Raw genomic sequence first — 57,671 nt, forward strand, 5'->3', positions numbered from 1 at the left:
CCGGATGACTACCTCTCACAACCGAATTACCAATTTACCAGGTGAAACTGAAGTTGAAAAGTACCGAATGGCAAAAAAAACTTTGGTAGTTGGTATCCGTAAAACGTTAACTTTTGATCAATCCAAGCCTTCTGCTGAATATGCCATCCCCATTTCGACTGGTTGCATGGGGCATTGTCACTACTGTTATTTACAAACAACCTTGGGAGCAAAGCCGTATATTCGTGTATATGTCAACACTGACGATATCTTATCAGCAGCTAAAGCTTATATCGAGGAGCGTGCGCCTGAAATTACCCGTTTTGAAGCAGCTTGCACCTCCGATCCGGTTGGTTTGGAGCATATCACCGGAACGCTTGGAGACTTGATTCGTTTCATGGCAGATGAGGAATTTGGCCGTCTGCGTTTTGTTACTAAATATCATCATGTTGATCCATTGCTGGATATTAAACATAATGGTCATACTCGCATCCGCTTTAGCATTAATTCCGATTATGTTATTAAACAGTTTGAACCTGCAACTTCCCGCTTCGAGGAACGTATTGAAGCCGCGGGCAAAATCGCACGAGCCGGTTATCCGCTTGGGTTCATCATTGCACCCATCATCTGGTATGACGGCTGGGAAGAAGGTTACGGCGAGTTACTACGCAAATTGGGAGAAACCTTGCCCCAGCATGCTACAAAAGATTTGACGTTCGAATTAATACAGCATCGCTTCACCAAAACATCCAAAGCTGTCATCGAGAAACGTTATCCGAAAACCAAGCTGGAGATGGACATAGAGAAACGCAAGAAAAAATGGGGACGCTGGGGACAAAACAAATACGTTTATCCCGATGAACAGCAAAATGCACTGCGAGAGTTTATCACAGAGCGTATTTTTGAACATTTTCCTTTAAGTCGTATTGAGTATTTCACATAACTAGCATCCAACCCGGGGTAATCCGTTGTAAAAATAGCGTTACATCGGTCATATGATCCGTTACCAGTAAAATGCCAGTGATAACAAGTAGTATGCCACCTGTTTTGATGAGGATGGAGGTATAGCGAGAGGATAGCCGAACAGAGCCTACCAGCAAAGCTAATACAAAAAATGGAATCGCAAACCCAAGCGCATAGCCTGTAATCAGTTTGAACCAAATGTGATGCTCTACTGCAGCCAAAGCGATAATAGCTGTTAGCATGGGACCAATACAGGGCGACCAGCCTGCCGCAAACCCAATTCCGATTACAAAGGAACCGGCGTACCCGGCAGGCTTCCATGTCCAGCGAAGCTTATGCTCCCTCATTAGAATCAAAGGACTTACCACACCAAGAGATACCAGTCCCATTAGTAAAATAAGTAACCCTGCTACCACTCTTAGCGTATCCCCATAATTGGCAAACCATTCTCCAAGCAACCCGACACCTGCACCCAGTGAATAGAAAACGACCGAAAAGCCCAGTACAAAAGCAAGTGTATGCCCCATCGTACGATAACGAACCTCGGCCTTATGCCGTCCTTCAGCCAGTTCACGCGCAGACATCCCTGTCATATACGATAAATAAGATGGATACAGTGGTAAACAACACGGTGAAAAAAAAGAAAACAGTCCGGCTACGATCGCCAATCCGGCGTTAATATCTGTCATCCTCATTTCCTCCCACCTGTCTTAAGTGAACACGAGCAAACAAGCCCTGCCTACTAAAACATACGTATAGCGGGAGCAAAATATGATGCACGCCAAAAAGCGCATGCCCAGGAAGAATGATTCCCGGACATACGCTCATTACGTTCTTTTATTTAACTAGCGTACTACTTTACTACTGCACCATTCGGCATACCTTCCGGTACGGTGGCGAGCGTAAGCTGATCTCCATGTGAAGCTGCCAAAATCATACCTTGCGACAGCTCTCCCCGAAGTTTTACTGGCTTAAGATTGGTCACACAGATCACCTTGCGCCCAATGATATCTTCAGGTGTATAAAACTTCGCAATCCCTGATACTACCTGCCGTTGCTCATAACCAAGATCAAGTTGGAGCTTTAACAGTTTATCGGCCTTCTTTACAGGCTCGCAGGCGACGACCTGAGCAACGCGCAGTTCCACCTTGGCAAAATCCTCAATGCCAATCTCTTCCTTTGCCTCCGGCGCTTCCTGGCTCGCCTCAGATGCATTCTGTGGTTGAACTTGTGTCGTAGCTTCCTCTGGTTTCTTACCTCCTGTCATTGCTTCCACGATAAAAGCAACCTCTTGCTCTGAATCCAGACGTGGGAAGATCGGATTACCTTTGACCAACTGTGTTCCTTCCGGAATACGACCAAACTGCTTGCCGCTATCCCATGTAGTCAGCTCACCTTGGCTAATACCGAGCTGTTCCCAAATTTTATGAGGAGCACGGGTTAAGAATGGCTGAAGTAAGATGGAAGCGATGCGCAAGCTTTCTACCAAATGCAACATAACCGATGCCAATTCACGACGTTTTGCCTCATCCTTAGCCAAATTCCATGGTTGCGTCTCGTCAATATATTTGTTGCTACGGCTAATAAATTGGCTAATCGCCGTTAATGCCACGGAAAACTCCATGTTTTCCATGGCTTCTTCTACTTTGCTATAAGTCGATGTTGCCATGTCTTCAAGAGCTCCGTCGAATTCTGTTACATTTGCTTCATAAGCCGGAACCTTGCCGTCAAAATATTTATCTACCATCGCCACGGTACGATTCAACAAGTTGCCCAGATCATTTGCCAAATCCGAATTAACTCGATCTACAAAACTTTCTGGTGTAAATGTTCCATCTGCCCCAAAAGGCACCTCGCGCAGCAAGTAGTATCGAAGTTGGTCCAGACCATAACGGTCAATCAACGTTACCGGGTCTACCACATTGCCTTTAGATTTCGACATTTTACCATCTTTCATAAGTAACCAACCATGTGCAAATACTTTTTTAGGTAACGGAAGATCCAATGCCATCAGCATGATTGGCCAATATATCGTGTGGAACCGTACAATCTCTTTACCCACGATATGCACATTTGCTGGCCAAAATTTATCGTACAGCTCAGTATTAGAAGAACCATATCCCAAGGCTGTGATGTAGTTGGAAAGTGCGTCAATCCAAACGTATACGACATGCTTCGGGTCCCCCTTGACCTTAACACCCCAGTCAAAAGTTGTACGGGAAACAGCCAGATCCTCTAGCCCCGGCTTGATGAAGTTGTTAATCATTTCTTTTTTCCGGGATTCCGGTTGGATAAACTGCGGGTTCTCTTCATAAAATTGCAGCAACCGATCAGCATACTTGCTCATGCGGAAAAAGTAGCTCTCTTCCTTGACCAATTCTACAGGGTGTCCACTATCCGGGCTCTTACCTCCAGTCACATTGCCTTTAGCGTCCTTCACCACGTCAACCAGCTGAGTTTCTGTGTAGTACGTCTCGTCAGGGATGCTGTACCAGCCTTCGTATTCTCCCTTGTAAATATCGCCTTGTTTTAATAAACGATCAAAAATTTCCTGTACGACAGCCTTATGACGTTCCTCCGTAGTACGGATAAAATCGTCATTGGAAATGTCGAGCTTCCGCCACAGGTCTTGGATGCCTGCCACAATGTCATCTACGAAACGTTGTGGCGTTTTGCCAGCTGCACTTGCCTTTTGCTCAATCTTCTGACCATGCTCATCCGTTCCTGTCAAATAACGCACTTCATAACCGCGTAGCCGCTTGTAACGGGCCATTGCATCTCCCGCAACTGTCGTGTAAGCATGACCTATATGTAGCTTGTCGCTCGGATAATAGATCGGTGTCGTAATGTAAAATGTGTTCTCATTGGACATGTATGTTGCCTCCTGTTTTGTTCACGGCAGCTCGATAAGACCTGCTGACATGATGGTACTCCAATTTATGAATTTGGAACAAATTGGGCACAAAAAAGACCCCCGCCCCTATGGGACGAGAGTCACCTCACGCGTTACCACCCAATTTTCCTGTATCCTCGCAGACTACAGGCTTCACCGGTCACATCTGACCGCCCATTAACGCTGGAACACGCCTCCCCCTTACGTTTGCCTCCCGTGCACAAATAACTGTGGCAAATACGCTCGAAAAAGGTTCCTCCAGGACCATATTCAGGCTTCGCTCCAGACCGGTTTGCAGCTAACCCCGGCTCTCTGTACTGGACAATTCACCCTACTCATCCCTTCGCAGGAAAACAATATTAACCAAAATATAACCAAATCCGCATAGCGCTGTCAAGTCAGACTCTTCTCGGAATGAGTAGCCAAACGATCTTCGCTAGACCTGTCTGTCTCCTTTTTTGCAGGAGGAACCAAATCTACGCCTCCTGGATGAAAGGGATGGCATTTGGCTATACGCTTAGTAGCAAGCCATGAACCTTTGAGCGCACCATGCACTTCTACCGCCTCCAACGCGTACGCTGAACACGTTGGATAGAATCGGCAGGTAGCCGGCTTTAACGGTGAAATATAGGAACGATAAAACTTAATCGGAGCCTGTACCACTCTGCGTGTGGTGATTTTCATTTCAGTAGCCCCCGTGGCTGTGAGTGTGACTGCTCGTCTGTCTGAATCCCCCATCCGAATTACTATCAGTATGTCCATTCTTCTGTTGACATTCTTTACAATAACCAAAAATTTCAAACTTGTGCTCGACGATTTGGAATTGATCCGTTGTATCCGTCATTTGCATTGGGCAAAAAGAAATCGGTAATGTTTTCTGACAGCTCAAGCAAATCATATGGTGATGGTGATGATGCTCATTACAGCTCACCTTGAACTTCATTCCATCCTCAAAAGATACCTGTTCCAGCACACCTAATTCCTGCATTACACGCAAATTACGATAAACTGTATCAAAGCTAAGTCCACTGTACTTCTTACCCATATATTCATAAACGTCTTTGGGGGACAGATACCCTTCATTCTCGGAAAATAACGTGGCCAACGTTTTGCGCTGATCTGTAATACGCAGCCCCTGAGCGGACATTGTTGCAATAATCTCATCCTTTGTCAGCATGCGTTTCACCCTCCCCTGTCTGTAGTTTCAGGTTTTCTGATGCAGGCTTAGGCTTGCATCTATTTATTATACCACGATTAAAGTCAATATTATAAGAGATATTCGCATCTATACATAAGAAAAAGACGCTCTCCAGCGCTACGATCAAATTCGCAGCAGGAGAACGCCTATATTCTGCAAGTGACATCGACTTTTAAACGGTGAATGACGAGACCCAAGGTCTAAGCCGGTAAACAGTACCGGTTAATTCATATTAATTTTTAATAGCTGGTAAAGGCATAACTACTACGGAAACCGGCAAGTTACTTCCTGCAGCAGCAGTGAAATACATCTCTACACTTTCCTCGATATGCCCTGTGCGATACAGCACACTCATCTCATTTGGAGCCCATACCGAGCCGTTTGTCGGGATACCCACAACCTGATTGTTTACCATCGCATAGCCGGAATATTCGCCTCCACGCGGGTTGAACGTAATCAGTGAATACGGCGCTACATGATCCAATTTAACTTTATATACAACACCAAAATTACCGGCATTGGAAGCAGAAGAGCCGTCCAGACCATCCGTACCAATCAGGTTCGGGTCTACCTTATTATCGCCAAGAACGATACGTTGAGCTGTTTTACCAACCTCTTCGGTATAATTGAGTGAGATATCCGAATTAGCGTACGTTCCACGGTTATGAATACCGTCCTTAGGCAGTTTTGCCAAAGTAGGCAACACGGTCAACGGATCTGTATTTGCATCTAACACAATAACCGTGTATTGAATAGGTTGATCCGTATATAAATCGGATAACAGAGAAATGACTTGTTTTTGCTTGATTTTTTGTGCGTTCAGATCCTGTAAAATAACGCGGCTTTCGCCAGGATTTAGAACTGTGCTAGAACGCTTGCTTCCATCCTGCATGGATTGAAAATATCGTTGAATCGAGACTTTACCCGCAGCCGTTGCAAATTCAGATGGTCCGGCAAAACCGGAATTTTCGACATTCATGTTGGCAGGAGTAATATTGTTGTTGGTTGCAATCACGTACATTTTCACATCTCGACCCGTTTCATTCACATGATGGACGAGTATGCGCGTGCTTCCTGATCCGGTTTCCTGATACACAATTCCGTCCTGAAATACACGTTCCGGGCTGTTAGCACGGATCAAAAGACGCGGTGAAGATGTACTTGTCAAAGGAATGGTAGCCATGGTAGGCACCTGACTGCCGTCTACTGTATATTTATCACCATATGGTGTGAAGATTTTATTGAAATCATCTTCGTTGTACAGCAGTTCATTCGTAATTTTAATCGTTTCACTTTTGGTACCTGTTGCGCCGTGCTTATCAGTCACGGTTAACGTAATCGTTACATCACCTGGTTGGAAGAAGGCAAGTTTCTTGTTCTCCCAATCACGCTTAGTAATAGCATTCTCATCATCCGTACTCAGGTCCGTAATGGTGATCTTTTCACCCATCTTGTACTCTTTTTTATCTGTAGTAAACAGAGCGACTGGCGGTTGGTTCGGCGGTCTTACTGTAATTGTAACTGAGTAAGGATCACTCCAGTTTCCAGCAGAGTCAAGAACAGAATAGGTAACTACATATGTACCCGGCTCCTGAAATACGTCCTGCTTACCTTCCCAACGTTGGTTCACAATCGGTAGACCTGTAGGAGAAGATTCCTTCGTCAAATACGTAACTTGGGTTTCGCCCGCATAGATATCTTTTTGCTGAACCGTGAAGGAAGCTTTAGGCTTCTGATTCAAATCCATGATAACTTGTTTAGTCGTATTATTCACAGTATAAGGAATATTTAAGGCCTGTGTAATCGAGGTCAACGGCACCATAAATACGTTCTTTTGCTGAAAAGCCGGTCCCTTCATTTGTCTGGCTTCACCGTTAACCGTATAAACCTTGCTGTCTGTTTTGAAGCGCATGACATTTGTTCCTTGTGTGATTACGGTTTCTTTGGTGGCAGTGTCATAACTAAACTGCAATCCGACACGGCTGACAAGTGAACGGATAGCTACATAGGAAACTCCGTCCTTAACAGTCATCGGCTGAGTTGCCGTATACACCTGTCCGTTTTGTTCCATTTTCGCGCTGTTTAAATACAAAATCAGTTGATTAGCACCCATGTTTGTTGGAGCTCCACCAGGATTGGTGATCGTTCCGTCTCCACCGTATACATCATTGGATACGTTCGATCCGTTGGTTGTATCCGTAGGTAGGCCAGTCAATGGATCATTGGTTACGCCTGTGTTATCTGGTGTTACCGTGTTGTTTTGTGTGCCTGTTCCCTCTTGAGCTCCGATACTATTCTGAACGCTGGAATCAGCAACATTGGTCTGAGCCTGCTGTGCGCTAACCGAATCGGTGGATTGAACGGTTGTTGATGCTGCTTCTGCTCCTACAGGGGCTACTGCGGCCACCTGAGCTACCGCCAAAGCGGTGAGCATGGTCCATTTCTTGAAATTCATTGTCTGTCTCCTTCTATCACCAAATTATTATCATTCCCGTAAAAAGTCATACTATTAGACGCGTCAGTTGTTAAAAAGTTTCTGGAAATTTTGCTTATCATGAAAAAAAGGGAACTTTCTCCTGTGACTGCAAAAAATTCAACAACAAAAAACCGCCACCCATCTGACCTGATGTGGCGGCGGCTTCATTACTAAGAAATAGCTTTTGCACCATTTACATTATGATGGACGACAGACAGCATTCTTTCCTGCAGTCTCCAGACGACCCTCTTCAATGAGTCGGTAAGCACGTTGAACTTCTTCGTCTGTAGGAGATGGAACTCCCTCCAACGGATACTCCTTACCGAGCATTTCCCACTTGTAAACACCCATTTGATGGTAAGGTAAAATTTCGAATTTCTCGACTCCGTTCAACGTTCCGATAAACCGTCCCAAATTCAATAAATCTTGCTCGTCATCATGAATACCCGGTACAAATACGTGTCTAATCCACATTTTACGCCCTTGCTCAGACAACCAGCGAGCTGTGCTTAGCATACGGTCGTTGGACTTGCCTGTAAGCTTAATATGCTTGTCGTTGTCAATATGCTTAATATCAAGTAACACCAAGTCTGTTACGTCCAGCAGATCATGGATACGGCCCGCATCATTAAAGCCATTACTGTCCAGTGTCGTGTGCAAATTCCAGCGACGTTTCACTTCTTTGAACAGCTCTGCTACAAAATGAGCTTGCAATGTCGGTTCTCCACCGGATACGGTCAATCCGCCTCCCGAAGAACGGTAATAGGCTAAATACGGTTCAATTTCAGCCAATACTTCCTCTAGGGTCATTGGATTGCCTTCATTCAAGGCCCAAGTGTCCGGATTATGGCAATACTGACATTTCAACAAGCATCCTTGCATAAAGAGCACGAAGCGGATGCCGGGACCATCGACGGTCCCGAAGGTTTCCAATGAGTGTATGTGTCCTTTCAACATGTTGCATCATCCTTCCCGCATCCGCTATGCGTGCGTCATTGTAATACTTATTTACATTGTACCGTGGAAAGTACGGTTAATAACATCCAATTGTTGTTCACGAGTCAGCTTGATAAAGTTAACGGCATAACCGGAAACACGGATCGTCAGCTGTGGATAGTTTTCTGGGTGTTCCATTGCATCCAACAGTTGTTCGCGAGCAAACACATTGACATTCAGATGATGTGCGTGGCTTCCAAAATAACCATCCATCATCGAAACGAGGTTTGTTTTGCGTGTTTCTTCTTCTTTACCCAGTGCTTTAGGCACGATAGAGAAGGTGTTCGAGATACCATCCAGACTGTGTTCATAAGGCAATTTGGCTACGGAACTCAGAGATGCCAAAGCACCTTTTTTATCACGGCCGTGCATTGGGTTTGCCCCTGGTGCAAACGGTTCGCCTGCTTTACGTCCATCCGGTGTTGTACCTGTTTTCTTACCATACACCACGTTAGAAGTAATAGTCAGTACAGATTGAGTAGGAAGCGCATTACGATAAGCTTTATGCTTGCGAATCATGCTCATGAAGCTCTCGACCAGTTCCACAGCGATGTTATCTACACGGTCATCGTTGTTACCGTAGCAAGGGTATTCGCCTTCAATTTCAAAGTCCACAGCAATCCCTTTTTCGTTACGGATTGGTTTAACTTTTGCAAATTTAATGGCACTCAAGGAGTCGGTAGCAACTGACAGACCCGCAATACCACAAGCCATGGTGCGGAGAATATCACGATCATGCAACGCCATTTCAATGCGTTCGTAGCTATATTTATCATGCATGTAGTGAATAACATTCAAAGTGTTCATATACAGTTTTGCCAACCATTCCATCATAGGTTTGAAGCGACTCAACACTTCTTCATAATCCAGAACTTCACCTGTAATGGCTGGGAATTCAGGCCCTACTTGGACGCCAGATTTTTCATCTTTACCACCGTTAATTGCATACAGCAGAGCTTTAGCCAAGTTAGCACGAGCACCAAAGAATTGCATTTGTTTACCGATTTTCATTGCCGATACACAACAAGCAATACCATAGTCGTCTCCATAAATCGGACGCATCAGATCGTCATTCTCGTACTGAATGGAGCTAGTTTCAATAGAAACTTTCGCACAATATTTTTTGAAGCCTTCAGGCAATTTTTCCGACCACAGTACAGTCAGGTTCGGTTCCGGTGCAGGTCCCAGATTGTAGAGGGTGTGCAGGAAACGGAAGCTGTTTTTAGTTACCCGAGTTTCTCCAGTTACGGACATACCACCAATGGACTCAGTAACCCAAGTTGGATCTCCACTGAACAGTTCATTATAGTCAGGTGTGCGCAAGAACTTAACAATACGCAATTTCATAACAAAATGATCGACCAGTTCTTGAGCTTGTTCTTCTGTCATTGTACCCTCTTCCATATCACGTTGAGAGTAAATATCAAGGAAGGAAGATACACGTCCTAAGGACATTGCTGCACCATTTTGTTCTTTGATTGCTGCAAGATATCCAAAATATACCCATTGGAAAGCTTCTTTCGCATTGTTAGCAGGTTTTGAAATATCAAAACCGTGCTCAGCAGCCATTTGTTTCAGTTCATTCAAAGCACGAATTTGCTCGGAAATTTCCTCACGCAGACGAATTACGTCTTCTTCCATGGAATCAACTTCAAGGCTTTTCAGTTGCAGCTTTTTATCTTGGATCAAGAAGTCTGCACCGTATAAAGCTACACGACGATAGTCACCGATAATACGACCACGGCCGTATGCATCAGGCAGACCAGTAATGATACCAGCTTTACGAGCTGCTCTCATTTCATCTGTATAAGCGTCAAATACACCTTGGTTGTGAGTTTTACGAATATGAGTGAAGATATCAATGATACTTTCTGGCACTTCAAAACCATAGGCTTTGCAAGCGTCGATCATCATTCGAATTCCGCCAAACGGCTGTAAAGAACGTTTGAATGGAGCATCTGTTTGTACACCGACAATTTGCTCTTTATCCCGGTCTAGATAACCCGGTTTATGTGAAATAATAGTGGATGGCGTATTCACGTCTACATCAAGCACGCCGCCGTTTGCCAACTCTTTTTTGGTAAGATCGGATACAATATCCCACAATGCAGTTGTGTTGGCCGTAGGACCAACCAAAAATTCTTCATTGCCAACATAAGGTAAGATATTGGTTTCAATAAAATCGTTGACGTTGACTTCTTTAGTCCATTTGCCTTTTTTAAAACCTCTCCAGCCAGATTGTTGCTCTTGTAATTCTCTCTCAATCACCGACATGTAAATCCCTCCAAATTGTTTGGTCTTCCGGACTTGTGATTTTTTTCACGATAAAGCTATTTCTTGAGCCCGGCCTGTTCACCGATGCCTTACGCTCAGTGTCGGGACCTTTCTTACACCCTTATTGTAGAATAATGATAGAGTGTAGTATGTGACAAAAATCACAATATGAGTGATTTTTGTCACTTTATTTTCCCTAGCTTCGCGCCTATATCCTTAGCCTTGCCTTTCACCTCCCTTCCCAAACCAACAGGCCCTCTATATAGAGAGCCTGCATCGGTATTGAACGAGAAAATGCTTTTTCACAAGCCTCTTCTTACCTATTATATTATTGGTCAAAACGTCCGTAGAAGGCATTGCGATAGACATCAGCCAACTCAGTAACCAGTGGCAACTTAGGATTCGCAGTTGTACATTGATCTTCAAATGCGCGGTCAGCCAGATAATCTACACGTGATTCGAAATCTTTCGCATCGAAACCGATTTGTTGGAACGATTCCTCGATACCGAGTGTTTTGTTCATTTTACGGATCGCTTCGATCAAGCTGTTAACCCCTTCTTCGGTGGTGCGTGCAGGCAGTCCCAGTATGCGCGCGATTTCTGCATAACGCTCATCCGCAACAAAGTGCGAATATTTAGGGAACGAAGCAAATTTTGTCGGTTTTTTCGCATTATAACGAATAACGTGCGGCATCAAAATGGCATTCGTGCGGCCATGCGCTGTATGGTATTGTCCACCCCATTTATGTGCAAGACTGTGGTTAATGCCCAAGAATGCATTAGCAAACGCCATACCAGCAAGTGTGGAAGCATTATGCATTTTTTCACGAGCCAGCTTATCACCGGTCAGAGCCGATTGTTCTAGGTATTGGAATACCAATTGAATGGCTTTAATTGCCAGACCATCTGTGTAGTCATTAGCCATTACGGACACGTAAGCCTCGATAGCATGTGTCAGAACGTCCATACCTGTGTCCGCTACAGCTGTTTTAGGCAGCGAATATACAAACACTGGGTCAATAATTGCCACATCAGGAGTCAACTCATAGTCAGCCAGTGGGTACTTCGTGTCGCCCAGGTTTTTGTCCGTAATTACTGCGAACGATGTAACTTCGGAACCTGTACCCGATGTTGTAGGGATAGCTACAAATTGTGCTTTTTGGCCCAGACGTGGGTACTTGTAAATCCGTTTACGGATATCCATGAATTTTTGTTTTAAGTTATTGAAATCAGTATCTGGATATTCATAGAACATCCACATGCCTTTAGCGGCATCCATTGGCGAACCGCCGCCCAGTGCGATGATGCAATCCGGTTGGAAACGTCTCATCATTTCAGTACCACGTTCTACCGTAACTGTCGATGGATCTGGCTCTACTTCAGAGAACACTTCGATAGCTACTGGTGTTTGGCGCTGATGCAGATAATGAATAACACGATCTACATATCCCAGTTGTACCATCATAGGGTCTGTGATAATAGCTACACGTGTGATATCAGGCATTTTAGCAAGATACTGTGTCGAATTTTTTTCAAAATAGATTTTGGAAGGTACTTTGAACCATTGCATATTCACCGTCCGTTTCGCCACCCTTTTCACATTAATCAGATTGACTGCCGATACGTTCGACGAAGTCGAGTTACGACCGTACGAACCGCAACCAAGTGTCAACGAAGGAAGATTGGTGTTGTAAATGTCGCCAATCGCACCATGTGTGGAAGGTGCATTTACAATGATACGTCCTGTTTGCAAACGGTTTGCAAACCGAGCGATAACATCCTCATCGTTCGAATGAATAGCGGACGAGTGACCCATGCCCCCGAATTCCACGACTTCAGCAGCGCGTTGAATACCTTGTTCCGCATTTTTTACTTTATAGCAAGCCAATACAGGACTCAATTTTTCCGCAGACAATGGGAATTTTGTTCCTACCCCTTCAATCTCAGCGACCAAAATTTTAGTTCCTGTTGGTACTGTAATACCACTCATTTCAGCAATTTTCACAGCAGACTGCCCGACAATAGCTGGGTTCACTGCACATTTCTCGACATTCATAGCTCCTTGAGTGAGCTTAGCTGCTTCTTCTTTATTTACAAAATAGCAACCGTTAGCGATCATCAATTTTTTCACTTGTTCGAAGATTGGCTCTTCGATAATAACCGCTTGCTCCGAAGCACAAATCATACCGTTATCAAAAGATTTCGAGAGGATAAGATCGTTCACGGCCTGTTTGATATCTGCTGTTTTTTCAATAAAGCAAGGCACGTTACCAGGACCTACACCAAGTGCTGGTTTACCGCAGCTATAAGCTGCCTTAACCATGCCTGATCCACCAGTTGCCAAAATTAGCGCCACATCAGGGTGGTTCATCAATACATTGGTCTTATCCATCGAAGGTGCTTCAATCCATTGAATACAATCGGCCGGAGCACCATGTTTAACAGCTGCTTCGAGCAAGACGCGGGCTGCTTCCGCACTACACGATTGAGCAGATGGATGGAAACCGAAAATGATTGGGTTACGTGTTTTAATGGCAATCAGCGCTTTGAACATCGTAGTCGAAGTCGGGTTTGTCACTGGAGTGATCCCCATGATAATACCGACTGGCTCTGCTATCTTTTGAAAACTGTCAAAATCATTGTCTTCAATGACACCGACGGTTTTTTCATTTTTGATACTATGATAGATATATTCTGTTGCAAACATGTTTTTGGTGATTTTGTCCTCGTACACACCGCGTCCTGTTTCTTCAACAGCCAACTTCGCCAGGTACATGTGTTTATCCATCCCTGCGAGTGCCATAGCTTGTACGATTTCGTCAATCTGTTCCTGATTCATACTCATGAAAGCTTGCTGTGCCCGGTTCCCCCGGTCAATCAGCGTTTGAATATACTGCTCTGCGCTTTGCTCTTTTTGAATAACCTCGTTTTTAACAGCCATTTCCCTCATCCTCCTGTTATCTCGTGTACTATCTCTTGTTCACGCACTGATCGTAACACAGCTTTTCAAGATATATTGTGATTTTTTTCACAATCTATTTAAAATTTTATTTTATGAAGTGAATTAAATCACAAAGTTTGGAATTCTGCCACTTTTACCCCCTCTTCTTGCCCCAAAAACTCATTGCACAAGTATATAATGAATTTGAATTGATCAAGTTGCAGATAAAAAACATAGGATACAAAGGGGAAATGGACGATGAGAAACCCTACAAATGTAATGGAAGCCCGCGGCAACACCTGTTGCTTCTCGGAGGCCAGCTTCAACCGATTGCAAGTAATGATGAAAGATCGAGTTATGCCAGAAAGCTCGCATCTGTTCTGGGAAGGAGATACAGCGGATAAGCTGTTTTATATTAAGCGCGGACGCGTGAAAGTAACCAAAACAACGGATGAGGGCAAGGAACTTATTCTATATATGTATCAAAGCGGCGATCTTGTTGGTCAAGCCGATCCATTTTTCGGTACTAAGCATTCCTTTTCTGCTGAGGTTCTGGAAGACAGTGATATTGGCGTAATCGATCATACAGATTTGGAACTGCTTATTTGCCAGCATTGTGATTTTGCGATTGACTTTATGAAATGGATGGGTTCACATCACCGCATTACTCAGACTAAGTTCCGCGATTTGATGATGTACGGCAAGCCAGGCGCTTTATGTTCAACGCTCATTCGTCTATGCAATACCTATGGTGAGCCTCACGGCGAACATATCCTGATTCATAAAAAAATTACTCATACTGACTTATCAAATATGATCGGTGCGACCCGGGAAAGCGTAAACCGGATGCTTAGTGATCTACGTAAGAAAAATGCAGTTGAATATGATAATGGTATGATTGTTGTCAAAGATTTGGAAATGCTGCAAGGTGTATGTCATTGTGAACTATGCCCTCGTGAGATTTGCCGGATATAATAAATCGTTTTTTTATGTAAAAGGGAGTGTTATAAGCCACTATAGCTTATAACACTCCCTAATTTATTTCCACTCCCCTACTTATACAGGAGCAGTAGCGAAGCATTTTAATGACAGTCCTTCTTCTGGCAACACTCTTTAAAACTGTAAACATAGATAACTTAAATTCCCCATCTCATAGCTTCTATGGATAACCTTGGCTTTGTTTGCAGGATTGCCACTCCCCATTGCAATAAACAACGGTACAAAGTGTTCTGCTCTGGGTACGGCCTGGCGAGCATACGGTGCTTCGCTTTCATAGTGATCCAAAGCCTCTATATCTCTACTTTGTACTTTTTCAATAATCCAATCATCAAAATCTATAGCCCAAGGTTCTGTTTTCGTTTCCCCCCATTTGACGATACGCAGATTATGAACAGTCACGCCACTACCAATGACCAGAATATCCTGTTCTCCCAGTCCTCGCAGCACTTCACCAATAGCATATTGTGCTTTGGGCGAGAGATATGGATTTACAGAGATCTGAACTACCGGAATGTCTGCCTCAGGATACATACGATGCAACAATGTCCAAGATCCATGATCCAAACCCCTCACCCGATCAGTTTCTACGTCAATGCCCTTTTGTTCATATAATTTTTTCAGCTTATTGGCCAGTTCCACAGAACCATGTGCTGGATATTTCACTGTGTACAGTTCCGGTGGAAAACCGCCAAAATCATAAATGGTATCGTACACGTCATCCATCGAACTGATCGTCAACGTTTGTGTTTCCCAATGAGCAGTAAAGATAACTATTGCTTTAGGACGAATACTTTTCCCCAGTTGCTCTAAAAATGAAGTATAGTCCGTCTGTTCAATAGCAAGCATCGGTGAGCCATGGGCCAAAAATAAAGATGGCATCATATAAAGATCCCCTTATCATCAACAATTTATTTTATTCATCAAGTAACTTTATGTAAGTAATGATACATAAGTAACAGAGTCATGTCAACACAGATTTTAACATACACTTAAAGGTCAAAGATTCTATAAATAAAGATTGATATAGGTATAATGTCATAGTAATATGTAACTAATAAATTTTAAAATTTCACTTTATTTCGATACAAAGGACTGGTTTCCATGGAGATACATACTTCTAATTGCCCAAAATGCGGTTCCGTTTTTCGTCAAAACCTTAGAAACCTCTGTAGTACTTGTATTCAGGAAGAAAATATATTCTTGGACCGCTGTTCTAACTATCTATGGAAGCATCCTTCTACTCATACTCGCCAGCTCAGTGACGTAACTGGTACACCTATAGAATTGCTCACAGATTGGGTAAGAGCAGGCAAATTTCCCTCCACATACAGTCAGCTTGATTATCCTTGTGAGTCCTGCCGTTCCCCTATTTATGCAGGGAGACTTTGTCATTCCTGTCTGGGTACATTCCGTTCGGCCGCGCTGGATATTCAAACCCGTGTGCCTCGCCGTGCAACAGCAGCATTATTCTCAGTTGCAGGGCGCGTCAAAGGCTATTAAGTCGTGCTGCCTAAGCACATCATTTCTGCAAAATGGATAAGTAGTCCTAAACGCAATATAAAAAACAGCCTTTTTTCTAGGAAAAGGCTGTTTTGCTATGAAAAACACTTATTTAGTTTGGTGCTCATCTAATCCATTCCTCAGCCCAAAATTGAATCTGTTCCATAACCGGCTGAAGTGCACGGCCTTTGGTTGTTAGCTCGTATTCAATGCGGACAGGAGTTTCTGGATATACATGACGTGTAAGAATTCCTTCATTTTCCAAATCTTTCATCCGCTCTGATAACATTTTGTCACTCATTGTGGGAATCAGATTGGAAATATCCTTAAACCGCTTAGGACCGCTCATCATGGATTGAATAATTAATCCATTCCAACGCTTGCCCAAACATGAAAAGGCGGTTTCAAAACGCGGACACATTTTTGTACATTGCGGTTGACTCTCCAAATTTTTCACCTTCTTTTGCATTTCGGTTTGATAAAGCTTTCCTTTTGTTAGTATATATCATTTTAGCATACTTTATCCCGAAAGAAAACACTTTCTTCTTAAATTAAATACCTGCGCCGATAAAGTTGCCATGACCAAAACTGATTATACAACAAACCAACACAGCAGGTATATGTCTAAATCGTTAAATCAAAAAAGGCGGAATCCCCTAGAGGTTCCGCCTTTCAATCTATTCATTATATAGCTCATCAAAATGTGATGATTGTCATTATACCAACACTCCACCGAGAGGTCTTACCGGTTCACTTCTACCATATATTGGTTTGTTAATACTTGTTGGAGAAGTCCAACGAATACTATTGGCAATAACCTTCAAAATATCAGGCTGGTAATAAGTCGGATAGGTCTCATGGCCTGGGCGAAAATAAAATATTTTACCACTACCTCGACGGAAAGTACATCCGGTTCTAAATACTTCGCCACCTTCAAAGTTACTAACAAATACCAATTCATCTGGCGCTGGAATATCAAAGAACTCGCCATACATCTCTTCCTGCTTCAACAATATTTTGGCGTCAATGCCTTCTGCAATGGGATGTGACGGATTCACCGACCAAATAATCTCCTGTTCACCTGCCACCCTCCATTTCAGATCGCAGCTAGTGCCCATCAGGGCTTTGAATGGCTTGGAAAAATGGCCTGAGTGCAGCACGATTAAGCCCATTCCTTCCTGCACTCGCTTGACAACACGCGCCGTAACTTCATCGCTCACCTGATCATGGGCTTTATGCCCCCACCACAGCAGCACATCTGTGGAATTCAAGACTTCTTCTCCCAAACCATGCTCTGCATCATCACGCAGTGTAGCTGTTCGAATGGCAAATCCCTCTCCTGCCAGGCCGTCAGCCAACGCTTTGTGTATCCCGTCAGGATATATCTGTTTGGCTTCATCATTCAACTTTTCGTTCAAAAATTCATTCCAAATGGTGACGTTAATCATCAACATTTCCCCCTATTAGGTTAGACCCACCACATCTCGCTCAGCGGTTCTTCAATCAGTACCTGGCGAAGATTGTGGACAGCCTTAGTAAAGCCCTCTTCCACGGACATCAGACCATCTTCATGCTCAATACTCACTACATGATCGTATCCCACCAAACGCAGAGCACTGATAATATCTGCCCAGGTTTTTACATCATGTCCATAACCCACAGTACGGAACTGCCAAGCGCGATCTAGCATTTTCGTATATTCCTGCATATCGGTAAGTCCATATTTATTTACATTAATTGGATCAATCGTCGTATCCTTGGCATGAAAGTGGTGAATAGCTCCCTCTCGGCCCAAAATTCGAACTGCCTGCACTGGGTCAATTCCCTGCCACCACATATGGCTCGGATCGAGATTAGCACCAATAACCTCTCCCGCAGCTTCACGTAAACGAAGCAAGGTCGCTGGTGTATGAACGGAGAAGCCTCCGTGTAGCTCCAGTCCAATTTTAACATGATGATCTGCTGCAAATTTCCCCGTCTCGGTCCAGTAAGGAATAATTTTATTCTCCCATTGCCACTTCAACACTTCTTGAAAATCATTAGGCCACGGAGCCACAGGCCAGTTTGGATATTTCGCATCCTCATGATCTCCCGGACAGCCGGAGAAAGTGTTCACAACTGGAACTTCCAGCTTTTCTGCCAATCGAACGGTTTTAAGAAACGTATCATGATCAGCCTGGGCCAAATGCTTTTGCGGATGAAGAGGATTGCCGTGACAGCTAAGTGCGCTAATCGTTAGTCCGCGGGACTCTACTGCCTTTTTAAAATTTTTGAGCGCTGCATCATTCTCCAGCAATTCATCCGGCTTACAATGCTTATCCCCCGGGTTGCCGCCTGTACCGATTTCTACAGCATCCAATCCTTGAGAAGCCACATAATCCAACGCTTCCTCCAGCGAACGGCCACCGAACAACACCATAAATACTCCAAGTTTCAAAAGAAATCCCCCCTGTATCATATGTGAAAAAAGCTGCTTTCATTATAACGATGGTCTATTCGGGATAATTACGGCTTAGTCAAAATAGACAGCTTTTCCCGTACGTGCCGATTCATAGATAGCTTCCAAAATTTCAGTAACAACCAGTGCCTGTTCCGGCTTCACAAGAGGTTCTTTGTCGTCCAGAATAGATTCGATCCACAGGCGGGCTTCGCGGTCTGCTTCATTTTCCGTCTCTCCAGAGTAAAAGGCAACACCACCTGCATCCAGATCTATTTTCGTATCAAACAAACGGCTGTTCTTTTCTCCGTTAATGCGCAATCCATCCTGCATATCGGCTCCGCCTTCGGTACCGCATAACAGTGTCTTCGCTTCGCCAAACTCTACAACGTTCAATGCCCAGCTGGATTCCAGTACAATCGTAGCTCCATTTTGCATCGTAATAAAACCAAAAGCTGAGTCCTCTACCTTAAATTCCTCAGGGTTCCAAGGCCCAAAGGCATTTGCCGCATCTTTACGATCCCCTAGCTTATGGAAAGTTGAACCTAGTACGCTTTTAGGCTTGTAATTATCCATCAGCCAGAGTGTCAGGTCTAGTGCATGCGTGCCAATATCAATAAGAGGACCACCGCCCTGCTTCTCTTCATCCAAGAATACTCCCCAAGTCGGAACCGCGCGACGGCGTAGAGCAATGGCTTTGCCCAGATAAATTTCTCCAAGCTCTCCTTGCTCGACTAATTGCTTCAGGTACAAACTGTCATCACGATAACGGTTTTGATACGCTATGGACAGCTTCTTACCTGTGCGGTTGGCCGCATCAAGCATCTCCCGTGCTTGCTCAGCAGTTTTAGCCATCGGCTTTTCACACAGCACATGCTTACCTGCCTCAAGCGCCGCTACGGTAATTTCCGAGTGCGAGTCGTTAGGTGTACATACATGTACGACTTCAATGTCTTTATTTTCTAACAGCTTACGGTAATCGCTATAAACTTGCGAGCCATCAACACCAAACTTTTCTGCTGCCTCTTCAGCGCGCTCCTGAATGATGTCACAAAATGCAACGATCTCCGCACGCTTCTGCTTGGCAAGACTCGGCAAGTGTTTGCCGTTGGCAATGCCTCCACAACCAATAATCCCGATTTTAAGTGTTTTAGACATGAATATTTCCTCCCTGAGCTGCGTATTGTTGGAGCCATTTAATGCTGGTTTCAATGCTTTCGATTGGAGGGTTTGAGCAGAAATCCTGTTCCACGACGACCCAATCCACACCTGCCTGAATAGCGGCGTCTGTAATGGCCTGAAGCTGCACTTCGCCTTTGCCAAGCTCTACAGTCACTGCTTTTTGCTGCTCGTCACGTGCCATATCCTTTAAGTGAATGATAGGCAGGCGTCCATTATAACGTCCGATGTATTCCACTGGATCATAGCCCCCGTAGTATACCCAACAAGTATCCATTTCGACCTGTAACAAATCATCGGAAACTGCATCATATAAAGCATCGAATACTGGGCGATCATTGATCTTTTCTGTTAATTCAAAATCATGATTATGATAAGCCAGTATCAAACCCTGTTCCTTCACTTTTTCACCAATACGATTTAAATTAGCAAAAAGTTCATCCCACTCCCGCTGTTCTTCGGTTAAATAAGGAACGATTAGGTACTTATTGCCCAATTCTTTGTGGTATGAAATCTCCTCATCCAAATGATCCAGCAAGCGAGAATATTGTACATGAGTTCCGACAACTTCCAGATTCAGTTCATCCAAGAGCGCTCTGACATCCTTGGCATTGCGTCCGAAAAAGGTATGAAATTCTACTCCTTTATAGCCAAGCTCAGCTACCTTGCGCAATGTACCTTCAAAATCCTGTTCAAGCTCTTCCCTTACGGTGTACAATTGCAATCCTACTTTAGCCATTACCCTTCACCTCTTTAAGTTAGGAACCATTATATCTGTTCCATAATACACATCCTCGTCCGGCTTGAACGTACTTACCAGCGTAATGTATTGCCTTCCAATGATGAGTGCTGAAAAGCATGCATGGCTTCTAACACATGGTAGGCCAGCTCAGCATTGGCACGATGGTCCGTGAATTTCAATGCGCCAAAGGCTTTTCACTGTACACATGCTTGCCTGCCTCTAGTATCGCTATATCTGACCATACGTGGCTGCCAGGCACGGTCAGATTAAATACAAGCTCAATTTCAGGCTGGCGCAGTAATTCATCCGATTTGTATACGTTTTCAATGTTGAATTTATCGGCCCTCTCCTTTGCCCTCTCATCCAGTAAATCAGCGATGGCCACCACTTCAATGAGTGGGCTCTTTTGGAGATTTTCAAGATATACCGAGCTAATAGTACCGCATCCGATAATCCCGGCCTTCATTCGTTCCACGTCGTCACACTCCTTGGCCTCCAACATGTACTTTCTCATCTAACATGTAAGCTTTACAGTTCACATAGTATTCTATTTCTGTTTCGTTTAAAATGAATAATATGATTAAAACATGAACAATCTGGTCAATATTTGAAACAGCCATATGCCCAAAGGAGTCATCATCATGTCTATCGTCGAGCCTTGTCAGGTTCTTACCGCAGGCTATTCCTTCCATCGAAAGCCCTTTTATTCGAACCAGCCTGAGGGGATCAAAAATTATTTATTCCGTTTGCAAACAGATGGACGTTGCCAAGCCCGCATTAACGGGGAAATGACACGGATTGAGGCAGGTGACCTACTGTTATTCAATCCTACCGAGCCTTATGAACTGGATATTCATAGTGAGTTGAATCCCATGGGAGAGCTGGTCGTGGAAAGCGGAGATTATCACATTTTTTTCGGTGGTTCCTGGGTAGATGAGTGGTGGAACCATCATAAACGACCCAACAGAATTAAGGTTCAGCTCACAGAAGCCCTGCTTGGCCTATTTCGTCAGCTTGTGATGGAGCAACGACGTATTTCTAATCCTTACCCGGAAATATCAAGTTATTACATACGCATTTTATGTTTGGAGTTTGACCGTATGCTATCCGATCATCCTATCGCTACTCATCATAACTATCTTGCGTATCAGATTAAAAATTATATTGAAGAAAATGCATCCTCTAACTTCAAACTGGATGACGTGTCTTCACACGTCGGTATCAGCGTATCCCGAGCAGTACATCTGTTTAAGGAAACATTCGATACGAGCATTATGCAGTACACGCTGGACATCAGGCTTAACATGGCGAGAGAACGAATCATTTTCAGTCCCATGTCACTGGAACAAGCCGCCGAATCGTCAGGATTTGCAAATTACACGTATTTTCACCGTGTATTTCGTTCCCGCTTCGGTATGTCGCCCAAAGAATTCAGGGTGATTCACCGCGAGCAATTGTAGGACAAAGAGAGCGTTTACCTGAACGCTCTCTTTGTTCATAACCAATAATAGTGGATACTGCTTACATACCACGACCCAGCTTTTTTACGGAGCAATTGTCAGCATCACTACTGACATTGGTGGCAGTGTAACATCCAAATGCTGACCTTGAAGCTGATAGGATGTGAAAGCTTCCTTTTTCACACGCTCTGGCTGATCAAACGTATTATGTGCCTGCATATCGTCGTTGGCAAGGACAACACCACTGATCTTTTTAACCTCTTCCAGTCCTCTTAGCTCCAAATTCAAGTTTGCCGACTCGCCCGGATGGACGTTGCAAAAGCTGATATGAATATTACCATCCTGCGCCTTGGAGGCGGACACGCTTACTTGCGGGATGGAATCCCCGTCATATTCATAATCGCCTACCTTTACATGAACAGCCAGTGCTTGCGCATCCTGATGCACCTTAAACATTTCAAATATATGGTATGTCGGCGTCAACAGCATAGCAGGACCTTCGGTCAGAACCATTGCTTGTAAAACATTGACCATTTGAGCAATATTCGTCATCTGTACTCGGTCATGGTGATTATGGAAAATGTGTAGATGCAGCCCAGCTACCAGCGCATCGCGCATCGTATTTTGTTGATACAGGAAGCCCGGATTGGTCCCTGGCTCAGTCAGGAACCAAGTTCCCCATTCATCGATGATCAGTCCGACCCTTTTGTCAGGATCATATTGGTCCATAATAGCAGAATGACGAGTAATCAATTCATCCATGTGCAGTGATTTTTTCATCGTCTCGAACCATTCCGCTTCATCAAAGCCGAGTGCTTGCCGTTTCCCTTCCCAGTTTCCCGGGATCGTATAGTTATGCAGGCTCAAACCGTCCATAAGATGCCCAGCTTCACGCATCAACACTTCGGTCCAACGATAATCGTCCACATTCGCCCCACCTGCAATCCGATAAATGCGGTTCTCGCCATAGTTACGGACATATGTCTGATAGCGGCGATACAGATCGGCATAATATTCTGGGCGCATGTTACCGCCACAACCCCAGTTTTCGTTACCCACTCCAAAATATTTGAGCTTCCATGGTTTCTCACGACCGTTTTCCTGACGCCATGCAGCCATTGGGGACTCTCCATCGAAGGTCATGTACTCTACCCATTCCGACATTTCCTGAACTGTACCACTGCCGACATTTCCACAAATATAAGGCTCTGCATCTAACAGCTCGCACAATTGAAAAAATTCATGTGTGCCAAAATGATTATTTTCAACCACACCGCCCCAATGCGTATTTACCATTCTCTTACGATTTCCTTTGGGTCCGATACCATCTTTCCAATGATATTCATCGGCAAAACAGCCTCCCGGCCAGCGCAGCACAGGAATATTCAGCTTTTTCAGCGCTTCCACCACATCATTACGAATTCCGTTTGTGTTCGGAATCGGTGAGTCCTCTCCAACCCATATGCCTTCATAAATGCAACGTCCAAGATGCTCAGCAAATTGTCCATAAATGTTTTTATTAATAATGCCTTGTTTCCAATCGGTATTAACAACAATAGAACCCTTCACAACAAACCCTCCCCAAAAATATTAAGATTGTTGGAACACCCGCACAAATGTTTGCGCTTTCATTTTGGCCTAAATACCACTCATACCACCGATTTTCTTTCGATCTTAATTTTTACGCATCATTACTTTTAGTAAATATTAATATAAATATTAATAATTAAACAAAAATATTTCACGTGTTTAATATATTTTATTGTCTACTTTTTGTCAATCGTTAAGAAAAGGTCCAATCAAACCAAAAAGCCTGCCATTAAGGCAGACCAAGGTATGACTACTTTAACCCGTAATCCAGGTTCAGCCGAGCCTGAGCATTGTATCTTTTAGGCTGTTCCTATCCACCGTGAACCATGGTAACTGGGACAATTTTGAGCTGCCGCCAAAGCACGTACACGAACAATACTTCCGCTGATACCACACGTATGTCCGGACATTAACTCTTCACATTGTGAGCAGGCCAACAGTCTGGCTTCGTACACTTCATCGTTTACACATTCCATTTTGGGTCTCATGTTGGTTAGAATTCTGGTAATTTGCTCTTCCGATATCGAGATATCTCTTTCACAACCTTTGCAGGTGCTTGGCACAGGTATATCTTCCATCGTCAGCTTACCTCCCCATCAACAATGTCTTAAGTAAATATAGTGAGTCCATGATGCCATAAATGATAACAGTATATCCTTTATTCTGGCTAGCCCTATTTCCGTTCCGACGGAAGGCTGGCAGCCGCCTCGGATACGACCATCGCCAAGTCCTCATTTCCGAACATGGATAGTACCCCTAATACTGTATCCAGCGGAATATCACCCGCTTCTTCACGCGATACAGTCAATTTGCGTACTCGTAGCAGACGCTCGTTGCTATCCTGATGCGGATACGCTACACGATATAATTCCTCTGGCTCCAACCCGTGATTGATACACCATTGCGCAAATACAAGAATCATCATATCTTCTTCTTGCTTATAATTTTCGATGATGGCTTCTTCTAGCTGTTTACCACGATTATCTTCTTCCATTCATTCATTTCTCCTTCAACCTAATTCTTGATGTCTGTCTGGACTGTTAAGATCATGTTCGGACGTTCCATATTAATCACTCAAACGGTTGATCAGTTCGTCAGCCAGCATATGGCTTTCCAATACTTTTCCAGCTCGTACAGCACACTCCTCCGGACGATGAATATGCTCCAGAAAATGATTCACGACTCCTGTGAATCCTCGTCTTTCCAAAATCGTATCCCAGCTTCCAAAAGCTTGCGTTAATGGTGAATGATTTTTTTGCATAAAAACAGCCTGTTCCATATTTGTTACTTCAACAGACCGTCCTGCCCCGTGAAGCTCCAGTTTTTCTATGTCAGCTCCTGCCTGTCTACTCATACTGTAGCTTCCGGTGGCATTTCCCAAACGTACAGTCCCGAACGCAGCATCCATATATCCTTCACTCGTCGTATTCAGACTACTATGCAGCAGTTCATAATCATCGCCACCCAGCCACAAAAGCAAGTCAAGCATATGAATTAAATCATCATAAACCGTCTGTGCCGCCGGTCTTCGATCATATCCAGTACGATGTTTAATAGCCGCACATTGACTGAATCCACCCGCTTCCTCTAACCAAGCCTTAGCAGCAACATAATGCGGGGCAAAACGCCGATTAAATCCCACCGCCAGCAGCACGGCCTGTGCTTCCGCAAAAGCGGTCATTTCCAGATTCTGACGAACATCATAGGACAACGGTTTATCCACATACACGGCAATCCCTTTTTCAATACACGCCATAACCAGATCAAAATGAGCTTCGGTCGCGGCATGTATAAATACAGCTTCCGGTTCCCATGCCAGCATCTCCTTCACATCTGTCGTTCCTCTAGGCAACCTATATTGCTCCATGACGGAACTTACCGGCTCCTGTGAACGGTTCATGACACCTACAATGTCTACACCTTGGTGTGCAGCCAGTAACGGCAAATATACTTTACGAGCAATACCACCCAGTCCCGCAATGGCTACCCTTGTCTTCGTTTGCTTGTCCATATCATTCCCACCTCTAATCACTCATTCATCTGTTGTCTAGTTTACATGGAAGTCTGCTGACAAGTAAAGAAAAGAGACTGCTCCGGGTCCAGTTGGACAATAACGGAACAGCCTCTATGGCATGAACATTCAGCTTCAGCTAAGTTTACCTCAATGTAAGTTAGCTTAGGCGTGCTGCACTTGCTTTCTTGTTTTTTCACTTTTGATTTTTTTAACACGCATCCCAATGGCTACAACCAGAACCACAACCAGAACCTCAAAGCCGTATTTAACGACCCCGTTCATAAACCAGTGTGCAATCAACGGTTCCGCCACCACCATTTTGGCAGCAGTATAAGCAAGTACAGCAGCCCCAATCGTAATAACTACTGGGTAACGTTCTGTCAGCTTCAAGATAATCGTACTTCCCCACACCATGATTGGAACAGAGATTGCAAGACCCAATATAACGAGTAGCATATTTCCATGAGCTGCGCCCGCTACAGCAAGTACATTGTCGAGCCCCATCATCGTATCCGCGATAATAATGGTGCGGATCGCTGCCCACATTTGATTCGTGGCTGAAATTTCATGCTTCTTCTCTTCGACCAGTAGCTTATAGGCGATATAGATAAGTGCGAGTCCCCCAATCAAACGCAATCCATAAATTTGCAATAAATACGTGACCAGCACCGTAGCAATCACACGAATGATGACCGCTCCGACCGTCCCCCAAATAATGACCTTCTTTTGATTGGCCTTATCAACATTGCGAGCCGCCAAACCGATTACGATTGCATTGTCACCAGCTAGCACCAGATCAATGATAATGATGGATACTAATGCGGTTAAAAACTCAATTGACAACAAATCCATACGTTTCTCCCACCTTTTTTATTTATTTGTTATACTGTACATAGTTCAGCGCTTTATACTAAAAAAGCGCCATTTCACGGAATCCGGAAACGGCGCTGACCCAAATTTGGCATCAAAAAAAGACCATTTACCCGGATTCCTAAAATCCTGGCAAAGGTCTCGCTTACAACATTACGTTGCCAATAAAGCCGGGGATTAAAAATCCCGTAATGACGACTTTACTCGTTGAGCTACTCCCCTTTGGGAACTATTCTATTAGTGGCAGTATAGCACACATTATTAGGAATGTGAACCCTATTTTTTTCTGTATAAGCGATAAGCCGTACAGGGATATTGAAAGAGGTATGTAAATGAAAAAATGGCTACTTGCCGCTGCTTATGTTTCGCTGCTTTGCATCGCGTTTATCTACAGATATGATTGGCTCGCCTGGGCGGACAAGCAAACCTCCTTTCCAGTTCTGCTACTGCTCGCATTTTTATTCGCGTTAATACCGTTTGTGCCTTACAAGCTGATTATCGCTTCTATTGCTTATGCCGCAGGTCCTTGGCAAGGTGCTCTGATTTGCTGGCTAGGCACTACCATGGCTGCACTGGTCGTTTTCATTGCAGTACGTACCCTGTTTCGTGACAAAGGACGAGCCTATTTGAAGCGGGTTCCTGCATTGGAGCGCTTCAATCGGGTCATGGAAAGGGAGCCTTTTGCTGCTGTTCTGCTGGCTCGCCTGATTCCGGTCATCCCCCAGGCAGCGGTAAATGTATACGCTGGAGTAGCGGGTTTTCCGTTCTGGAGCTTTATCCTAGGTACAGCTATTGGCAAGCTTCCCGCAATTGCGGTGTACGCTTATGCTGGCGGCACCTTTGCAGAACACCCAATCACTGGTTTGCTCATTTTGGTGCTATATACTGCATTGGTGGGCGGCGGCTTTATACTCTACCGAAAAAGGCTTCAACGCATCAATAGAATTTAATGCGACAGTTTGCTACCGTTTCTGTAGGATGTTTCATGGCAATTTTGAGGACAGAGCCAGTTACACGCCGTTTGGTTTCTGACGTTTCGTTGGATTTTGCAAAAATCTCGTATATAATTTAATTGTAAACTATTTAAATAACAACTAATTAAACATTCTCAGATTGGAGTGACAAATATGAGCACCAACAATCCACACACGGTAGAAAAAGCAACTTTTGCAGGTGGCTGCTTCTGGTGCATGGTTTCCCCTTTTGAGGAATTACCCGGTATTTTGAAGGTTAGATCTGGATACACAGGGGGACATACCGAAAATCCTACCTATGAAGAGGTATGCTCTGAAACAACGGGGCATGTGGAAGCCGTACAGATTACATTTGATCCACAAGTTTTCCCGTATGAAAAACTGTTGGAGCTATTCTGGCAGCAGATTGATCCGACGGATGAAGGTGGACAGTTTCACGATAGAGGTTCATCTTACCAAACGGTTATTTTCTATCATAATGAAGAGCAGCGAATCAAGGCAGAAGCTTCTAAAGAAGCTTTGGCTCAAAGTGGCCGCTTCGACAAGCCCATTGCTACACCGATCCTGCCTGCGACCACTTTTTATGAAGCAGAAGAATATCATCAGGACTACCATAAGAAAAACCCCGTTCATTACAAACGCTACCGCAAAGGTTCGGGACGTGAAGATTTTATCGAACAAAATTGGTCTGGCAAGATTGATAAATCCGATCTTAAAGATCGGCTGACGCCTATTCAATACGAAGTAACACAAAAAAACGCGACCGAGCGTCCTTTTCAAAATGAGTTTTGGGATCATGAGGGTGAAGGCATTTACGTAGATATCGTATCAGGAGAGCCCTTGTTCAGTTCATTGGACAAATATGATGCAGGTTGCGGTTGGCCCAGCTTTACCCGTCCGCTGCGCAGCTATAATGTCAAAGAAAAAACCGATCTCAGCCATTTTATGATCCGTACCGAGGTGCGAAGTCGCGAAGCTGACTCCCATTTAGGGCATGTATTCGATGATGGTCCAGGTCCAGATGGTCTGCGTTATTGCATCAATTCCGCCGCGCTCCGCTTCGTGCCTCAAGCAGACTTGGAACGTGAAGGATACGGAGCATATAAGTCATTATTTGAACAGTAAGTATCCATAAAATCATTGGAGCTGACCCGCGATCTATCTTTAATAGATGATCACGGGTCAGCCTTTTTTTGGGATATGACAGCAGCACATCATTACGAAAGCTAGCAATTAACTCATTACCCATCCAAGCCAAATTGCTAACGGTACTAGCAATAGCTGAGCTAATAAAGTACCTGCCAAACGCGACATGATCATCCAGCCGTACATACTGTTCATCCGAGTTAAGGGTAGCTCCCCTCGTAGCGTTTTCTCCGACAGTACCGCCAATCTTGGATCAATTAACAAGGTCAATAATACCGTTGCAACGCCATTGATTAGACCTGACGACATTGACATTGCTGTACCTTGTGCAGGCCACAGGAATGAAGCATATAAAGCAGATACTACTCCTGTTGTATAAATCGCAGTAACGGTTATATTCAGAATAATTAGACGTTTGGGTATCGCTCCGCTAATCAATGAAGTAAGCATAGACCAGGTGGGACGTTTTATGTAGTAGCCTGCATGTTTCCAGCGACTTCGCAGCATTAAATGACGCACCAAAGCCGGAATAGATCCGGTATGCTCCAAATGCACAATCCATCTGGCTGACATGCGTACCACTGTTGGATACAGTAATATAGCAAGTATGGTTCCAACGGTTGCTGCCAGCAGTACCCCATGCATATATAGTTCCAGTCTAATATTCGTTCCGCCCACTTGTGCTGCTGCTTTAGCCTGATCGACCATCCCTCCGAGTAAAGGCCCCTGCGCCATGTTAGAGGTGCGTGAAACCAACAGCAGCATTCCCGCAACGGTTAACGCTAATCCAATCCGACGCGCTCGCAAACCACCAAGCCGCAGAGCATAGGACAAGCTATCTGTAGTATGAATGATGATAGTCAGCAAAAAAACAAAACCCCAGGCAAGCAAATGCTTCACTCCTTTTTCTGGTATTCTGCACACCATTATACGCTTTTTCTCAAGATACATTTTACAATATATTCATTTCTTTGATTTCCGTTTGTTTAATCCTACAACGGGTAATACATAGTACATCATCTGCTATAAGGAGTGTGCAACTATGCCTTGGAACAAACATGATTACCCTCCATCCATGAAAAACCTGGAACCTCGTGTGCGAGAAAAAGCCGTTGATATTGCTAACGCTCTACTCCGTGACGGCTACGAAGAAGGTCGCTCGATTGCGATTGCCACTTCCCAAGCCGAGGAATGGAACGATAATCATCCAGCCGAGCAAGATGAGAAACAGTAGAAAAAATATAAAACGGACGCATTCAGTCTACTTTAAAACCTTCCTGATAGAAGCTGAATACAGCGAAAGGGTGTTACGTAAGAAGATTTCTCTCCTAACGTAACACCCTTTCCTTATTGACGAAGGCTGTGGACGACCGGCACTGTTTTGGCAACTACCTTTTTAGCGGGAATAGCCGCTGGCAGTACCTTTTTCACAGGTCGGTGCAGTTGGAACGTGGTCGTCCATGTAATTATTTTTCCGGCAAGCCACACAGCCAGTATTGTAAACATTGTTTCCTTCATAGGCAGATACAAGAGTGATAATCCCAGTACGATGATGTCACTGACAATAAACACGTTGCCGATTTTCCACCCGCGCCACTCACTGATCAGCAGAGATAAGATATCATCGCCCCCGGTTGCTCCACCGAATCGCAGTACGATTCCGGCTCCCAAACCTGTAAGCACCCCACAAAGTAGAGCAGCTATCAGCAGATTTCCATGTAGATCTATAACCAGAGTCGAATACTTCTCAAATCCTGCATAAAACAGTGAAAAAGCGACGGCTCCGATTAACGCAAGCAGCATAAATCTTTTGCCCTTCAGTACCCATGCCAGCAATATGACGGGAATATCAAGCAGCAACATACTCCATGCTGGAGATATGCCAAACGCGTAATGTCCCAGCAGGGCCAAGCCTGCAAATCCGCCTTCTGACAAATGATTTTGGGCATTAATGTGATAGTACGTAAAAGCTAAAATGCATGTTCCGAGCAACATGACAGCAATCTGTCTCAATGCTCCATTGTTCACGATAGATTCGTAAGTTTTCCTCATACAGGCTCCCTCGGTTTCTCGTAAGTTTGATGTGGATGAACCCACTCTTACGGAAACTACCAGGTAAGATGTGCCTGGAGGACTTGGTCCTTCGCATGTACAATCCCCTCTTCCGCAGAGTTGGCTTTCGCAACTTGACGTTACTCCGCGGAAAAGCTAAGTATAAGACAGATCAAATCGTTTCCAAATCGTCCTTTGGGGAAGTATCCTTCGGGGACACATGGTATCCTGATCCTTTCTTTTGTGGAATAAAACTCCGACATTTCTGTGGTACATATAATTCTATAATTTATTATACCACACCTTGTCACCTGCTAAACAGCTTGCTTTTTTGCTGCACCATATTTTATTTTATGCGTGAGCATGCTTTATTGTATGTGTGAATTAACGCATTATACCGAAGGTTTGGCGAATGTACATTTAATATAACCCAAATCGTATTTTATTTTTGTTTAGATTATTATCCACTTAATTTGGCGGTTCTACGCTGATTGGCCATAAACACTCCTCCAAGTATAAGGACCAGCCCGGTTAGAACGTTCCAGCCGATATGTTCATTCAAGAGCAAAAAGCCCCATACAATGGCACTTACTGGTACAAAATACGTCACCGAAGAAGCAAATTCCGCACTCCCCCGCAAAATCATGTAGTTGAACAAAATATATGCTACTCCTGATCCCAAAACTCCCAGTCCTATAAGAGAACCCAATACACCTGAATCAGAAACAATCGACAAATCAGGTCTCTCCACCATTGCCATCATAATGCCACCCCCTACCGCCGCACCAAGCAGTGTCGCAAAGGTAGCCTGATACATGGAAAGATTGGAAAGAAAACGTTTGGAGAGCTGTGTTCCAAATCCGTAGCAAAGAGTCGCAAGCAGCATACACCCAAAACCCACAGGATCAACAGAAATAATAGATGCAGGATTAATACCCAATAAAATAATAATTCCTACAAAAGCGAGACCCATTCCTAACCACTGCATTCGATGAAAAATAGCTCCGAAAAAAACAAGCCCCACCAACATGGTCCATATGGGCGTGGTAGCATTCAATACAGAAGCCATGCTGCTAGCTATTCTGGTCTCGCTAAAACCGATCAATGTCCATGGCAAGACCATGTTGACCGAAGCTACCAGAGTAACCGATTTCCACGGAATGCTTTTGATTTTAAACGGCCTGCGCATAAGTATCATTAACAAGACAATAAAAATAAGCCCAAAGCTGGACCTGAGAAATACAATAGTCCACGGCCCTACCTGATGTAGCAACAACACCTTGATAAACATAAACGAACCGCCCCAAATGAGGCTCAACAGTAATAAAGCTGCATATAACGAACGTGACAATATGTATACCTTCTTTCTCCACTTTCTTAAGTTAAATAGTAAAGGCTGACCGCAGTCAGAACGATCTCCCCTTTTATGTAAGTTTTTATCCATTAGCTTAACATAAACTCTGTTTGACTGTCATTGGCGATAAACGTAAGATTCTTTACATAATGGCACATGGGTATCGCTCCCCATCACTTTTCCAATAATTGATGATTGCTTTAACCATGGAAAAATTCCTATGATGAGGTATAAATAGAACATACGTTCTATATACTGATTATATATTGTATTCTTACTCGGAGTAAAGGAGATTTTTATGCCAAGCCAAAAGATACTGAACCACAAGAGCAAAGCTCCTTTACCTTCTGAAGAAGACACAGGGCTGGTCAAGATGTGTGTACTTTTAACTCTTGTTCTGGATGTGCTGGAACGAGACATTCATATTATAAATACCTCTCCTCTAAAAATGCCCGATTTGTATGTTCGTAGCCTGACTGGAGTACAACAGCGCGTAGCTGTTCAATTAGCAGAGACAAAAGCGCGAATGAAAACACTAGGAATTAAAATTTACAGCGAAATCCGAAATCATGAAGGCGTAGAGGTTTTGTATGTATGCCGTGGCTATCAAAGGCGATTTTTCATGCTTTCGTCCTTTGCTCGCAGCGAGGTCCGGCGGAAACTGGGACACTATCTAGGAATTGATCCGACGCAAGATTAAGCCTCCTTGTAATCTGGTGATTCAAGAATGGATAAGTCACCAGATCATGGATAAACTCAGTCCATTGGGCACACATTATGCCTATCTCATCCAAAAGGAGGTGCTCTCTTGGCTGGACATGACGCAGCTTCCGTTGAATTAAACAGAAATGTTTGAGCAGTTATCCATCAATCTGAATCTGATTCGCAAACAAATTGTCACCCCGTCACTGGTTGTACGCTCTTTATGTGGGATCTAAAACCCGAACTAAAATCGTTATTGTCTATGTTCAAGACTTGGCTAATCCTGAGCTGGTGAAAGCAGTGAAAACGAGAATTAAAGCAATCTCCTCCGATATGGCGCTCCCTCCCGTTTTTATTCAAGAATTTAAGGAGGACAATTCTTATTCTCTTCCCTCAATAGCTCAGACGGAACGACCGGATCGTGTGACCGCCAATCTAATGGAGGGACGGATTGCGATTTTGGTTGATGGTAGCCCAACTACTCTAATAGCTCCCATCTCTTTTTCTGCATTTTACCAAAGCCCAGACGATTATCACGCTCGTTGGATTATTAGTTCATTTCTAAGAACGATTCGAATGACGAGCTTTTTAATCACTTTTACGCTGCTTGCCATTTACATTGCGACGATTACTTTTCATCCAGCTATTTTGCCGTTAGAGCTGGCGCATATCATCAAATAATAACTAGGAATTGGTTCTACGCCCAATAATTTTACTTATTTCCCGCTAATTGTGTTCCCTTTTTCCGCTGCTAATTCTATCCTATCTCTTCAAAAAAAAGGAGGGGCCTGAAACATAAAAAAGAGCAGAGCGCTTGGAATGCTGGCTCTACTCATATTTATAACAGGCTGCTGGGATCAGAACAATTTGAAGGATGCCCGATTGGCAAATGCATCAGCTTATGATCTCACTCCTGAAGGCGTGTTGTCGCAAACGCTAGAGACTGTAGATGATCCTCAAAGCAATCAGGAAAATGGATGTGATGCCTTTGGCGTAGACAGACAGTTGATCGCTCATCATCCAGTAGTATGGAAAAGTGTAGATTGGAATGAAGAATACCCCAATGTTCGTTTTCATCCGCAGGTCACTGTAGACATTGTTGGGAACGGCATTTTAAACTAAACCGTTCCTGTCGTTTAGTTTTTGGGTTGATCAGATATTATTTCTGGATAAGTAACTTCGTCAGATTGGTTTTTTGGAGTCTCACTCTGGCTTTCCGATTCAGAAGGAGTCTCCTGTTCATTTTCAACAGAAGGTTGCGAAGTATCTGTTGATGGCACATCATTGTTCTCATCAGGCATATCTACCTCTGTGTCTGCGTCAGGAACAGCAGGATCCGTTTCCTCTGGTGGAATTTTCTCTTGATCTATTGCAGGGACCTCAACCTCTGGGACTGCTTTTTCCTTGATATCTGGTTTGGATGGGACCACTGGTCTAGCAGAACGCGGAATCTGTTCTCTTCCAACCTCGGTAGGCACATATTTTTGATTAAACCAGTCAGTCACGAGTTGACCCGATTGACGGGAATAACGCCCTGGTAGCTTACCTGTAAGGCTAGAAACCGTAACTCTTACAACACCTTCCGGCTGTATAAAGTGCTTATTCTTAAAAAGCTCAGGCTGGTCCTTGACCGCCTCATTCATGATCAGTGCCCACACTGACTGTGCTCTGGAATGACCTTCTTGAGATAATGTATTAACCTGTTGGCGGTAACCAGCCCAGACGCCTAGTGTAACGTCAGGTGTGTACCCCATAAACCACACATCACCAAAGTTTTGTGTCGTACCGGTTTTACCGGCGATATCAATGTCACCGTAGCTTTTAAAAGTATTTTGCAGACGTTTGCCAGTTCCCCTCGGATCTGATATAACCGTTTTGAGCATATCCGTCATCAAAAATGCGGTTTGCTGCGAATATACACGTCTCGTCTGCGGTTTAAATTCATATACGATCTTCCCGTTGGCATCCGTAATTTTGCTGATCAGATGAGGTGCATTATATACACCCATATTGGGAATCGTTCCATATGCTGCGGTCAGTTCCTCGACGGATACCCCTTTACTTAGTCCACCCAAAACCCCTGTCTGAGCATGTTCATCCTGCGGCTGAATCGTCGTAATTCCAAGAGAACGCACAAAATTCCAAGCGTTAGGAATTTTAACTTCATATAAGAACAGCCTCAGCGCAGGGATGTTGATTGACCGATTGAGTGCTTCACGGGCTGTCATAAGCCCCTCGTACCGTCTGTTATAATTTTTAGGAATATGATAACCTTTACGTCCGTCTTTCAATATGATTTGTGAATCATCAATAAGACCGGCTGGCTGAGTGTAGCCTTTTTCCAAAGCAGGTAAATAAGCAGCAATAGGCTTCATGGCAGAACCGGGCTGACGTGTCATTTGAGTTGCATAGTTCATTTGCTCGGTATTAAAATCTCTGCCCTCGATCATACCAAGTACAGCCCCTGTTTTATGATCAATCATGATTGCTGCAATCTGCTCTAATCCCTTCTTCTTACTGTATGGAGAAAAGTTTTGTGGATTGGCTGCAATCTGCCGCATATTATTATAAATTTTCTTATTTATCGTTGTATAAATTCGATATCCGGACCTTTGCAACTCTTCTCGCGTATTTTGAAGAAGCTCGGCATGCTCAGGCTTGGAAATTTCGGCTGGCGTGATATCCGGATTTTGCTGGAGCGCTAACAATTGGGCCGCTTCCCGCTCTGTCTCCAGCATCAAATAAGGGAATGTGTTATAACTTTTTTCGCGATGTGGCGCAAGAGTGGCTTTCACATCAAATTGAAGCGCCTCATTATATTCGGATAGCGTAAGTTTACCTGTTGCCAGCATTCTTCCCAACACGACACGTTGACGCTCCATCGCTTTATTGAAGCCTTCTTCATCAAAGTTCCCTTTACCATCAAAAGCGGAATAAACAGATGGCAGTTGCGGGAGACCTGCCAAATAAGCCGCCTGAGCAATATGAAGCTTATGTAGATCACTTACATTGAAAATTCCTAACGAAGCAGACTTGATTCCATATAAATTGTAACCAGCGGAACCATTACCAAAAGGCATTTTGTTTAAGTAAGCCGTTAATATTTTATCCTTGCCCATAAACCGTTCCATACGCAATGCTAGCAGCATTTCCTTCACCTTGCGGCTGTCCGTCTTATCCAGACTGAGAAAAACCCTTCGGGCTACCTGCTGCGTCAGTGTGCTGCCGCCTGTTTGGCGGTTTTCATTCAAAAGCTTCTGCTTAACGGCACGAGCTGTTCCCTTTAAATCCACACCACGGTGCTCATAAAATTGGCTGTCTTCCGTTGAAATGAGGGCGTCCACAATCGACTGAGGGACATCCTTCAGATCAACGAGCTGTCGATCCTCCTCCATGCGCATTCTTCCAACCGGAGTTACCTGATCATTAAAAAATACAAAGCTGGTCAGAGCGTTCTCATTTACCTTTTCATATATCAACTGACGTGATCGTACAGGTTCATCATGAACCAGTGCCGCTACATAGCCGGATATAAGACCTCCAGCAAATAGCAATCCAAGTACACCCGCAAACGAGAACCACTTGATATTAATTAGCAAAACTCTGCCAAAAATACGCCACCTACTGCGTTTTTGAGATGATGGTCGACGTTTTGGGTTCATAAAAATGGTTTTCTCCCCTCAATATTCATTCATTTCCAACTTGTTTTTGCTCAAGATATTATGATACGCCATGTTAGGTTTTACGTAAACTCTAACGTTCCAAAAAATACATTTGTATTAGGAACACTTGTTCTGTATATAATACTACTATAAGAGTATACATTCAAGAATATTTTGGTAGGATGATCAACACCTATCAGGAGAGGAGGTCGAATTTTTGAAGGAACGCAGAAATAGAACCATATTCTTATCGGACTGCCAAAGTTTTTATACCAGCATCGAAAAAGCAGATGATCCCAAATACCAACATAAGCCACTCGTTGTGGCCGGTGACCCTGCACTTCGTTCAGGCATTATTTTAGCTGCATGTCCGCTGGCCAAAAAATACGGTATATCTACAGCAGAACGTCTGGGAGAAGCGGTGAAAAAATGTCCTGACCTTATCATTGTACGCCCGCGTATGCAGCATTATATCGATGTCTCATTAAAAATAACAGAAATCTATAATGAATATACGGATTTGGTTGAAGTTTTCAGCATTGATGAACAGTTTCTGGATATGAGCGGAAGTCTCTCTCTGTTCGGAGATCCGGTGAGTATTGCAAGTGAAATTCAGCAAAAGGTACTGGCACAAACAGGAGTATGGATTCGAATTGGCATCAGCTCCAACAAAATGCTGGCTAAAACCGCGACAGATATATGGGCTAAAAAAAATGACAGTGGCATTTTCTTGTTGCCTACATCCGATATTGCAGCGTTGCTGTGGCCTCAGCCAGTACGTCTTATGTTCGGCATTGGTTCGCGTATGGAACGGCATTTGGAGAAGCTTGGACTACACACCATTGGAGATATCGCACGTACCCCCTTACCCCGGCTACAGGACAGATTCCGGTCTCATTTCGGCAAGCAGTCCGATATTCAGGCAGAGGTGATATGGCGGACTGCTAACGGGATCGATCACAGCCCGGTCAAGCCGGAAACATTTAATACACCTCCCAAATCCATCGGTCATATGATGACTCTTCCCCGCGACTATCTCCAGCCTGCGGAAGTGGAAACCATCCTGCTTGAACTAACAGAAGAGGTGTGTCGGGACGCCCGCCGCAAAGGATATATGGGCTCAGTTGTGACTGTTCATTGTATATGCAGTCCCTACGAGGCACCAACTGGGTTCTCCCGACAAATGAAGATACCCGATCCTACAAACCATACCCAAAAAGTATATGAAACCGTTAAAAAAATCTTTTATACTTTTTGGAATCATATGCCCGTGAAGCGCGCAGGGGTTACTTTAAGCGGATTGGTGGATGATCAACTATATCAGTTGGATTTATTTGAGGATCAGGAGCGATCCCGTGCTTTGGAAAAGGTGACGGACACTTTAAAGGATCGGTATGGTCAGTCCATCATCATGCGAGCATCATCGTTAACAGATGCCGGGCAGGCCATGGAACGCTCTATCAAAATTGGCGGTCATTACAAATAAAAAGTCTCATGATAAGTGCACACTAGCTATTGCCCGGGGAATGAACTAAAACAAACCAAAAAGGATCGCCTGATATCAGGCAATCCTTTTTTTATCTGTGCTTCACAAAAAAACATGGAGAACGCTTTGAAGCACCTCTTCAAATAGCAATCAACGGAACATTCCCCACAGCTTGATTAGATGAAATGTATTGGACGGATCAATTTTTTGTGCCAATACGAAGGCGGTCAATTGCTCCTCCTGCGCAGCCGTCAAACGCTCGTTTAAAATAGCAGAAGTGGACTTCACAAGATGACGCACCTTAGCTTTATTTTGCAGGTCCGCTTTAGTCACACCTTCAATCTGCTGCTTAACCCGCTCCTTGAGCGCACGATTCTTCATTTTCAACTTAATCCGCTCCACCAGTTGCGGACTGATTCCATATTGCTGATAGCTCAATGTTGCCACACCTCCCATATCATTCGGTCATTCCCAAATATATGACGGCCAGCCTGTCCATTGTGCCTATCTGTTTAAAACGTTTAAAACAATCTCATAATTCATGGTGGATTAATCGATGAGATCCCCCTGAAAAATCTGCTCTTTTTGCAAATAACCGCGCAATGCTTCATACTGCGGAGATGTCCAAAAGGACGCATCCTTGATCAGATCAGTTGCATCCTCACGCGCCTTTTCCAGCACCTCAAAATCCGCTACCATATCTGCTAAACGAAACTCGGGTAGCCCACTCTGCTTGGTACCAAAAAAGTCACCCGGCCCCCTCAAATCCAGATCGCGTCTAGCCACCTCAAAACCATCGTCCGTATCGGTCATAACCTTCATCCGCTCCTGACCAACCTCCGACTTAGGGTCAGCGATCAATACGCAATACGAGGCATGTGCACCCCGTCCGACTCGTCCACGTAATTGATGTAACTGGGATAGTCCAAAACGATCCGCATCCATAATGATCATTAGTGTCGCATTGGGAACGTCTACCCCTACCTCCACAACCGTCGTTGAAACGAGCAACTGAATTTCATTCGCATAGAAAGAACGCATAACTTCTTCCTTTTCTGCGGGAGTCATTCGTCCATGTAATAGCCCAACGCGGTAATGTGGAAAAGCCTGCTGCATTTGAATATGCAAATCGATGGCATTCTGTACGTCTAGCTTCTCCGACTCTTCAATCAACGGACAAATCAGATAAGCCTGCCGTCCCTGGTCTACCTCGCGGGAAATAAAACCAAGTACCCGATCCATCAGTTCGTGCTTCACCCAATAGGTGGAAATTGGAATACGCCCCTTCGGCCGCTCTGACAACGTAGAAACATCCATATCGCCAAACGCAGTGATGGCCAGCGTACGAGGGATCGGTGTGGCCGTCATCGTCAGCACATCGGGATTATAGCCTTTGCGACGCAGTACACTTCGCTGGTTCACTCCGAATCTATGCTGCTCATCCGTTACAACAAGCCCAAGCTGACGAAAATATACATCCTCCTGAATGAGAGCATGGGTGCCTACTACAATGTCCAGCAGACCCATTTGGAGAGCAGCTAGCAGTTCCTTACGCTTCTTCCCGGTTGTACTCCCAGTCAGTAGACCAACGCTGATTCCAAAGGGCTCAAACAGCTTGTGAAGCGATCGCATGTGCTGCTCGGCCAATATTTCGGTTGGCACCATCAGCGCTCCCTGAAAACCGGAACGTACTGTGGCAAATAAACCGATGGCAGCAACAACTGTTTTACCTGACCCAACATCCCCCTGAAGCAGACGGTTCATACAATTAGGTGAGCGTAGATCGTGCAGTATTTCAAGCTCTACCTTCTTCTGTGCATCCGTTAATTCAAAAGGCAAAGCCCTTACAAATTCACGAATCGTGGCGTTATCCACCGTATGTACCACCCCGTCCGCACGACCGCGATTTAACGCCCGGAATGCCTGCATTTTCAGCTGAAATAAAAACAGTTCCTCATACACCATCCGCCGACGAGCCTCTTGCCCCTCGCGGTTGTCCTGAGGCTGGTGTATACCCGCAATAGCCTGCTTGCGCGGCATCATACTATATTTGCGTACAAGCAACTCAGGCAATATTTCGGGGATCATTTCACCAAACTGCTGGAGCGTCTGGTTCATTATTTTTCGCATCCAGCTTTGGGTGATCTTGCCGCCTATAGAGTACACCGGTTGAAGTGTCCCCGAGCGGGCTACTCCTTTATCAGGAAACTCAGAATCTGCAACAGTCATCTGCATACGTTTGAGGTCCCATTTACCAGTCACCACAATTTCACGACCTGAGGTTAGCTGTTCCTTCATGAAATGCCGATTAAACCACGTTGCGGTAAACATCCAATCCTCGGCCATCAATTTACAAGTCAACCTTGATTTGCGCCCGTAACGCTGAAGCACTGGAATGCCCATAATTTTGGCTTGTACCGTAATCTTATCTCCGTCCTTCACTTCGCTTAGCGAGCGCAGTCGGTAATCTTCATACCGAAACGGATAATACTCCAGCATATCCTGTATGTTAAAAATGCCAAAAGCGTGAAGCTCTCCCTCTTTGAGAGCACTCACGCCATGTATTTGTTTTAAAGGTATTTGATCCAATTGCAGCATATTACCTCTCATCTCCGGCCGGCCACACAAAAATGCCAATCGTTCCTGGCCCTACATGGGTCCCAATCACAGCGCCAAGTTCAGTATATATTCGATCTCCTAGCTCAAAATGCTCTGCCAGCTGAGCCACGAACGCTTCTGCCACTGAGCGATCTGCCGTATGGCCCACAGCAATATTAATTTTTTGGCCTTTTAAGTCCCGCTCCAGTAGTTCAATAATTCTCGCTGTCGCTTTTTTATGCCCTCTCGCCTTATCAACTGAATAAATAATGCCTTCTTTGTCAATCGAAAGTATCGGCTTAATGTTAAGCAACGTGCCCACCATTGCCGCTGCCTTACCAATACGTCCGCCTTTTTGTAAGTATTGCAGGGTATCCACCAGGAAATACAAACAACGGCGCTCTCCACGACGTTCCACAGCCCGAACAATATCAGCCGGGGAGTGCCCGGCTGCCGCCAGCTCTGCCGCATAAACCACTAGCATACCGTATCCGTATGAAGCTGATTTGGAATCCACCACAGTCACTCTATGTTCATGCTTCTCCAGCATGGATTTGCCCAGCAGAGCAGACTGATACGTTCCGCTCACACCCGAGGATAAATGGATAGAGATAATCTGGCTCTCAGGGTATTGCTCCAATAGTGTCGTGTATGTCTCCAAAAAACGGGCTGGTGAAGGCTGTGAAGTCGTAGGCAGCTCATCAGCCCGTACCAGTTCGCTGTAAAACTGCGCCGCTGACATCTCAATGCCGTCCAGGTAAGTTGTGCTGCCGAACATCACTGTCAGTGGTACAACGACTATACCGAGACGGTCTGCTAATTCCGGTGGAATATCAGCCGTGCTATCCGTCAAAATGATGGTACTACTCATCAGTCAGACCTCCTTTTGTAGTGGACTTCCATGGACGCGCAAAAGCACATCAGGTTTCCACTGAGAACAAATAAGGATAAATCGGCTGACCACCTTCATGAACTTCCACTTCAGCATCCGCATAATTTTCTTCAATCCATGCAACAAGCTGATCTGTGTCTTGTTGATTCGCGTCCGAACCTGTAAGAATCGTAACAATTTCATCGCCATTCACCAGCATTTTCGCTAGCAAAAGACGGGACGTTGCCATTAAGTGTTCCTCGGTCGCAACAATCTTGGAATCCTGAATACCGATGTAGTGCCCTGCTGTAATATGCAGATCATCAAGCGTCGTATCCCGTACCGCGTAGGTCACTTGCCCAGACTTCACCCGGGTGACTGCGTCACGCATATTGTCCTGATTTACCTCAAAAGCCTCTTCCTCCTGGAAGGCAAATGCTGCCACAATGCCCTGAGGAATTGTTTTGCTCGGAATAACCGACACCAAACGTTCCATCTCTAGCAGTTCACGTGCTTGTTCTGCCGCCAAAATAATATTGGAATTATTCGGAAGAATAAAAATATGTTGAGCCGCAATCGAGCGGGCCGCATTAACGAAGTCCTCTGTGCTCGGATTCATTGTTTGGCCGCCAGCAAGGACAACATCGACGCCTAAACTTCTGAAAATATCAGCAATTCCTTCACCGGAAGCCACAGCTATAAAACCAAAGGATGCCAGTTCATGAGCGGGAGGCTCAGACGGCTCTTCCTCACGTACAGGCTCTGTTGGTATTTCAGCAAACCACTCAGGCTCAGGAGCAACATCCATACCCGCAGACAACAAATCACGATGCTGCTCGCGCATATTTAAAATACGAATCTGTGTAATTTCTCCGTAACGCAGTGCCAAATTCAGTACTTCACCAGGAGCCTTAGAATGCACGTGAACCTTGATGACGTCATCGTCTGAAATCACGATAATAGAATCACCATCTACAGATAACGCTTTCCGGAAGGCTTCCTCATCAAAATAGGTACCTTGCGCATCGCCCAGTTGTCGATTAATAAAAAACTCCATATCATACAAAAATTCAATATTATCCGTTTCGAGCTTCGCTTGCGCAGAAATCGGCGCATCTGGGGAAGGAACAACTGCAGGAGCAGTAGGTCTCTCCGATACGTGAGGAGCAAAAACCTGGCGCGCATTATCACTTTTTGCAATTGGAGACGTCACCAAGCCGCTTCCAAGATGCTGCATAAAGCCTTCATAAATATACACAAGACCTTGCCCACCCGAATCTACAACTCCTACTTGCTTCAGTACAGGGAGCATGTCCTGCGTCATGGCAAGCGTTTCCTTCGCTTTGGCAAGCACTTCTTCCATCAGTTCCGTGATATCGTTCGTCCGGCGCGAGAAAAACACAGCATGCCTGGCCGCTTCCTTCGCCACGGTAAGAATTGTACCCTCCACCGGCTTAACCACCGCCTTGTAGGCCGCATCCACCCCGCTCTGCAATGCCGATGCGAACTGAAGGGTATTCAATTCCTCGTATGGGGCAGCGTAACGGCTGAAGCCACGAAACAACTGAGACAGGATAACCCCTGAATTGCCGCGGGCTCCCATCAGCAAACCTTTGGATAATATGCCGGACATGACACCGATGGAGGAAGAATCCCCCCTCTTTAATTCCGTTACGCCCGCGCTCATCGTCAAATTCATGTTGGTTCCCGTATCACCGTCTGGCACCGGGAATACATTTAGTGAATTGACATGTTCCGCATGCTGCTGTAATTGTTCCGCCCCGGCTAAAACCATTGCGGTAAAATCTGTTCCATTCAAAGAACGATTACTCAAGAGAATTCCCCTTCCTAGCTTAATACACTTGTTTTACTATCAACCTTCACCACACCTTATTCAACTGTGCCTACAGGTTCAATTAAATTATACTAAAGCCAGACGACGAATACGAATGTCACACTTTCATAAGCTCTTGTACTCACGTCTGGTCGTTCTTCTACAGGTCATATACAATGAAAAACCAGTCAACTGCCCCACAATAAATCATCGGCTGGAATGATAACTATAGTCCCGCCTCTGAACCGCCGGCATGACTGGAATAAGAATTCACATTCCATTTAAATACAAAATAATCGCAACAATAACTATCCCATATTGTACTATAATGCGAAAGAGAAATAAATAAAGTTTTTGAATCAGTTGACGGAGCTTTTTTGACTATGATATTATATTTAAGTATTGTTTTGTTCAGGTTAGTGACTTACAAAGTCCGGCTGACCCAGTCGGCCTGAAGAGAGACCCGTTCCATATGGAATTTGGTTATTTTCAGAATAGGAGGTGGAATCATGTCTCGTAAATGTTCTGTAACAGGCAAAAAGCCTGGCAGCGGTAACCACGTATCTCACGCTAACAACCGTAATCGCCGTACTTGGGGCGTCAACGTACAAAAAGTTCGCATTCTCGTTAACGGTAAACCGAAACGCGTTTATGTCAGCACTCGTGCATTGAAAGCCGGTAAAGTGACTCGCGTGTAGTCGTAAAAAAATATCGTTATAAACAAAAGGCACCTCGTTTTAAACGGGTGCTTTTTTGGTTATTCGAAAAGTAATATCCGCCTAGTTCAGGAGAACAAAATGTCAGGCACCTTCCCGTGCGTTCTTATCTTTTACTACCGAGCTACCTATCTGTTATGCCCGGGAAGCGTGCCCTGTGTACCTCTAGCTTTCATCCTACATCCTGTGTTTACATTACGTTGAATTCAGTTTTTCTGGAATGTATTCAAAATGGCTTTAACGAATCCACCCAGAAATTTTGGCAGCTTGATTGTGTAAAACTTCATGCCTCACCCTCCCCATCATCCTCCTGCATCCGTTCTCTGTAGTTTATGCAACCTGTCAAGGGTTGTTACCCCACAAAAAAAGGCTACATGAGAATCCCGCTCATGTAACCATATTTATGCACAACCATCCCAGGCTATACCATCAGACAAGTCCGCGAACATAGAGATATGCTGAGAGTATGAAAATAAACAGGATATAATAAAGTACGCTGCACACCACAAAACCTATTCGTAAACCACGCCGTTCATTTTTACGAAAATAAAACAGCACAACTAGAACAGCCAAAAGTGAAAGAACGGCATTCCAAGGAGCCTTCACAAGCGAGAAACAGCTAAGGGTCAACCCCGTCGCCATGCTCGCGACAGTCATCCACAATGCTTCGGTCAGCTTCACTTGGACAAACGAGCTGCACTGTCCCGAATCGTAGCAATAGCCGCTGCGCGGTCTGCTCTGCCGAATACCGCACTACCAGCCACCAGCACGTTAGCCCCCGCTTCAAATACGGCTGGTGCCGTCTCCTCCGCAATACCTCCGTCTACCTCGATATGTACGTCTGGACGACCCAATTCGTTCAACCAAGCACGGATTTGTCTGATTTTATTCAACGTCTCTGGAATGAAGGACTGTCCTCCAAAGCCAGGATTGACCGTCATCACTAGAATCATATCTACATTTGGCAGCACTTCCTTGATCGCGTATGGTGAAGTACCCGGATTGAGAGCCACTCCAGCCAGAGCGCCTTGCTGCTTGATCAAGTGAAGGACACCATGCAAATGAACACACGCCTCAGCATGAACAGTGATGATATCGGCTCCTGCTTTTACGAAATCGCCAATATAACGTTCAGGATGCTCAATCATCAGATGAACATCCAAGGGAAGAGTCGTATGCGGACGAATAGCCTGAACGATAGGTGGCCCCAATGTAATATTGGATACAAAATGCCCATCCATTACATCCACATGAATCCAGTCTGCCCCTCCTGCCGCAGCTTCCGCAACTTCACTGCCCAAGCGAGCAAAATCAGCGGATAAAATCGACGGTGCTATTTTTAACATAAACTTAGTACCTCCGTTTTTTTTCTTTTAATTCCTGATAGAACTGCAAATAGCTATCATACCGTCCCTGTGAAATATGTCCTTCTTCCAGGGCCTCTCTTACTTTACAGCCAGGCTCGTGAATATGGGTACACCCCCGAAATTTACATCCTTCCGCATACTGCTGGAATTCACGAAAACAGGGAGATAGTTCATCCACACCCAGCTCCAGAAAATCCAACTGGCTAAACCCCGGCGTATCTGCTACAAACCCTCCGTTGTCTAAAGGAATAAGCTCTACATGACGAGTCGTATGTCTTCCTCGGCCCAGCTTATTGCTTATGGCGCTCGTCTCGAGCGTTAACCCAGGCTCCAAAGCATTAAGCATGGAAGACTTCCCTACACCTGACTGCCCGGAAAACACGCTGATTTGACCAGCCAACAGCTTCTTAAGCTCAACCGTTCCTTCTCCGGTACGGGCACTGGTTACCAGCACTTCATAACCGATCTTCCGGTACATTTCCTGAACGGTCAGCACGGTGTCATCCTCTGAAGGGCTGCCTTCATACAAATCGCGCTTAGTCAGACAGATAATCGTATCCAGCCCGGCGTGCTCAATATGGACTAAAAATTTATCCAGTAAAGGCAGGTTTAAATCCGGCTCACGTAAGGAAAACAGCAGCACAGCAAGCGTGGTATTAGCTACCGGAGGACGAATCAGCTCCGTTGTACGCTTTCTAATCTCCTTGACCATACCTTCCCCGTTCTCAGTCAGTTCGTAAACGACCCGATCACCGACAAGAGGCGTGATCTCTTTTTTCTTAAAAATGCCGCGTGCTCTGCATTGTACCGTAGCTTCGCCAGATACCGGACGCCCATCCTGATCCAGGCTGGAGACATAATAATATCCGCTAAGCGCCTTGACGATCAGACCTTCAGGCATGTGTAAGATGTCCTCCTTCATAATGTTTAAGTTTTATTGCGTATAGCAGGTTAAGCATCTCCTATTGCACGTTTACTGATGCTGAACAGCCTCAATCACTTTTTCCTTCTTTTTGTGGGAAGCGTGACCTTGGTTGTTTTTATGGCTAACTGCCAACTCACTGCGCGTAGCCCCCGTGGAATTCGTTCCAGGAACAAAGGCAGAAGGGTCACCATTACCTCCTGTGCCCTCCTGATTGTTCGAGTCGCCTCCACCGTCACCACTATCATTAGAAGATCCCCCGTTATCACCTTCCTCGCCGTTTCCACTTCCATTTTGCGAGGAATTACCATCAGGTGTATCCGTTGGTGAAGTTCCAGCAGGTGGGGCAATTTGAGGCATCGTCACTGTTCCATTTTTCGCATCAATATAAGAGACCGGATACGTATCAATAAAGTCACCATCTCTAAATACTGAGACAACACTGTCTTTGTTCGGAGCCATTAGCAGGTTGATAGTGAACACCTGTGTCGTATTAATTGTACGGCTTCCCCATTCCTGATTTTCTCCACGTGCATCCGTATAAGTAATACGAATTTTGCTGTTTTTACCCTCTTCCTTCGGTGCAACAGGCACATTAAATGGCAGCGTAATCGCTTCTGGCGGGTAACCAGTGCTTACATAAAACGTAATTTCCGTATTTGGTGGCAACTCACTGCCTGCCTCGGACGGCCATTGTTTGGTTACTCTTCCTTTTTCCTGCTCATAGCTAAATTCTTCTTTAATCGAGCCAACCTTCAGCCCTGCCTTTTTGACCTCATTTTCCGCTTGGTTCTGCGTTTTCCCTACGAGACTTGGCATTTTCACAGTGTCAGCGCCCTTGCTGACTGTGAGCACAACTTGGACTGAATCCTTATCAAATGGCTCATTTGCAGCTGGAGTCTGACTAAGGACGGTCCCAACGGCCTGATCACTGAACTGCTCATTTTGCTGAATCTGCGTCTCCTTAATTTGCTGGGCGGTCAGCAGCTTAACAGCATTCTCGTAGCTTTGGCCTTTTACATCCGGCATTGGGGTGAGCGGCTTGGCAATCCCGACTTTCAGACTAATCTTGGTTCCTTCCTTGACTAAAGAATCTGCAGGATAGCTTTGATAAAATACAATTCCAGGCGCGATCCCCTCTTTGTATTCATGCTGGATTGGCTCCTCAATGAGTAAACCCGCTTTACTGAGATTAACCTTCGCTTGGTCTTCTGTTTGTGTCAATACACCTGGTACTTTTACCTCAGGCACGACAAGTACACTTTGCACATAGTACACCACTCCGCCCATGCACAGAAGTAACACCAACACTAGTGTTACCCACAAGATCGCTTTTTTTCTATTTTTCTTGGACGATTGCTTGCTCGGAAGCTGTTCAGACTCACGCGGTTGGGCAGGTACATCTTCCCCGCTAGAAGACATCCCTAATTGTTGAGGCTTAATAGCCGGAATAACCCGTGTTTGATCCTCATCATCCAAATGTGTAAACTCCAGCTTGGATTCATTACGCCGTCCCGGCAGCAAACAGGTTTCCAAATCTTTTAGCATTTCATCTGCCGATTGATAACGCTCTTCTGGATTTTTGCGCATGGATTTTAGAATGACATTTTCCACACTTTGCGGAATCAACGGATTAATTTTACGCGGTTCCTCAAACTCCTCTTGCAAATGCTTGAGCGCTACACTAATTGGACTTTCTCCGAGGAAAGGGAGCTGCGCCGTCAGCATTTGATATAAGACAATACCTAAAGAATATAAGTCCGATTTTTCGCCGGTGACGACACCCTTTGCATGCTCAGGTGAAAAATAATGAACAGAACCTACAACAGAACCCGTCTGGGTAATGGTCGTTGACGTAACAGCTCTAGCAATCCCAAAATCGGTTACCTTAACCCGTCCATTACGTCCAATTAATATATTATGTGGCTTGATGTCTCGGTGAATGATCTGATTTTGGTGAGCATGCTCCAGCGCATCACAAATCTGGGAAGCAATCCGTACTGCTTCATCCACTTGCAATGGCGCACGTTCTTTAATAATCTCATTCAAATTTTTACCTTCGATGCACTCCATTACAATATAATGGATTTCATCCTCTTGGCCGACATCATAAATACTGACCACATTCGAATGCGAAAGCGAAGCCGCAGACTGCGCCTCACGCCGAAACCGGCGAATAAATTCCTCGTCATGAACAAATTGCTGGCGCAACACTTTAACTGCAACATTGCGATTCAGCAAAATGTCTTGAGCCTTGTACACCAGAGCCATACCGCCGCCACCGATACGCTCAATAATTTCGTATCTTCCCCCTAGCAGGTGCCCGATCATGCGTCACACCCCTTTTCATTCAATGAAACCGTGTCATCGGGCAATTCAAACAAAGCTACAGTAATGTTATCGTCTCCTCCGGCAAGCAACGCCAGATGTAGCAGACGATCCGCACGCTCCTCCAAAGGATTCTCTGCGGCACCTACTACTTTACTGATTTGTTCTTCCGTTACCAGATTGCTTAATCCGTCGCTACACAGTAACAGTACATCGCCTTTTTCCAGCGTAATGGAGTCAATATCCACTTTCACCTCGGAATCAGTGCCCAGCGCCCGTGTCAGTACATTGCGACGAGGATGGTTCTCCCGTTCTTCCTTACTGATCTGACCGTTTTTGAACAGCTCGTTAACCAAAGTATGGTCTTCTGTAAGCTGACGTACCGCTCCTTTGGATATGACATAGGCGCGACTGTCACCGATATGTCCGATAATTCCGGATGCGTCGTATAGTAAAACCGCAACAACTGTCGTTCCCATATTATGATACTTCTCATCGCGTGCAGCCGTCTGGAAGATGACTTCATTGGCATGCAAAATAGCGTCGCTGAGCGCCGCCGTCAAAGAATGTGCGGATAATCCGCTCTCCAGCGTCGCCAAATCAGCGGCAAGTGTCTCTACCGCAAGGCGGCTGGCCGTATCACCGGCCAAATGCCCCCCCATACCATCGGCAACAATCCCAAGAATATAGCCTTGCTCTAAGTGCCTGATCCAGGCAGAATCCTCATTCACCGAACGTACACGTCCGACATGGCTGACATGAACTGTTTTGATCAAATGGTTTCACCCCAACTCCATATGCTTTGCACGCAACTGACCGCAGGCAGCGGCAATATCGTGACCCTGTTCACGCCGGATCGTCACATTGACGCCTTTTTCGGCAAGAATACGTTGAAAATTAAAAATATCGCTACGCGATGTGCGCACATACTTGCGCTCAGGCACATGGTTGACTGGAATCAAATTAACGTGACACAGCATGTCCTTTAACACATCCGCTAGCTCTTCAGCATGTTCTGCCTGATCGTTTACCCCACCAATCAGGGCATATTCAAACGAAATTCTCCGCCCCGTCTTAGCAAGATAGTAACGTAGAGAATCCATAACATCCTTAAAGGGATAACGCCGATTTACAGGCATTAGCTTCGACCGAAGTGCATCATTAGGCGCATGAATGGATATTGCCAGATTAATCTGGGTATCCTCGTCGGCAAATTTATAAATATTCGGTACAATACCGCTGGTCGACACTGTGATATGACGTTGACCAATGTTCAGACCTTTTTCATGAACCATTGTACGCAAAAACGTCATGGTCGCTTCATAGTTTTCAAAAGGCTCGCCCGAGCCCATAATCACGATGCTGCTCACTCGTTCATTCGTTTTATCCAAAATTTTCTGAGCCTGTACTACCTGTGCAGTAATTTCACCAGCTGTCAGGTTCCGTTTGAGGCCTCCAAGCGTCGAAGCGCAGAAAGTACAACCAATTCGGCAACCCACTTGTGTCGTTACACAAATACTGTTTCCGTAATTGTGTCTCATAATGACCGTTTCAATGGCATGATCATCATGCAAACCGAACAGGAATTTTACTGTACCGTCCTTAGATTCCAACTTTGTAATTTCACTAAGCGTCACAAAACTAAATTGCTCCTCAAGCTTCTCTCTCAGCGCCTTGGGCAAATTCGTCATCTCGCTGAAATCATTGACCCGCTTCACATACAGCCAGTCAAAAATTTGTCCTCCACGAAAAGCAGGCTCGCCATTGTTCTTGGCCCAGTCCTGAAGCTCCTCCAAAGTTAAATCATATATAAAAGGTTTCATCAATGTTTGCACCCGTTCCTTCTTCATTAAGTTCTGTTTGATCGCAGATCGTATTTTTCATTCTTCCTATTTTAGCACAAATCCCTGAGGGGGTAAAAATTTTTCGTCTTCATGCAAAAAACCGCCGGAAATGTTCCGGCGGAATGTGGAAATGCTGGTGGGCAGCTGCATGGAATTCTCTTCCGCTCTATTTCACCCGACGTAGGCGCGCGATATAAAATCCGTCGCTGTGGAAATGCTGCGGTAACAGCTGTACCGAGCCTCCCTGTATACTATCCATTTCGCGGCTCACGTCCGGGAAGGAATGACCCTCTGCCAATTCATACTCCGAATGTTCGCTTAAAAACCGAGTCAATTGTCCTTCATTTTCGTCCGGCTCAATCGTGCATGTACTGTATACCAGAATGCCACCTGGCTTCAACAGTCCCGCCACACTATCCAGCAGCTCATGCTGAAGCTGTGTAATGTCGCGAACATCCTGCGCAGTTTTGCTCCAACGCAGGTCCGGTTTACGACGAATTACTCCAAAGCCAGAGCATGGTGCATCCAGCAAAATACGGTCAAAAGAAGCTGGGGCATATCGTTCCTTCAGTTCTAGCGCATCACCAGTGACTGTTTCCACGGCATCCAGGCCAAGTCGTTTAGCCTGTTCACGGATTAATTGATGCTTATGGGCATGCAGATCATTTGCAACGATCCGACCGCGATCCTTCATCAGCTCAGCCATATGAGCTGTTTTGCCGCCTGGAGCGGCACAGCAATCCAGTACCAGCATACCGGGCTCAGGAGCAACTGCTTCGGCAACGAGCATAGAGCTTTCATCCTGTACGGACAGCGAGCCGTCCGTATACCACGAGGTAAGCGCCATATTGCCACCGCTACGAACAACAATCCCATAGGGACTAACTGCCGAAGGAACGGCATCAAGTCCTTTTGAGCGCATCTCGTCCAGCAGCTGATCACGGCTGGTCATTGTCGTATTCACCCGTACGCTGACCGCAGGGGGCTCATTATTAGCCTGACAGATAGCCTCAGCAGTATCTGCACCGTATTGCTTAATCCAACGCTTAACCAGCCACTGTGGATGAGAATGTTCTAATGAAATCCGTTCCTCTGGTGACAAATCGTCAGGAATACGCAGCTTGTCCGGCTCACGCAGCATGCTGCGGAGCACGCCGTTGACCATACCGGAAATCCCCTGATGCCCACGACGCTTGGCAATGGTCACCGCTTCACTAACGACTGCATGATCCGGAACTCGATCCAGATACACCACCTGATACACACTCATCCGCAGCAACGAACGTACCCAAGCCTGAAGCTTGGCCGTTCCTTTTTGAACAAATTTATTCAAAAAATAATCAAGTGTATTTCGGCGTGCGACTGTACCGTATACAAGTTCAGTCGCCAGACCAGCGTCACTTGCAGATAAACCTGCCTGCTGAAGTCGACGATTTAACTCAAGATTGCTATACGCACCCTCTTGCTCCACACCGGTCAACACATCAAGTGCAACTTCCCGCGCCGTCTGTTTGCGAGTATTGCCGGATCTGGCACCCACTCCCTTGCCTTTGCCTCCCTGACGGGAGTGACTCCCGCTCATCCGAGCACCGTGCCTGGCTTCATCTGTCCGCCGCGCGCAAAGGTTCCGGCATCCATAACCTTTTTGCCAGCCGGTTGAACCTGAGTCAGCCAAAGAGTTCCTTCGCCTGTCTGCACCTCAATGCCACGAGCGGTCAATTGAAGAACCGTTCCGGGTGCTGGAGCATTTGAGCCACTCACTTCATTATTTATGAAAGGCTGCTCAGCAGCCCATATTTTAAAAACATTTTCCTCCCAAAGCGTAAACGCGCCCGAAAAAGGAACAAGGCCGCGGATCCGGTTGTATATCTGCTGTGCATTGTCACTCCACGAAATACGCTCATCGTCGCGGTTCAGATTCGGAGCATAGGTCGCCTCGTCCTCGTTTTGCGGCGTACGGTCTGATTGCCCAGCCAGCAATTTAGGCAGCTCGCCCTGCAAAAGCTTTGCTCCAGCTACGCTTAGCTTCTCAAAAATCGTACCGGAGGTATCCTCCGGTCCTATAGCAACCTCAACTCGCGATATCATATCGCCAGTATCCAGTCCTTCCGCCATATACATCAGCGTCACACCCGTCACGGTCTCACCGTTAATAATCGCACGCTGGATCGGTGCACCTCCCCGATAACGGGGAAGTAACGAACCATGCACATTCAGGCAGCCGAAACGAGGCAGGTCTAGTACGGATTTTGGCAAAATTTGCCCATAGGCTGCGGTTACGATCAGATCAGGACGCAGCTCCGCCACCTGAGCCACCGCTTCTGGCTGGCGCAGGCGGGTCGGTTGCAGTACAGGTAATCCGCGTTTTTCTGCCGCTTCCTTAACTGGTGTAGGCGTCAATATTTTTTTCCGTCCCTGTGGCTTATCGGGCTGTGTAATCACACCGACCACGTTATAACCATTATCCAATAACATGTTCAACGATGGCACTGCAAACTCAGGCGTACCCATAAAGATAATACGAATGTCTTGACTCATCGAACCTCACTCTCCTATCTGACGGTTCGGTCCTGGCTGTTCCAGCGCAACCTCATATACTTTTTCTGCAATATCCGTGAACAAAATTCCATTTAAATGGTCGATTTCATGCTGAAAAGCACGAGAAAGCAATCCTGTCGCTGTAACGGTAATGGCCTTACCCTCGCGGTCCAGTCCCTTGACTGTAACTTTCTCGGCACGACGCACATCCCCGTTCAACCCTGGTATACTCAGGCAGCCTTCTGGACCCAAGTCCTCCCCTTCTTCGGCCACGATTTCTGGGTTGATCATTTTAATCAAACCATGTTCATCTCCAGCATCTACAACGATGAGACGCTTCAAAATACCTACTTGCGGAGCAGCAAGACCTACACCCTCCGCTTCATACATCGTATCTGCCATATCGTCGAGCAGCTTTTGCACGTTAGGTGTAATTTTAGTAACTTCCTTTGCTACTTTGTGCAATACATCATCCGGCTCCAACACTATAATTCTAATTGACATGACAACAGAACACCTTCCTCTTTATCCTTTTTCCTTCGTTTAGGCTTAACTGTATTCATCACAAACGCGACTGCTACATTATCCTATGTACGGACGACTTGTCCGCATTAATTGTGCTAATAACTTTTGTGGCAACGCTCTACATAAGCATTTGTGGATCAACATCCAGACTAATCAGCAACTTTTGCGCCTGTGCGGATTCGGCCATTTCATCAGCTACTTGCTGAGCCAAACTAATCGCGTCGATATTTCCACGCCATTTTATCATACATTGAAATCGGTATCTATTCTTGATTCTCGAAATGGGAGAAGCTACTGGCCCCAAAATGTCGAGTACATCCGATGTAAGACGATCCATATTCCCGAACCAGCCTCGTTGTCTGGCCCGTCCCTGTAGTGTTGCTGAATAATTCTCTGCCAGCCGGACCAGCACCGGGAGTTGTTCATGAGAAAAGGTTACCAAAATAAGACGGCAATATGGTGGATAGTGCAAATTGCGGCGGTGTTTCAATTCTTCCCTCACAAAAGAAGCATAATCATGGCGACTTGCGTGAATCACCGAATAATGCTCTGGAGTATAGGATTGTACGAATACTTCCCCTGGCAATTGATGTCTCCCAGCACGTCCAGCTACTTGTGTTAACAGCTGAAATGTCTTTTCCGCAGCCCGAAAATCCGGTAAATTGAGAGCTGAATCCGCAGTAATGACACCAACCAGTGTCACATCGGGAAAGTCCAGGCCTTTGGCAACCATTTGAGTACCGAGCAGCACGTCCGCTTTTTTATCACGAAATTGCTTGAGGAGCTTTTCGTGGGCATTTTTTTCTGTCGTTGTATCAACATCCATTCGAACAACACGTATACCGGGGAATAGCTTCGCCAGCTCTTCTTCCACTCGCTGGGTACCTGTACCGAAATAGCGAATATGCTCACTACCGCATTCAGGGCAAGTCTGAGGCACAGGCTCGGAATAACCACAGTAATGACAACGTAAATTGTTCGACCGCTGATGATACGTAAGCGAAATATCACAATGCGGACAGCCCGCCACATAGCCACAGCTACGGCACATGACGAATGTGGAGTGTCCACGCCGATTCAACAGGAGCACCGTCTGCTCCTTACGCTCTAACCGCTCTGCAATCCCATTATGCAACGCACGGCTAAACATAGAGCGGTTGCCAGCACGCAGTTCCTCACGCATATCCATGATATGTACTTCGGGTAGCGTGTTCCCCAATGCGCGAGTTGGCATTTCAAGTAGCAACGGCGCAAACTCGTCGTTGCTTTGTGAGCGAGCCGCATAGTAGCTTTCCAGCGACGGTGTAGCCGAGCCGAGAATAACGACAGCCCCATGCTGATGGGCTCTGCGAATGGCGACCTCACGCGCATGGTATTTAGGTGTCTCTTCCTGCTTATAGGACGTTTCGTGCTCCTCATCCATAATAATAAGACCTAACTCACGAAAAGGCGCAAATACTGCCGAGCGAGCACCAATCGCCACTTTCACACGGCCTTCGCGTATTTTGCGCCACTCATCGTACCGTTCTCCTCCAGACAACCTACTGTGCATCACTGCTACCTGATCGCCAAACCGACCTTTAAAACGCTCAACCATTTGTGGGGTTAACGATATTTCAGGTACCAGCACAATGGCCTGCCGATTCTGCTCGATACAACGTTGAATCGTCTGTAGATAAATTTCCGTCTTACCGCTCCCCGTGACTCCATGCAACAAATAAGCTCCTTGCTCACGCGTGTCCAGCTGGCGAATAATCCGTTCATACACCGACTGCTGCTCTGCTGTGAGAGGGAGTGGCTCTGTAGGCTTGAAGTGTCTGCCCCGGTACGGGTCGCGGAACACTTCGACATCCTCCAGCAACACATAGCCCTTATCTTCCAGCGCCTTAACCGTTGCAGCAGACACACTCAATGAGGTCATGACTTCCTTGAGCGACAGAGGCAAAAACTCGCTACGTTCCAGCAAAAAAGCAAGTACCTCCCGCTGACGCTGTGCTTTGGCAGAAAATTGCTCCAGTACCGTTGATGCCTCGTCTATGCCGATAGCCAGATCAACGGATTTCATGGTCTTTTTGCCAAGCTTGTCTTTAATAACTTGACTTTCCTGAAGCACACCCCGGCGTAACAGTGATTTAATAACCTCCGCTTCCTCAGGGAAACGTCGACTGAGTTGCTGCAACGGGACTTGCTCCTTCTCCTGAATGAAGCTGACAATCCGACGCTCTGTCGGATCACTCATACCATCGTCGGTCAGAAGTGCCCATTCGAGCTCATCGCCCTGATTCGGTTGTATACTACGCTGTGGATGCGTTAACTCATGCTGTTCCGCAATTGAGATATAACGTTCTGCTTTGCCTTTGAGCGCGGTAGGAATCATCACTTGCAATGCCATAATTTGATTACAAGCATAACGTTCACTCATCCACTTGCCCAGTTCGACTAGGTCGGCAGATAAAGGTGGCACCAAATCCAGCAACTCCTGAATCGCTCTCATCCTGTATTTCGGTGGTTCCTCAGCTGGGACTACCGAGATGACGAAAGCCTGCACCGTCCGTTTGCCAAATGGCACAGCTACCCGACTACCCGGCTCAATCCAAGGTCTCATTGAATCCGGTATCAGATAATCGAAGGTGCGGTCCGTATCCTTGGCAGGTACATCGACAATGACCTTGGCAACTAAATTGCCCGTCTCCATTAATGCAGCACCCCACCCATGCGTCCCGCGGCTATAGTAAGCAACTTACGCGCAACTTCTTCCTTTGACTGTACAGGAATACGCTCAACGATCCCGCTTCGGTCATAAATTTGAACAGCATTCGTATCGACGCCAAAACCAGCACCATTCACAGTTACATCGTTTGCCGCGATCAAATCACAATTTTTACGTTCTAATTTATCTTTCGCATACGTCTCCAAATGTTCAGTTTCAGCTGCAAAGCCAATTAAAAATTGATGTTTCTTACTCCGTCCGAGTGATTCTAGAATATCGACGTTCTTCACTAACTCTAGCGTAAATACACTATCTTTTTTCTTGATCTTGGTCTGTGCTATCTCACGTGGTCGATAATCTGCAACTGCAGCAGCCATAACGACCATATCGCTCGTTTCCCATTGTTTTAATACAGCTGCGTACATGTCTTCAGCCGACTGGACTCTTTCAAGCATAATACCAGCAGGCGGTTCCGCACTGGTATTGGCAGCAATCAAGTGCACCTCTGCCCCCATCTTTTGAGCCACTTTTGCAATGGCGAAGCCCATTTTTCCAGATGAATCATTTGTGATATAACGCACTGGATCAATTCGCTCGATCGTGCCTCCAGCCGTTACAATGACTTTTTTACCTGAAAACACCGATTCATTCTCATTCACAGGTGACTCAGGCACTTGAGCCTCCACAGATTCGCCACCAAACCATCGGGATTCAGACTTAATGTTGTTTTTTTGTTCCTGGGCTTGCTGATCAAAAAAGTGCTCTATCGTTTGCACAATTGTGTCCGGCTCTTCCAAACGTCCTTTGCCAACGTAACCGCAAGCCAGTAATCCTTCACCAGGCTCAATCATCTTCACACCACGTGATACAAGCGTCTCCATATTTTGCATGACTGCCGGATGAGTGTACATATGTACATTCATCGCAGGTGCCACCATAATAGGCGCTGTTGTAGCCAACAACGTTGTAGACAACATATCATCAGCAAGGCCATGCGCCATTTTTCCGATAATATTCGCAGTTGCAGGTGCAACAAGCACCAAATCAGCCGCATCTGCCAGATGAATATGGGATACGACGGACGGCTCTCTTTCATCAAACGTATCACTGTACACCGGATTACGAGAGAGCGACTGCAGTGTAAGCTCGGTAATAAACTCCTTAGCAGAGGCTGTCATAATCACATGAACATCGGCGCCCTTTTGTGTCAACCTACTACATAACGCAGCCCCTTTGTAAGCAGCAATTCCACCGGTTATACCAAGAATAATAACTTTCCCCTTCAACATCGTTAACTCCCCCTGACCTAAAAAAATAACAACCTTGCGGTTGTCAAAGGAATTGGCATTACGCCCGGTTATAATGATTGTCTATAATTCTTATTCTTCTTCGCCGCTTTCAAGTAGAAGATGATCTGCATAGATCTCTTCCAAAGCTACTCCAACCTGTTTGTGGGATTTAGGATTCTTGAGGGTCGTCTTTTCACCCTCGCGCAACTGTCTGGCACGACGTGAAGCCGCTACAACCAACG

At 45.3% G+C, this 57,671-nt stretch carries 51 protein-coding genes and 1 pseudogene (2 of these 52 cut by a window edge); 12 read left to right on the forward strand and 40 right to left on the reverse strand.

Annotation, left to right across the window (positions count from 1 at the left end; all coding sequences use genetic code 11):
- Positions 1-922, forward strand: partial view of a spore photoproduct lyase gene (splB, locus tag MKY98_RS15675; protein WP_023989268.1) — the 3' portion only. The gene continues 143 nt to the left of window position 1, outside the view; only the last 922 of its 1,065 coding nucleotides appear in the window; the start codon falls outside the window, past its left edge; it ends in the stop codon at positions 920-922.
- Here the strand turns inward: splB and MKY98_RS15680 are convergent.
- The 8 genes from MKY98_RS15680 to adhE form a co-directional block, all read right to left on the reverse strand.
- Positions 915-1,631 carry a cytochrome c biogenesis CcdA family protein gene (locus MKY98_RS15680; protein ID WP_069012735.1) on the reverse strand — a complete coding sequence of 239 codons (717 nt, stop codon included), beginning with the start codon at positions 1,629-1,631 and terminating at the stop codon, positions 915-917. The two genes, splB and MKY98_RS15680, sit on opposite strands and share 8 nt — an antisense overlap.
- 164 nt (positions 1,632-1,795) lie before the next feature.
- Positions 1,796-3,814, reverse strand: coding sequence for a methionine--tRNA ligase (gene metG, locus MKY98_RS15685; RefSeq protein WP_069012736.1), 2,019 nt, complete (start codon positions 3,812-3,814; stop codon positions 1,796-1,798).
- A 414-nt stretch (positions 3,815-4,228) separates the two neighbouring features.
- Positions 4,229-4,519, reverse strand: a complete 291-nt coding sequence (yidD, locus tag MKY98_RS15690; protein ID WP_029517238.1) for a membrane protein insertion efficiency factor YidD — start codon at positions 4,517-4,519, stop codon at positions 4,229-4,231.
- 1 nt (position 4,520) lies between these two features.
- On the reverse strand, positions 4,521-5,012 hold the full coding sequence (locus MKY98_RS15695; protein WP_039270917.1) for a Fur family transcriptional regulator: 492 nt from the start codon (positions 5,010-5,012) through the stop codon (positions 4,521-4,523).
- Between the two features lie 253 nt (positions 5,013-5,265).
- Complete coding sequence (locus tag MKY98_RS15700; protein WP_029517236.1) at positions 5,266-7,488, reverse strand: copper amine oxidase N-terminal domain-containing protein; 2,223 nt, start codon at positions 7,486-7,488, stop codon at positions 5,266-5,268.
- A 219-nt stretch (positions 7,489-7,707) separates the two neighbouring features.
- On the reverse strand, positions 7,708-8,466 hold the full coding sequence (gene pflA, locus MKY98_RS15705; RefSeq protein ID WP_029517235.1) for a pyruvate formate-lyase-activating protein: 759 nt from the start codon (positions 8,464-8,466) through the stop codon (positions 7,708-7,710).
- Positions 8,467-8,517: 51 nt separating this feature from the next.
- A complete protein-coding gene (gene pflB / locus MKY98_RS15710; protein ID WP_029517234.1) occupies positions 8,518-10,779 on the reverse strand; it encodes a formate C-acetyltransferase in 2,262 nt (753 codons plus the stop codon).
- A 328-nt stretch (positions 10,780-11,107) separates the two neighbouring features.
- Positions 11,108-13,720, reverse strand: a complete 2,613-nt coding sequence (gene adhE, locus MKY98_RS15715) for a bifunctional acetaldehyde-CoA/alcohol dehydrogenase (RefSeq protein WP_069012737.1) — start codon at positions 13,718-13,720, stop codon at positions 11,108-11,110.
- A gap of 258 nt (positions 13,721-13,978) precedes the next feature.
- Here adhE and MKY98_RS15720 point away from each other — a divergent pair, with 258 nt between their 5' ends.
- On the forward strand, positions 13,979-14,695 hold the full coding sequence (locus MKY98_RS15720) for a Crp/Fnr family transcriptional regulator (protein WP_013310849.1): 717 nt from the start codon (positions 13,979-13,981) through the stop codon (positions 14,693-14,695).
- Positions 14,696-14,833: 138 nt separating this feature from the next.
- On the opposite strand, the gene MKY98_RS15725 is transcribed toward MKY98_RS15720, so the two are convergent.
- Entirely contained in the window at positions 14,834-15,601 is a 768-nt protein-coding gene (locus tag MKY98_RS15725) for a DODA-type extradiol aromatic ring-opening family dioxygenase (protein WP_029517232.1), read from the reverse strand.
- 318 nt (positions 15,602-15,919) lie between these two features.
- On the opposite strand from MKY98_RS15725, the gene MKY98_RS15730 reads away from it, so the two are divergent.
- Entirely contained in the window at positions 15,920-16,219 is a 300-nt protein-coding gene (locus MKY98_RS15730) for a hypothetical protein (protein ID WP_223821919.1), read from the forward strand.
- 124 nt (positions 16,220-16,343) lie between these two features.
- Here the strand turns inward: MKY98_RS15730 and MKY98_RS15735 are convergent, their stop codons facing one another.
- From MKY98_RS15735 to MKY98_RS15760, 6 genes and pseudogenes are all read right to left on the reverse strand, one after another.
- The gene (locus tag MKY98_RS15735) at positions 16,344-16,688 is read right to left on the reverse strand and encodes a winged helix-turn-helix transcriptional regulator (protein ID WP_034095058.1); all 345 of its coding nucleotides are present in this window, start codon (positions 16,686-16,688) and stop codon (positions 16,344-16,346) included.
- Between the two features lie 247 nt (positions 16,689-16,935).
- Positions 16,936-17,667: a ThuA domain-containing protein gene (locus tag MKY98_RS15740; protein WP_029517231.1), complete on the reverse strand. Its 732-nt coding sequence runs from the start codon at positions 17,665-17,667 to the stop codon at positions 16,936-16,938.
- Positions 17,668-17,687: 20 nt separating this feature from the next.
- Positions 17,688-18,656, reverse strand: a complete 969-nt coding sequence (locus MKY98_RS15745; protein WP_069012738.1) for a sugar phosphate isomerase/epimerase family protein — start codon at positions 18,654-18,656, stop codon at positions 17,688-17,690.
- Positions 18,657-18,731: 75 nt separating this feature from the next.
- Positions 18,732-19,814 (reverse strand): Gfo/Idh/MocA family protein, encoded by a 1,083-nt coding sequence (locus MKY98_RS15750; protein ID WP_029517229.1) that lies wholly within the window; start codon positions 19,812-19,814, stop codon positions 18,732-18,734.
- On the reverse strand, positions 19,807-20,574 hold the full coding sequence (locus tag MKY98_RS15755) for a sugar phosphate isomerase/epimerase family protein (RefSeq protein WP_029517228.1): 768 nt from the start codon (positions 20,572-20,574) through the stop codon (positions 19,807-19,809). Before MKY98_RS15755 ends, MKY98_RS15750 begins: the two co-directional genes overlap by 8 nt.
- 184 nt (positions 20,575-20,758) lie before the next feature.
- Positions 20,759-21,052 (reverse strand): annotated as a pseudogene (locus tag MKY98_RS15760) (Gfo/Idh/MocA family protein); the annotation flags it as partial.
- A gap of 166 nt (positions 21,053-21,218) precedes the next feature.
- Here MKY98_RS15760 and MKY98_RS15765 point away from each other — a divergent pair.
- Positions 21,219-22,037 (forward strand): AraC family transcriptional regulator, encoded by an 819-nt coding sequence (locus tag MKY98_RS15765; RefSeq protein ID WP_029517226.1) that lies wholly within the window; start codon positions 21,219-21,221, stop codon positions 22,035-22,037.
- An 84-nt stretch (positions 22,038-22,121) separates the two neighbouring features.
- Here MKY98_RS15765 and MKY98_RS15770 read toward each other — a convergent pair whose 3' ends face one another.
- From MKY98_RS15770 to MKY98_RS15790, 5 genes are all read right to left on the reverse strand, one after another.
- Entirely contained in the window at positions 22,122-23,606 is a 1,485-nt protein-coding gene (locus MKY98_RS15770) for an alpha-N-arabinofuranosidase (protein WP_069012739.1), read from the reverse strand.
- A gap of 320 nt (positions 23,607-23,926) precedes the next feature.
- The gene (locus MKY98_RS15775) at positions 23,927-24,205 is read right to left on the reverse strand and encodes a hypothetical protein (protein ID WP_029517224.1); all 279 of its coding nucleotides are present in this window, start codon (positions 24,203-24,205) and stop codon (positions 23,927-23,929) included.
- A gap of 95 nt (positions 24,206-24,300) precedes the next feature.
- Complete coding sequence (locus tag MKY98_RS15780; RefSeq protein ID WP_013310862.1) at positions 24,301-24,621, reverse strand: hypothetical protein; 321 nt, start codon at positions 24,619-24,621, stop codon at positions 24,301-24,303.
- A 72-nt stretch (positions 24,622-24,693) separates the two neighbouring features.
- Complete coding sequence (locus MKY98_RS15785) at positions 24,694-25,638, reverse strand: Gfo/Idh/MocA family protein (protein WP_029517223.1); 945 nt, start codon at positions 25,636-25,638, stop codon at positions 24,694-24,696.
- A 165-nt stretch (positions 25,639-25,803) separates the two neighbouring features.
- Entirely contained in the window at positions 25,804-26,493 is a 690-nt protein-coding gene (locus tag MKY98_RS15790; RefSeq protein WP_029517222.1) for a TerC family protein, read from the reverse strand.
- A 350-nt stretch (positions 26,494-26,843) separates the two neighbouring features.
- Between MKY98_RS15790 and MKY98_RS15795 the strand changes: the two genes are divergently transcribed.
- Positions 26,844-27,461, forward strand: coding sequence for a TVP38/TMEM64 family protein (locus tag MKY98_RS15795; RefSeq protein WP_029517221.1), 618 nt, complete (start codon positions 26,844-26,846; stop codon positions 27,459-27,461).
- Between the two features lie 177 nt (positions 27,462-27,638).
- Positions 27,639-28,610 carry a peptide-methionine (S)-S-oxide reductase MsrA gene (gene msrA / locus MKY98_RS15800; protein WP_039270899.1) on the forward strand — a complete coding sequence of 324 codons (972 nt, stop codon included), beginning with the start codon at positions 27,639-27,641 and terminating at the stop codon, positions 28,608-28,610.
- Positions 28,611-28,718: 108 nt separating this feature from the next.
- Here msrA and MKY98_RS15805 read toward each other — a convergent pair whose 3' ends face one another.
- Positions 28,719-29,522, reverse strand: a complete 804-nt coding sequence (locus tag MKY98_RS15805) for a lipid II flippase Amj family protein (RefSeq protein ID WP_069012740.1) — start codon at positions 29,520-29,522, stop codon at positions 28,719-28,721.
- A gap of 151 nt (positions 29,523-29,673) precedes the next feature.
- Here MKY98_RS15805 and MKY98_RS15810 point away from each other — a divergent pair, with 151 nt between their 5' ends.
- Complete coding sequence (locus MKY98_RS15810; protein ID WP_029517218.1) at positions 29,674-29,865, forward strand: hypothetical protein; 192 nt, start codon at positions 29,674-29,676, stop codon at positions 29,863-29,865.
- A gap of 113 nt (positions 29,866-29,978) precedes the next feature.
- Here the strand turns inward: MKY98_RS15810 and MKY98_RS15815 are convergent, their stop codons facing one another.
- The gene (locus tag MKY98_RS15815; RefSeq protein WP_029517217.1) at positions 29,979-30,683 is read right to left on the reverse strand and encodes a YitT family protein; all 705 of its coding nucleotides are present in this window, start codon (positions 30,681-30,683) and stop codon (positions 29,979-29,981) included.
- A gap of 460 nt (positions 30,684-31,143) precedes the next feature.
- The gene (locus MKY98_RS15820; RefSeq protein ID WP_029517216.1) at positions 31,144-32,034 is read right to left on the reverse strand and encodes a DMT family transporter; all 891 of its coding nucleotides are present in this window, start codon (positions 32,032-32,034) and stop codon (positions 31,144-31,146) included.
- A 301-nt stretch (positions 32,035-32,335) separates the two neighbouring features.
- Between MKY98_RS15820 and MKY98_RS15825 the strand changes: the two genes are divergently transcribed.
- The 3 genes from MKY98_RS15825 (at position 32,336) to MKY98_RS15835 (ending at position 33,861) form a co-directional block, all read left to right on the forward strand.
- The gene (locus MKY98_RS15825) at positions 32,336-32,737 is read left to right on the forward strand and encodes a hypothetical protein (protein ID WP_069012741.1); all 402 of its coding nucleotides are present in this window, start codon (positions 32,336-32,338) and stop codon (positions 32,735-32,737) included.
- A 227-nt stretch (positions 32,738-32,964) separates the two neighbouring features.
- The gene (locus MKY98_RS15830) at positions 32,965-33,420 is read left to right on the forward strand and encodes a spore germination protein (RefSeq protein ID WP_256026139.1); all 456 of its coding nucleotides are present in this window, start codon (positions 32,965-32,967) and stop codon (positions 33,418-33,420) included.
- A gap of 201 nt (positions 33,421-33,621) precedes the next feature.
- Complete coding sequence (locus MKY98_RS15835) at positions 33,622-33,861, forward strand: Ger(x)C family spore germination C-terminal domain-containing protein (RefSeq protein ID WP_341011011.1); 240 nt, start codon at positions 33,622-33,624, stop codon at positions 33,859-33,861.
- A 14-nt stretch (positions 33,862-33,875) separates the two neighbouring features.
- Here MKY98_RS15835 and MKY98_RS15840 read toward each other — a convergent pair whose 3' ends face one another.
- A complete protein-coding gene (locus MKY98_RS15840) occupies positions 33,876-36,401 on the reverse strand; it encodes a transglycosylase domain-containing protein (RefSeq protein ID WP_069012743.1) in 2,526 nt (841 codons plus the stop codon).
- 217 nt (positions 36,402-36,618) lie between these two features.
- On the opposite strand from MKY98_RS15840, the gene MKY98_RS15845 reads away from it, so the two are divergent.
- Positions 36,619-37,887: a DNA polymerase IV gene (locus MKY98_RS15845; RefSeq protein WP_029517212.1), complete on the forward strand. Its 1,269-nt coding sequence runs from the start codon at positions 36,619-36,621 to the stop codon at positions 37,885-37,887.
- A 150-nt stretch (positions 37,888-38,037) separates the two neighbouring features.
- Here the strand turns inward: MKY98_RS15845 and MKY98_RS15850 are convergent, their stop codons facing one another.
- The 4 genes from MKY98_RS15850 to MKY98_RS15865 form a co-directional block, all read right to left on the reverse strand.
- Positions 38,038-38,325: a stage VI sporulation protein F gene (locus MKY98_RS15850; RefSeq protein ID WP_013310877.1), complete on the reverse strand. Its 288-nt coding sequence runs from the start codon at positions 38,323-38,325 to the stop codon at positions 38,038-38,040.
- A gap of 111 nt (positions 38,326-38,436) precedes the next feature.
- The gene (gene recG, locus MKY98_RS15855) at positions 38,437-40,485 is read right to left on the reverse strand and encodes an ATP-dependent DNA helicase RecG (RefSeq protein WP_069012744.1); all 2,049 of its coding nucleotides are present in this window, start codon (positions 40,483-40,485) and stop codon (positions 38,437-38,439) included.
- A gap of 1 nt (position 40,486) precedes the next feature.
- On the reverse strand, positions 40,487-41,356 hold the full coding sequence (locus MKY98_RS15860) for a DegV family protein (protein WP_069012745.1): 870 nt from the start codon (positions 41,354-41,356) through the stop codon (positions 40,487-40,489).
- A 49-nt stretch (positions 41,357-41,405) separates the two neighbouring features.
- Entirely contained in the window at positions 41,406-43,190 is a 1,785-nt protein-coding gene (locus MKY98_RS15865) for a DAK2 domain-containing protein (protein ID WP_069012746.1), read from the reverse strand.
- A 509-nt stretch (positions 43,191-43,699) separates the two neighbouring features.
- Here MKY98_RS15865 and rpmB point away from each other — a divergent pair.
- The gene (gene rpmB / locus MKY98_RS15870; RefSeq protein WP_013310881.1) at positions 43,700-43,888 is read left to right on the forward strand and encodes a 50S ribosomal protein L28; all 189 of its coding nucleotides are present in this window, start codon (positions 43,700-43,702) and stop codon (positions 43,886-43,888) included.
- 224 nt (positions 43,889-44,112) lie between these two features.
- On the opposite strand, the gene spoVM is transcribed toward rpmB, so the two are convergent.
- From spoVM to rpoZ, 12 genes are all read right to left on the reverse strand, one after another.
- Entirely contained in the window at positions 44,113-44,193 is an 81-nt protein-coding gene (gene spoVM / locus MKY98_RS15875) for a stage V sporulation protein SpoVM (protein ID WP_010345573.1), read from the reverse strand.
- A 390-nt stretch (positions 44,194-44,583) separates the two neighbouring features.
- Positions 44,584-45,252 carry a ribulose-phosphate 3-epimerase gene (gene rpe, locus MKY98_RS15880; protein WP_029517208.1) on the reverse strand — a complete coding sequence of 223 codons (669 nt, stop codon included), beginning with the start codon at positions 45,250-45,252 and terminating at the stop codon, positions 44,584-44,586.
- Positions 45,253-45,256: 4 nt separating this feature from the next.
- Positions 45,257-46,174, reverse strand: coding sequence for a ribosome small subunit-dependent GTPase A (gene rsgA / locus MKY98_RS15885; protein ID WP_029517207.1), 918 nt, complete (start codon positions 46,172-46,174; stop codon positions 45,257-45,259).
- Between the two features lie 72 nt (positions 46,175-46,246).
- On the reverse strand, positions 46,247-48,526 hold the full coding sequence (gene pknB / locus MKY98_RS15890) for a Stk1 family PASTA domain-containing Ser/Thr kinase (protein ID WP_069012747.1): 2,280 nt from the start codon (positions 48,524-48,526) through the stop codon (positions 46,247-46,249).
- Entirely contained in the window at positions 48,523-49,299 is a 777-nt protein-coding gene (locus tag MKY98_RS15895; protein ID WP_069012748.1) for a Stp1/IreP family PP2C-type Ser/Thr phosphatase, read from the reverse strand. The genes pknB and MKY98_RS15895 overlap by 4 nt, the downstream gene beginning before the upstream one ends.
- Before the next feature lie 6 nt (positions 49,300-49,305).
- On the reverse strand, positions 49,306-50,346 hold the full coding sequence (rlmN, locus tag MKY98_RS15900) for a 23S rRNA (adenine(2503)-C(2))-methyltransferase RlmN (RefSeq protein ID WP_029517204.1): 1,041 nt from the start codon (positions 50,344-50,346) through the stop codon (positions 49,306-49,308).
- A 187-nt stretch (positions 50,347-50,533) separates the two neighbouring features.
- Positions 50,534-51,949 (reverse strand): 16S rRNA (cytosine(967)-C(5))-methyltransferase RsmB, encoded by a 1,416-nt coding sequence (gene rsmB, locus MKY98_RS15905; RefSeq protein ID WP_029517203.1) that lies wholly within the window; start codon positions 51,947-51,949, stop codon positions 50,534-50,536.
- The gene (fmt, locus tag MKY98_RS15910) at positions 51,946-52,905 is read right to left on the reverse strand and encodes a methionyl-tRNA formyltransferase (protein ID WP_069012749.1); all 960 of its coding nucleotides are present in this window, start codon (positions 52,903-52,905) and stop codon (positions 51,946-51,948) included. The genes rsmB and fmt overlap by 4 nt, the downstream gene beginning before the upstream one ends.
- A gap of 6 nt (positions 52,906-52,911) precedes the next feature.
- Positions 52,912-53,409: a peptide deformylase gene (gene def / locus MKY98_RS15915; RefSeq protein ID WP_029517201.1), complete on the reverse strand. Its 498-nt coding sequence runs from the start codon at positions 53,407-53,409 to the stop codon at positions 52,912-52,914.
- 139 nt (positions 53,410-53,548) lie between these two features.
- Positions 53,549-56,125: a primosomal protein N' gene (priA, locus tag MKY98_RS15920; RefSeq protein WP_069012750.1), complete on the reverse strand. Its 2,577-nt coding sequence runs from the start codon at positions 56,123-56,125 to the stop codon at positions 53,549-53,551.
- Positions 56,125-57,429, reverse strand: a complete 1,305-nt coding sequence (gene coaBC, locus MKY98_RS15925; RefSeq protein ID WP_029517199.1) for a bifunctional phosphopantothenoylcysteine decarboxylase/phosphopantothenate--cysteine ligase CoaBC — start codon at positions 57,427-57,429, stop codon at positions 56,125-56,127. The genes priA and coaBC overlap by 1 nt, the downstream gene beginning before the upstream one ends.
- 90 nt (positions 57,430-57,519) lie before the next feature.
- Positions 57,520-57,671, reverse strand: partial view of a DNA-directed RNA polymerase subunit omega gene (rpoZ, locus tag MKY98_RS15930; protein ID WP_039270867.1) — the 3' portion only. Its footprint extends 52 nt past the window's final position; the window shows 152 of its 204 coding nt (coding positions 53-204); its start codon lies beyond the right edge, outside the window; it ends in the stop codon at positions 57,520-57,522.

This window comes from Paenibacillus sp. FSL M8-0228, assembly GCF_038007385.1.
Classification (GTDB): Bacteria; Bacillota; Bacilli; order Paenibacillales; family Paenibacillaceae; genus Paenibacillus; species Paenibacillus polymyxa_D.

Coding starts and splice junctions, on each gene's coding strand:
- MKY98_RS15680 (WP_069012735.1), bottom strand. CDS start 1,631: ATGACAGATATTAACGCCGGATTGGCGATCGTAGCCGGACTGTTTTCT.
- metG (WP_069012736.1), bottom strand. CDS start 3,814: ATGTCCAATGAGAACACATTTTACATTACGACACCGATCTATTATCCG.
- yidD (WP_029517238.1), bottom strand. CDS start 4,519: ATGAAAATCACCACACGCAGAGTGGTACAGGCTCCGATTAAGTTTTAT.
- MKY98_RS15695 (WP_039270917.1), bottom strand. CDS start 5,012: ATGCTGACAAAGGATGAGATTATTGCAACAATGTCCGCTCAGGGGCTG.
- MKY98_RS15700 (WP_029517236.1), bottom strand. CDS start 7,488: ATGAATTTCAAGAAATGGACCATGCTCACCGCTTTGGCGGTAGCTCAG.
- pflA (WP_029517235.1), bottom strand. CDS start 8,466: ATGTTGAAAGGACACATACACTCATTGGAAACCTTCGGGACCGTCGAT.
- pflB (WP_029517234.1), bottom strand. CDS start 10,779: ATGTCGGTGATTGAGAGAGAATTACAAGAGCAACAATCTGGCTGGAGA.
- adhE (WP_069012737.1), bottom strand. CDS start 13,720: ATGGCTGTTAAAAACGAGGTTATTCAAAAAGAGCAAAGCGCAGAGCAG.
- MKY98_RS15720 (WP_013310849.1), top strand. CDS start 13,979: ATGAGAAACCCTACAAATGTAATGGAAGCCCGCGGCAACACCTGTTGC.
- MKY98_RS15725 (WP_029517232.1), bottom strand. CDS start 15,601: ATGATGCCATCTTTATTTTTGGCCCATGGCTCACCGATGCTTGCTATT.
- MKY98_RS15735 (WP_034095058.1), bottom strand. CDS start 16,688: ATGCAAAAGAAGGTGAAAAATTTGGAGAGTCAACCGCAATGTACAAAA.
- MKY98_RS15740 (WP_029517231.1), bottom strand. CDS start 17,667: ATGATTAACGTCACCATTTGGAATGAATTTTTGAACGAAAAGTTGAAT.
- MKY98_RS15750 (WP_029517229.1), bottom strand. CDS start 19,814: ATGTCTAAAACACTTAAAATCGGGATTATTGGTTGTGGAGGCATTGCC.
- MKY98_RS15755 (WP_029517228.1), bottom strand. CDS start 20,574: ATGGCTAAAGTAGGATTGCAATTGTACACCGTAAGGGAAGAGCTTGAA.
- MKY98_RS15765 (WP_029517226.1), top strand. CDS start 21,219: ATGTCTATCGTCGAGCCTTGTCAGGTTCTTACCGCAGGCTATTCCTTC.
- MKY98_RS15775 (WP_029517224.1), bottom strand. CDS start 24,205: ATGGAAGATATACCTGTGCCAAGCACCTGCAAAGGTTGTGAAAGAGAT.
- MKY98_RS15780 (WP_013310862.1), bottom strand. CDS start 24,621: ATGGAAGAAGATAATCGTGGTAAACAGCTAGAAGAAGCCATCATCGAA.
- MKY98_RS15785 (WP_029517223.1), bottom strand. CDS start 25,638: ATGGACAAGCAAACGAAGACAAGGGTAGCCATTGCGGGACTGGGTGGT.
- MKY98_RS15790 (WP_029517222.1), bottom strand. CDS start 26,493: ATGGATTTGTTGTCAATTGAGTTTTTAACCGCATTAGTATCCATCATT.
- MKY98_RS15795 (WP_029517221.1), top strand. CDS start 26,844: ATGAAAAAATGGCTACTTGCCGCTGCTTATGTTTCGCTGCTTTGCATC.
- msrA (WP_039270899.1), top strand. CDS start 27,639: ATGAGCACCAACAATCCACACACGGTAGAAAAAGCAACTTTTGCAGGT.
- MKY98_RS15810 (WP_029517218.1), top strand. CDS start 29,674: ATGCCTTGGAACAAACATGATTACCCTCCATCCATGAAAAACCTGGAA.
- MKY98_RS15815 (WP_029517217.1), bottom strand. CDS start 30,683: ATGAGGAAAACTTACGAATCTATCGTGAACAATGGAGCATTGAGACAG.
- MKY98_RS15825 (WP_069012741.1), top strand. CDS start 32,336: ATGCCAAGCCAAAAGATACTGAACCACAAGAGCAAAGCTCCTTTACCT.
- MKY98_RS15840 (WP_069012743.1), bottom strand. CDS start 36,401: ATGAACCCAAAACGTCGACCATCATCTCAAAAACGCAGTAGGTGGCGT.
- recG (WP_069012744.1), bottom strand. CDS start 40,485: ATGCTGCAATTGGATCAAATACCTTTAAAACAAATACATGGCGTGAGT.
- MKY98_RS15860 (WP_069012745.1), bottom strand. CDS start 41,356: ATGAGTAGTACCATCATTTTGACGGATAGCACGGCTGATATTCCACCG.
- rpmB (WP_013310881.1), top strand. CDS start 43,700: ATGTCTCGTAAATGTTCTGTAACAGGCAAAAAGCCTGGCAGCGGTAAC.
- spoVM (WP_010345573.1), bottom strand. CDS start 44,193: ATGAAGTTTTACACAATCAAGCTGCCAAAATTTCTGGGTGGATTCGTT.
- rpe (WP_029517208.1), bottom strand. CDS start 45,252: ATGTTAAAAATAGCACCGTCGATTTTATCCGCTGATTTTGCTCGCTTG.
- rsgA (WP_029517207.1), bottom strand. CDS start 46,174: ATGCCTGAAGGTCTGATCGTCAAGGCGCTTAGCGGATATTATTATGTC.
- pknB (WP_069012747.1), bottom strand. CDS start 48,526: ATGATCGGGCACCTGCTAGGGGGAAGATACGAAATTATTGAGCGTATC.
- rlmN (WP_029517204.1), bottom strand. CDS start 50,346: ATGAAACCTTTTATATATGATTTAACTTTGGAGGAGCTTCAGGACTGG.
- rsmB (WP_029517203.1), bottom strand. CDS start 51,949: ATGAGCGGGAGTCACTCCCGTCAGGGAGGCAAAGGCAAGGGAGTGGGT.
- fmt (WP_069012749.1), bottom strand. CDS start 52,905: ATGAGTCAAGACATTCGTATTATCTTTATGGGTACGCCTGAGTTTGCA.
- def (WP_029517201.1), bottom strand. CDS start 53,409: ATGTCAATTAGAATTATAGTGTTGGAGCCGGATGATGTATTGCACAAA.
- priA (WP_069012750.1), bottom strand. CDS start 56,125: ATGGAGACGGGCAATTTAGTTGCCAAGGTCATTGTCGATGTACCTGCC.
- coaBC (WP_029517199.1), bottom strand. CDS start 57,429: ATGTTGAAGGGGAAAGTTATTATTCTTGGTATAACCGGTGGAATTGCT.